Source organism: Actinosynnema sp. NPDC053489 (assembly GCF_044544865.1).
Lineage (GTDB): Bacteria > Actinomycetota > Actinomycetes > Mycobacteriales > Pseudonocardiaceae > Actinosynnema.
This window is the reverse complement of the sequence record NZ_JBITXT010000006.1, coordinates 227,214-284,433: the sequence shown is the minus strand read 5'-3', so window position 1 is coordinate 284,433 and position 57,220 is coordinate 227,214. Positions and strand designations below refer to the sequence as shown.

General features: G+C 74.0%; 54 protein-coding genes and 1 tRNA gene (2 of these 55 only partly in view). 24 read left to right on the top strand and 31 right to left on the bottom strand.

What is annotated here, in order from left to right:
* The 4 genes in view from ACIGNX_RS16175 to ACIGNX_RS16160 are tightly spaced (at most 11 nt apart) and all read right to left on the bottom strand, a layout consistent with a single transcriptional unit that may run on beyond the window.
* Positions 1-735, bottom strand: partial view of a GAF domain-containing sensor histidine kinase gene (locus tag ACIGNX_RS16175; RefSeq protein WP_396540620.1) — the 5' portion only. Its footprint begins 387 nt before the window's first position; only the first 735 of its 1,122 coding nucleotides appear in the window; its start codon is at positions 733-735; the stop codon falls past the left edge of the window.
* Positions 732-3,824 (bottom strand): thiol reductant ABC exporter subunit CydD, encoded by a 3,093-nt coding sequence (cydD, locus tag ACIGNX_RS16170; protein ID WP_396540618.1) that lies wholly within the window; start codon positions 3,822-3,824, stop codon positions 732-734. Before cydD ends, ACIGNX_RS16175 begins: the two co-directional genes overlap by 4 nt.
* On the bottom strand, positions 3,821-4,822 hold the full coding sequence (cydB, locus tag ACIGNX_RS16165; RefSeq protein WP_396540616.1) for a cytochrome d ubiquinol oxidase subunit II: 1,002 nt from the start codon (positions 4,820-4,822) through the stop codon (positions 3,821-3,823). The genes cydD and cydB overlap by 4 nt, the downstream gene beginning before the upstream one ends.
* Positions 4,823-4,833: 11 nt before the next feature.
* Positions 4,834-6,309, bottom strand: a complete 1,476-nt coding sequence (locus ACIGNX_RS16160) for a cytochrome ubiquinol oxidase subunit I (RefSeq protein ID WP_396540614.1) — start codon at positions 6,307-6,309, stop codon at positions 4,834-4,836.
* A gap of 329 nt (positions 6,310-6,638) precedes the next feature.
* Here ACIGNX_RS16160 and ACIGNX_RS16155 point away from each other — a divergent pair, with 329 nt between their 5' ends.
* Positions 6,639-7,226, top strand: a complete 588-nt coding sequence (locus tag ACIGNX_RS16155) for a TMEM165/GDT1 family protein (protein WP_396541063.1) — start codon at positions 6,639-6,641, stop codon at positions 7,224-7,226.
* A 318-nt stretch (positions 7,227-7,544) separates the two neighbouring features.
* Here ACIGNX_RS16155 and ACIGNX_RS16150 read toward each other — a convergent pair whose 3' ends face one another.
* Genes ACIGNX_RS16150 through ACIGNX_RS16135 form a run of 4 tightly spaced genes read right to left on the bottom strand, consistent with a single transcriptional unit; the run spans position 7,545 to position 10,905 of the window.
* Positions 7,545-8,150: a Uma2 family endonuclease gene (locus ACIGNX_RS16150; protein WP_396540612.1), complete on the bottom strand. Its 606-nt coding sequence runs from the start codon at positions 8,148-8,150 to the stop codon at positions 7,545-7,547.
* A gap of 47 nt (positions 8,151-8,197) precedes the next feature.
* A complete protein-coding gene (locus ACIGNX_RS16145) occupies positions 8,198-8,866 on the bottom strand; it encodes an IclR family transcriptional regulator (RefSeq protein ID WP_396540610.1) in 669 nt (222 codons plus the stop codon).
* 3 nt (positions 8,867-8,869) lie between these two features.
* On the bottom strand, positions 8,870-10,042 hold the full coding sequence (locus tag ACIGNX_RS16140; protein WP_396540608.1) for a fumarylacetoacetate hydrolase family protein: 1,173 nt from the start codon (positions 10,040-10,042) through the stop codon (positions 8,870-8,872).
* Positions 10,039-10,905 (bottom strand): hypothetical protein, encoded by an 867-nt coding sequence (locus tag ACIGNX_RS16135; RefSeq protein ID WP_396540606.1) that lies wholly within the window; start codon positions 10,903-10,905, stop codon positions 10,039-10,041. Before ACIGNX_RS16135 ends, ACIGNX_RS16140 begins: the two co-directional genes overlap by 4 nt.
* Before the next feature lie 69 nt (positions 10,906-10,974).
* Between ACIGNX_RS16135 and ACIGNX_RS16130 the strand changes: the two genes are divergently transcribed.
* From ACIGNX_RS16130 to ACIGNX_RS16105, 6 genes are all read left to right on the top strand, one after another.
* Positions 10,975-12,153, top strand: a complete 1,179-nt coding sequence (locus ACIGNX_RS16130) for a homogentisate 1,2-dioxygenase (protein WP_396540605.1) — start codon at positions 10,975-10,977, stop codon at positions 12,151-12,153.
* 39 nt (positions 12,154-12,192) lie between these two features.
* The gene (locus ACIGNX_RS16125) at positions 12,193-13,470 is read left to right on the top strand and encodes an SWIM zinc finger family protein (protein WP_396540603.1); all 1,278 of its coding nucleotides are present in this window, start codon (positions 12,193-12,195) and stop codon (positions 13,468-13,470) included.
* Between the two features lie 145 nt (positions 13,471-13,615).
* The gene (locus tag ACIGNX_RS16120) at positions 13,616-15,079 is read left to right on the top strand and encodes a DUF5691 domain-containing protein (protein WP_396540601.1); all 1,464 of its coding nucleotides are present in this window, start codon (positions 13,616-13,618) and stop codon (positions 15,077-15,079) included.
* Complete coding sequence (locus tag ACIGNX_RS16115) at positions 15,076-16,164, top strand: AAA family ATPase (protein ID WP_396540599.1); 1,089 nt, start codon at positions 15,076-15,078, stop codon at positions 16,162-16,164. The genes ACIGNX_RS16120 and ACIGNX_RS16115 overlap by 4 nt, the downstream gene beginning before the upstream one ends.
* Positions 16,164-18,368, top strand: coding sequence for a DUF5682 family protein (locus ACIGNX_RS16110; RefSeq protein ID WP_396540597.1), 2,205 nt, complete (start codon positions 16,164-16,166; stop codon positions 18,366-18,368). Before ACIGNX_RS16115 ends, ACIGNX_RS16110 begins: the two co-directional genes overlap by 1 nt.
* A gap of 449 nt (positions 18,369-18,817) precedes the next feature.
* Positions 18,818-19,978: a VWA domain-containing protein gene (locus tag ACIGNX_RS16105; RefSeq protein ID WP_396541061.1), complete on the top strand. Its 1,161-nt coding sequence runs from the start codon at positions 18,818-18,820 to the stop codon at positions 19,976-19,978.
* Positions 19,979-19,981: 3 nt separating this feature from the next.
* Here ACIGNX_RS16105 and ACIGNX_RS16100 read toward each other — a convergent pair whose 3' ends face one another.
* Positions 19,982-20,446 (bottom strand): hypothetical protein, encoded by a 465-nt coding sequence (locus ACIGNX_RS16100; protein WP_396540595.1) that lies wholly within the window; start codon positions 20,444-20,446, stop codon positions 19,982-19,984.
* A 60-nt stretch (positions 20,447-20,506) separates the two neighbouring features.
* Positions 20,507-20,980, bottom strand: coding sequence for a hypothetical protein (locus ACIGNX_RS16095; RefSeq protein WP_396540593.1), 474 nt, complete (start codon positions 20,978-20,980; stop codon positions 20,507-20,509).
* 150 nt (positions 20,981-21,130) lie between these two features.
* Between ACIGNX_RS16095 and ACIGNX_RS16090 the strand changes: the two genes are divergently transcribed.
* The 4 genes from ACIGNX_RS16090 (at position 21,131) to ACIGNX_RS16075 (ending at position 24,704) form a co-directional block, all read left to right on the top strand.
* Positions 21,131-21,889 carry a DUF2470 domain-containing protein gene (locus ACIGNX_RS16090; protein ID WP_396540591.1) on the top strand — a complete coding sequence of 253 codons (759 nt, stop codon included), beginning with the start codon at positions 21,131-21,133 and terminating at the stop codon, positions 21,887-21,889.
* A gap of 9 nt (positions 21,890-21,898) precedes the next feature.
* Positions 21,899-22,660 carry a CPBP family intramembrane glutamic endopeptidase gene (locus ACIGNX_RS16085; RefSeq protein WP_396540589.1) on the top strand — a complete coding sequence of 254 codons (762 nt, stop codon included), beginning with the start codon at positions 21,899-21,901 and terminating at the stop codon, positions 22,658-22,660.
* A gap of 133 nt (positions 22,661-22,793) precedes the next feature.
* Positions 22,794-24,041 (top strand): arginine deiminase, encoded by a 1,248-nt coding sequence (locus ACIGNX_RS16080; RefSeq protein ID WP_396540587.1) that lies wholly within the window; start codon positions 22,794-22,796, stop codon positions 24,039-24,041.
* 102 nt (positions 24,042-24,143) lie between these two features.
* Entirely contained in the window at positions 24,144-24,704 is a 561-nt protein-coding gene (locus ACIGNX_RS16075; protein ID WP_396540585.1) for a ferritin, read from the top strand.
* 114 nt (positions 24,705-24,818) lie between these two features.
* Here the strand turns inward: ACIGNX_RS16075 and ACIGNX_RS16070 are convergent, their stop codons facing one another.
* The 4 genes from ACIGNX_RS16070 to ACIGNX_RS16055 all read right to left on the bottom strand — a co-directional run bounded on the left by ACIGNX_RS16070 (position 24,819) and on the right by ACIGNX_RS16055 (position 27,521).
* A complete protein-coding gene (locus ACIGNX_RS16070) occupies positions 24,819-25,352 on the bottom strand; it encodes a hypothetical protein (protein ID WP_396540583.1) in 534 nt (177 codons plus the stop codon).
* A 103-nt stretch (positions 25,353-25,455) separates the two neighbouring features.
* On the bottom strand, positions 25,456-25,779 hold the full coding sequence (locus tag ACIGNX_RS16065) for a DUF952 domain-containing protein (RefSeq protein ID WP_396540581.1): 324 nt from the start codon (positions 25,777-25,779) through the stop codon (positions 25,456-25,458).
* Positions 25,780-25,839: 60 nt separating this feature from the next.
* On the bottom strand, positions 25,840-26,787 hold the full coding sequence (locus tag ACIGNX_RS16060; RefSeq protein ID WP_396540579.1) for a DUF5926 family protein: 948 nt from the start codon (positions 26,785-26,787) through the stop codon (positions 25,840-25,842).
* 17 nt (positions 26,788-26,804) lie between these two features.
* The gene (locus ACIGNX_RS16055) at positions 26,805-27,521 is read right to left on the bottom strand and encodes a glycerophosphodiester phosphodiesterase family protein (protein WP_396540577.1); all 717 of its coding nucleotides are present in this window, start codon (positions 27,519-27,521) and stop codon (positions 26,805-26,807) included.
* An 83-nt stretch (positions 27,522-27,604) separates the two neighbouring features.
* Here ACIGNX_RS16055 and ACIGNX_RS16050 point away from each other — a divergent pair, with 83 nt between their 5' ends.
* Complete coding sequence (locus ACIGNX_RS16050; RefSeq protein WP_396540575.1) at positions 27,605-28,837, top strand: cytochrome P450; 1,233 nt, start codon at positions 27,605-27,607, stop codon at positions 28,835-28,837.
* Here the strand turns inward: ACIGNX_RS16050 and ACIGNX_RS16045 are convergent.
* Together ACIGNX_RS16045 and ACIGNX_RS16040 are read right to left on the bottom strand one after the other, a co-directional pair.
* Positions 28,797-29,864, bottom strand: a complete 1,068-nt coding sequence (locus tag ACIGNX_RS16045; RefSeq protein ID WP_396540573.1) for a glycerophosphodiester phosphodiesterase family protein — start codon at positions 29,862-29,864, stop codon at positions 28,797-28,799. The two genes, ACIGNX_RS16050 and ACIGNX_RS16045, sit on opposite strands and share 41 nt — an antisense overlap.
* A gap of 76 nt (positions 29,865-29,940) precedes the next feature.
* Positions 29,941-30,798: a sigma-70 family RNA polymerase sigma factor gene (locus ACIGNX_RS16040; protein WP_396540571.1), complete on the bottom strand. Its 858-nt coding sequence runs from the start codon at positions 30,796-30,798 to the stop codon at positions 29,941-29,943.
* 65 nt (positions 30,799-30,863) lie between these two features.
* Between ACIGNX_RS16040 and ACIGNX_RS16035 the strand changes: the two genes are divergently transcribed.
* Positions 30,864-31,634, top strand: a complete 771-nt coding sequence (locus tag ACIGNX_RS16035; protein ID WP_396540569.1) for an SDR family oxidoreductase — start codon at positions 30,864-30,866, stop codon at positions 31,632-31,634.
* Between the two features lie 9 nt (positions 31,635-31,643).
* Here ACIGNX_RS16035 and ACIGNX_RS16030 read toward each other — a convergent pair whose 3' ends face one another.
* From ACIGNX_RS16030 to ACIGNX_RS15995, 8 genes are all read right to left on the bottom strand, one after another.
* Positions 31,644-32,549, bottom strand: a complete 906-nt coding sequence (locus ACIGNX_RS16030; RefSeq protein WP_396540567.1) for a DUF4328 domain-containing protein — start codon at positions 32,547-32,549, stop codon at positions 31,644-31,646.
* Position 32,550: 1 nt separating this feature from the next.
* Positions 32,551-32,889 (bottom strand): rhodanese-like domain-containing protein, encoded by a 339-nt coding sequence (locus ACIGNX_RS16025; RefSeq protein WP_396540565.1) that lies wholly within the window; start codon positions 32,887-32,889, stop codon positions 32,551-32,553.
* Between the two features lie 98 nt (positions 32,890-32,987).
* The gene (locus tag ACIGNX_RS16020) at positions 32,988-34,577 is read right to left on the bottom strand and encodes a cation acetate symporter (protein ID WP_396540563.1); all 1,590 of its coding nucleotides are present in this window, start codon (positions 34,575-34,577) and stop codon (positions 32,988-32,990) included.
* Positions 34,574-34,921: a DUF485 domain-containing protein gene (locus ACIGNX_RS16015; RefSeq protein ID WP_396540561.1), complete on the bottom strand. Its 348-nt coding sequence runs from the start codon at positions 34,919-34,921 to the stop codon at positions 34,574-34,576. Before ACIGNX_RS16015 ends, ACIGNX_RS16020 begins: the two co-directional genes overlap by 4 nt.
* A 356-nt stretch (positions 34,922-35,277) precedes the next feature.
* A complete protein-coding gene (locus ACIGNX_RS16010) occupies positions 35,278-37,017 on the bottom strand; it encodes a cation acetate symporter (protein WP_396541059.1) in 1,740 nt (579 codons plus the stop codon).
* Positions 37,018-37,052: 35 nt separating this feature from the next.
* The gene (locus tag ACIGNX_RS16005; RefSeq protein WP_396540560.1) at positions 37,053-37,493 is read right to left on the bottom strand and encodes a hypothetical protein; all 441 of its coding nucleotides are present in this window, start codon (positions 37,491-37,493) and stop codon (positions 37,053-37,055) included.
* Complete coding sequence (locus tag ACIGNX_RS16000) at positions 37,490-38,350, bottom strand: LytR/AlgR family response regulator transcription factor (RefSeq protein ID WP_396540558.1); 861 nt, start codon at positions 38,348-38,350, stop codon at positions 37,490-37,492. The genes ACIGNX_RS16005 and ACIGNX_RS16000 overlap by 4 nt, the downstream gene beginning before the upstream one ends.
* Before the next feature lie 61 nt (positions 38,351-38,411).
* Positions 38,412-39,278, bottom strand: coding sequence for a S49 family peptidase (locus tag ACIGNX_RS15995; protein WP_396540556.1), 867 nt, complete (start codon positions 39,276-39,278; stop codon positions 38,412-38,414).
* 55 nt (positions 39,279-39,333) lie between these two features.
* On the opposite strand from ACIGNX_RS15995, the gene ACIGNX_RS15990 reads away from it, so the two are divergent.
* Positions 39,334-39,498, top strand: coding sequence for a hypothetical protein (locus ACIGNX_RS15990; protein ID WP_396540554.1), 165 nt, complete (start codon positions 39,334-39,336; stop codon positions 39,496-39,498).
* Between the two features lie 28 nt (positions 39,499-39,526).
* Here ACIGNX_RS15990 and ACIGNX_RS15985 read toward each other — a convergent pair whose 3' ends face one another.
* The 5 genes from ACIGNX_RS15985 to ACIGNX_RS15965 form a co-directional block, all read right to left on the bottom strand.
* Complete coding sequence (locus tag ACIGNX_RS15985) at positions 39,527-40,783, bottom strand: sensor histidine kinase (protein ID WP_396540552.1); 1,257 nt, start codon at positions 40,781-40,783, stop codon at positions 39,527-39,529.
* Between the two features lie 181 nt (positions 40,784-40,964).
* Positions 40,965-41,252, bottom strand: a complete 288-nt coding sequence (locus tag ACIGNX_RS15980) for a hypothetical protein (RefSeq protein ID WP_396540550.1) — start codon at positions 41,250-41,252, stop codon at positions 40,965-40,967.
* A gap of 92 nt (positions 41,253-41,344) precedes the next feature.
* Complete coding sequence (locus ACIGNX_RS15975; RefSeq protein WP_396540548.1) at positions 41,345-42,208, bottom strand: DNA-formamidopyrimidine glycosylase family protein; 864 nt, start codon at positions 42,206-42,208, stop codon at positions 41,345-41,347.
* 27 nt (positions 42,209-42,235) lie between these two features.
* Entirely contained in the window at positions 42,236-42,670 is a 435-nt protein-coding gene (locus ACIGNX_RS15970; RefSeq protein ID WP_396540546.1) for a DUF983 domain-containing protein, read from the bottom strand.
* An 85-nt stretch (positions 42,671-42,755) separates the two neighbouring features.
* Positions 42,756-44,267, bottom strand: a complete 1,512-nt coding sequence (locus tag ACIGNX_RS15965) for a sigma-70 family RNA polymerase sigma factor (RefSeq protein WP_396540544.1) — start codon at positions 44,265-44,267, stop codon at positions 42,756-42,758.
* A gap of 247 nt (positions 44,268-44,514) precedes the next feature.
* Between ACIGNX_RS15965 and ACIGNX_RS15960 the strand changes: the two genes are divergently transcribed.
* The 3 genes from ACIGNX_RS15960 (at position 44,515) to ACIGNX_RS15950 (ending at position 45,567) form a co-directional block, all read left to right on the top strand.
* Entirely contained in the window at positions 44,515-44,925 is a 411-nt protein-coding gene (locus tag ACIGNX_RS15960) for a hypothetical protein (RefSeq protein WP_396540542.1), read from the top strand.
* A 13-nt stretch (positions 44,926-44,938) separates the two neighbouring features.
* Positions 44,939-45,011, top strand: a tRNA-Gly gene (locus ACIGNX_RS15955).
* A gap of 127 nt (positions 45,012-45,138) precedes the next feature.
* On the top strand, positions 45,139-45,567 hold the full coding sequence (locus tag ACIGNX_RS15950; protein WP_396540540.1) for an OsmC family protein: 429 nt from the start codon (positions 45,139-45,141) through the stop codon (positions 45,565-45,567).
* Between the two features lie 46 nt (positions 45,568-45,613).
* Here the strand turns inward: ACIGNX_RS15950 and ACIGNX_RS15945 are convergent, their stop codons facing one another.
* The gene (locus ACIGNX_RS15945; protein WP_396540538.1) at positions 45,614-46,120 is read right to left on the bottom strand and encodes a hypothetical protein; all 507 of its coding nucleotides are present in this window, start codon (positions 46,118-46,120) and stop codon (positions 45,614-45,616) included.
* Positions 46,121-46,155: 35 nt separating this feature from the next.
* Between ACIGNX_RS15945 and ACIGNX_RS15940 the strand changes: the two genes are divergently transcribed.
* Complete coding sequence (locus ACIGNX_RS15940) at positions 46,156-47,130, top strand: hypothetical protein (RefSeq protein ID WP_396540536.1); 975 nt, start codon at positions 46,156-46,158, stop codon at positions 47,128-47,130.
* 8 nt (positions 47,131-47,138) lie between these two features.
* Here ACIGNX_RS15940 and ACIGNX_RS15935 read toward each other — a convergent pair whose 3' ends face one another.
* Positions 47,139-48,890 carry an ABC transporter ATP-binding protein gene (locus tag ACIGNX_RS15935; RefSeq protein ID WP_396540534.1) on the bottom strand — a complete coding sequence of 584 codons (1,752 nt, stop codon included), beginning with the start codon at positions 48,888-48,890 and terminating at the stop codon, positions 47,139-47,141.
* Between the two features lie 215 nt (positions 48,891-49,105).
* On the opposite strand from ACIGNX_RS15935, the gene ACIGNX_RS15930 reads away from it, so the two are divergent.
* The 6 genes from ACIGNX_RS15930 to ACIGNX_RS15905 all read left to right on the top strand — a co-directional run.
* Entirely contained in the window at positions 49,106-49,693 is a 588-nt protein-coding gene (locus ACIGNX_RS15930) for a hypothetical protein (protein ID WP_396540532.1), read from the top strand.
* Positions 49,690-50,652 (top strand): hypothetical protein, encoded by a 963-nt coding sequence (locus tag ACIGNX_RS15925; RefSeq protein WP_396540530.1) that lies wholly within the window; start codon positions 49,690-49,692, stop codon positions 50,650-50,652. The genes ACIGNX_RS15930 and ACIGNX_RS15925 overlap by 4 nt, the downstream gene beginning before the upstream one ends.
* A complete protein-coding gene (locus tag ACIGNX_RS15920; protein WP_396540528.1) occupies positions 50,646-51,737 on the top strand; it encodes an acyltransferase family protein in 1,092 nt (363 codons plus the stop codon). Before ACIGNX_RS15925 ends, ACIGNX_RS15920 begins: the two co-directional genes overlap by 7 nt.
* On the top strand, positions 51,734-54,112 hold the full coding sequence (locus tag ACIGNX_RS15915; protein WP_396540526.1) for a glycosyltransferase family 4 protein: 2,379 nt from the start codon (positions 51,734-51,736) through the stop codon (positions 54,110-54,112). Before ACIGNX_RS15920 ends, ACIGNX_RS15915 begins: the two co-directional genes overlap by 4 nt.
* A gap of 124 nt (positions 54,113-54,236) precedes the next feature.
* Positions 54,237-55,370 carry a hypothetical protein gene (locus ACIGNX_RS15910; RefSeq protein WP_396540524.1) on the top strand — a complete coding sequence of 378 codons (1,134 nt, stop codon included), beginning with the start codon at positions 54,237-54,239 and terminating at the stop codon, positions 55,368-55,370.
* On the top strand, positions 55,370-57,220 hold the 5' portion of the coding sequence (locus tag ACIGNX_RS15905; protein WP_396540522.1) for a glycosyltransferase. The gene runs 1,599 nt beyond the window's last position; the window shows 1,851 of its 3,450 coding nt (coding positions 1-1,851); its start codon is at positions 55,370-55,372; its stop codon lies off the right edge, out of view. The genes ACIGNX_RS15910 and ACIGNX_RS15905 overlap by 1 nt, the downstream gene beginning before the upstream one ends.

Below are 57,220 nucleotides of genomic sequence, written 5' to 3'. Positions count from 1 at the left end.
GGGCTTGCCGGGGTCGGCGCTGCGCAGCGCCCGGACGGTCGCGCGGACCTCCGCCATGGTCTGGTCGAGCTGGTCGACGCACTCGGCCAGGCGGCGCGCCTCCCGGCCCTCCAGCCTGAGCCGCCGGTCCAGCAGCTCCAGCTGCACGCCCGTCGCGTACAGCCGCTGGATGATCACGTCGTGCAGGTCGCGGGCGATGCGCTCGCGCTCCTGGTAGACCGCCACCCGCTGGCGCGCGGTCGAGCCCTCGGCCAGGACGACGGCCAGGCCCGCCTGCGCGGCGAACGCGGCCAGCACCTCGACGGTGTCCGGGCTGAACGGCCGCGCGCCCTTGCGCCGGTACACCGCCAGCGCGCCGATCCTGCGCTCGTTCGTGCCGAACGGCGCGACGGCGAACGGCCCGTAGCCGCGCAGCGCCTTCGGCACGAACGGCGCGGTGCGCGGGTCGGTGGTGAAGTCGTCGGCGACCACGGGCACGCCCGTCCGCGCCGCCCGCGCGGCCGACGAACGGCTCGACAGCACCACGCCCACCGGGTCGTCGTCGCCCGAGGACGCCTCCACGGTCAGCGTGCCGTCCTCGGCGGTGACCATGGCCAGCCCGAGGTCCGCGCCCGCGAGCTCGACGGCGCTGCGCACCACCAGGGGCAGCACGGCGTCGGGGTCGTCGCCCGCCAGGGCGGCCGAGGTGATCTCGGTCGACGCGGCGAGCACGCGGGCGGGGTCCACGGTCGTCAACGGTAGGCCCTGGTCCGCAGCCTGCCGCCGGTGACGTCCAGCACCAGGTCGGCGCGCTCCGCCTCGGCGGGCCGGTGGGTGATGTGGACCACCGTGCGGTCCCGCAGCACGTCGTCCAGCCGGTCCAGCAGCGCGGCGGCGGTCGGCTCGTCCAGGTGGGCGGTCGGCTCGTCCAGCAGCACGAGGTCGGCGTCGTGGAGCAGGGCGCGGGCCAGCGCAACGCGTTGCGCCTCGCCGCCGGACAGCAGCGTCGGGCCGATCGCGGTGTCGAGGTCGAGCCGGACACCGGCGACGTCGAGCGCCCAGCGCAACCGGTCGTCATCCGCCCGAGGGTCGCCCAGCCGGAGGTTCTCGCGGACCGTGGTGGTGACCAGCATCGGCTCCTGGGGGCACCAGGCGATGCGGTCGGGCCGCCACACGATCCCCCGCTCGGGTTCGAGGAAGCCCAGCAGCAGCGCGAACAGGCTCGACTTGCCCGAGCCCGACGGGCCGACCACGGCGACCTTCGCGCCGGCGGGCAGGTCGACCGTCACCCCCTCCAGCACGGGCTCCGCGCTGCCGGGCCACCGCGCCGTCACCCCTTCGAGCCCGACCGCGCCACCGACCGCGCCGCCCTCGACCCTTCCCGCCGACGCCGAGCCCGCCGCTTCCCGCGCGATCCGGCCGTACGACTCGCGCAGCGCCGCCCGGTGCTGCGCCGCCGCCGGCAGCGTGCCCAACACCTCGGCCAGCGCCAGCGGCACCAGGCCGAGCACCGGCACCAGCAGCGGGTCCACCCCGCCGGCCAGGCCGATGCACACCGCCGACGCCAGCCCGACCGTCAGGTGCACGACGCCGGTCGCCGCGCCCGCGCCCAGCGCCTGGCGGCGCGCCTGCCGGGCCAGCTCGGCGTCCCGGCGGGCCAGCTCGGCGCGCACCCCCCGGTCCGCGCCGAACGCGATCAGGTCCGGCGCGGCCGTCAGCAGGGTCAGCACCCGCTCCGACACCTCGCGCCGCCCCTCGGTCAGCACCGCCGTGGCCCGCCGTTCGACGAGCACCGCGACGACCGGGGCGAGCGTGCCGCCGACGACCAGCGCCGCAGCCAGGGCGAGCCCGGCCACCGGCTCGACGAACGCGAACAGCGCCACCGCCGCGGCCGACACCCCCGCCGCGACGAACGGCGGCTGGAGCACGCGCGGCACCAGGTCGCGGACCGTGTCCACGTCGTCCACCAGGCGGGTGAGCTCCGCCCGACCGGGTCGCAGGCCGCGCCACAGCCGGACCCGCAGCGACTCGGCGAACCGGAACGCGGCGTCGTGCGTCACCAACCGCTCCAGGTACCGCAGCACGCCCTTGGCCAGCGCGAACGTCCGCACGCCCACGACCAGCACGGACAGCGTGAGGATCGGCGGCTGGGTCGCCGCCCTGGCGATCAGGTGCGCCGCGACCGCCGTCAACGCCACCCCGCTCGCCGACGCCGCCACGCCCAGCAGCGCCCCGGCCAGCAGCCGCCGGGTGGGGCGCGGGGTGCGCGGGACGGCCGGCCGGTCGTCCACCACGCCCACCGCCCGCGTCGCCGCGGGTTCCCCCACCTGCTCCCCCACCACCCGGTGGGTCGCCAGCACGACCGCCGCACCGCCCTCGGCGGCCCGCCGCACGGCCGCCATCACCTTCGCCGCCGTCGCCGGGTCCAGGTGCGCGGTCGGCTCGTCCAGCAGCAGCACCGTCGCGCCGTCCCGCACCCGGGTCAACGCGCGGGCCAGCGCCACCCGCTGCCGCTCCCCCGTCGACAGCTCCGTGATCGGCCGCGCCACCAGGTGCTCCGCCGCCACCGAGGCGAGCACCTCGCGGTCCACCCGCCCGACGGTCAGCTCCAGCTCGTCGGCCACCGTCCGCCCGGCGAACGCGGGTCGCTGGGGCACCCAGGCGATGGCCGACCGGTCCACCGACACCGACCCGCCGTCCGGGGTGACGAACCCCAGCAGCACGCCGAACACCGTCGACTTGCCGGCGCCGCTGGGCGCGTCGAGCCGGTGCACCTCGCCGGGCCGCACCCGGAAGCCGACGCCGTCGGGCGCGAACCGCCCCCGCCGCCGCACCCGCAGGTCGCGCACCTCGACCCCCTCGACCGGCTCGCCGCGGTCCGCGCCGGGTCCGGGTTCGGGCACCTCGGCGACCCGCCGCACGGCCTCCACCCCGTCCTCCGAGGCGTGGTGGGCCGCGCCCGCCGCCCGCAGCGGCAGGTAGCACTCGGGCGCGAGGATCAGCACGACCAGGCCCGTGAACAGCGTCATCTCCCCCGACACGAGCCGCAGCCCGATGCCGACCGCGATCAGCGCCACCGACAGCGACGCGACGACCTCCAGCACCAGCGCCGACAGGAACGCCACCCGCAGCGTGCCCATCGTCGCCCGCCGGTACCGCTCGCCGACCTCCCGCACGGCCGACGCCTGCGCCGCCGCGCGCCCGAACGCGGTCAGCACCGGCAGCGCCCGCACCAGCTCGGCCAGCCGCCCCGACAGCCGCTCCAGCGCCGACGCCGCCGCCTCGACCCGCGCCGACGTGAACCGGCCGATCAGGATCGCGAACACCGGGATCAGCGGCAGCGTCACGGCGATCAGCACCGCCGACGTCGGGTCCGCCCACAGGACCCACGCGCCCACCGCCACCGGCACGACGGCCGTCGTCACCAGCGCCGGCAGGTACTTGGTGAAGTAGGCGTCCAGCGCGTCCAGGCCCTTGGTCGCGACGACCGCCAGCGACGCGGGCCCCCGGGCCACGATCCACGACGGCCCGAGGCCGAGCGCCCGGTCCAGCACGGCGGCCCGCAGCTCCTCCTTCGCGCCGGCCGCGGCCCGCGCGGCCACCGACTCGGTCGCCCACGCCAACCCGGCCCGCACCACGACCGCCGCCGCCAACCACGCCGGCGACCCGCCGCCCACCAGCGCCGACGCCAGCGCCACGGCCTGCCACACCACCGCGCCCGCGGTCAGCCCGGCCAGCAGCGCGCACCAGGCCAACGCCCGGCGCGCCGAGCGCGAGAGCGCCGGCAGCGCGCCGAGCGGGCCTCTCCCCGGCTTCGTGGCGGAAGGGGCTCCGGGGAAGTTCACGGGACGTGCACCTCGGGGATGTGCCGGGTGCCGATCCGCCTGCGGAACACCCAGTACGTCCAGCCCTGGTAGACGAGCACGGCGGGCGTGCCGAACGCGGCCACCCACGTCATCACGGTCAGCGTGTACGGGCTCGACGCGGCGCCCTCGACCGTCAGCGACCACGCCGGGTCCACGGTCGACGGCAGCACGTTCGGGTACAGCGCGCCGAACAGCGCCGCCACCGACGCCGCCACCGCGACGCCCATCAGCGCGAACGCCTGCCCCTCGCGCCGCAGGGCCAGCCGCGCGTACGCACCGAACGCGGCCAGCGCCACCACGACCGACGCGGCCCACGTCCACACCGACCCGAACCGCAGCTGCACGGTCAGCAGCAGCACCAGCAGCGGCAGCAGCGCGACCGGCGCGACCCGCAGCGCCAGGGCCCGCGCCCGTTCCCGCACCTCGCCCTCGGTCTTCAGCGACAGGAACACCGCGCCGTGCACCAGCGCGTACCCGGCGACCGCCGCCGCGCCGAGCAGCGTCTCCGGCCGGATGGCCGCGAACGGCGAGCCGACGCGGTCGCCGGCGGCGTCCAGCGGCATCCCGAACACGTTCGCCGACAGCACCAGGCCCACCCCGAGGGTCGCGACCCACGACCCGGTGACGATCACCGCGTCCCAGGTGCGCCGCCACCGCGCCGAGTCGACCTTGCCGCGGTACTCGAACGCCACCCCGCGGCCGATCAGCGCCAGCAGGAACAGCACCAGCGGCAGGTAGGCCGAGCTGAACAGCGAGGCGTACCAGTCGGGGAACGCGGCGAACGTCGCGCCGCCCGCGACCAGCAGCCACACCTCGTTGCCGTCCCACACGGGCCCGATCGTGTTGATCAGCACCCGCCGCTCGCGCTCCGACCGGCCCAGCACGGGCAGCAGCATCCCGACGCCGAAGTCGAACCCCTCCAGGAACAGGTAGCCCAGCCACAGCAGGGCGATCACGCAGAACCAGAGCGTCTCCACGGCTCCCCCTCTCAGTAGGCGAACGACAGGACGTCGTCGTCGCGCTCGGCCGGGCGGTCCGGTCCCCGAGCCGGCAGCACGCCCGCCACTCCAGCGCGGACGTACCGCCGGATCAGGAACACCTCGACGCACGCCAGCACCCCGTAGACGAGCGTCAAGGCGATCAGCGACGTCAACACCTCCCCCGGTGTCGACGACGACACGGCACGCGCGGTGAACATCCACACCCCGTCCACCCCGCTCGGGTTGGGCACCACCACGAACGGCTGCCGGCCCATCTCGGTGAAGATCCAGCCGAAGCTGTTGGCCAGGAACGGCGTCGCGATGCTCCCGAGGGCGAGCCACGCGAACCACCGGCCGCGCGGCACCCGGCCGGCGCGCGTCAGCCAGAGGACCAGCACGCCGGCGCCCGCCGCCAGCGCGCCGAACCCGATCATGAGCCGGAAGCCCCAGTAGGTGACGGGCAGGTTGGGCACGTAGTCGATCGGTCGACCCGACAGCTCGCCCAGCTTCGGGTCGACGGGGTAGTTCGCGCCGTACTTCTCCTGGTAGAGCGGCACGAGGTCCTCGATGCCCATGACCTCGGTGTCGAAGTCGTTGTGCGCCAGGAACGACAGCAGCGCCGGCACCGTGATGCTCTTGACGTTCTCGCAGTCGGGCCGCGACACGTCGCCGATCGCGAACACCGAGAACGCCGCGGGCGACTCCGTGTGGCACAGCGCCTCGGCCGCCGCCATCTTCATCGGCTGCTGCTCGAACATCAGCTTGCCCTGCACGTCGCCGCTGACGGCGAGCCCGGCGAACGCCACGACGCCCACCCAGGTCCCGAACTTGACCGACGCGCGCCACACCGGCCCGTCGTCGCTGCGCCGCCACAGGTGCCACGCCGCGACGCCCACCAGGAACGCGCCGGCGACGGCGAACGCGCCGAAGACCGTGTGCGGGAACGCGGCCAGCACGGTGTTGTTGCCCAGCACCGCCCAGATCGAGGTGAGCCGCGGCCGGCCGTCGACCAGCTCCACGCCCACCGGGTGCTGCATCCACGAGTTCGCGGCCAGGATGAAGTACGCCGACGCGATCGTGGCCAGCGAGAACGCCCACACGCAGGCCAGGTGGACCTTCTTCGGCAGCCGGTCCCAGCCGAAGATCCACAGGCCCAGGAAGGTCGACTCGACGAAGAACGCGACCAGGCCCTCCATGGCCAGCGGCGCGCCGAACACGTCGCCGACGAAGCGCGAGTAGGCGCTCCACGTCATGCCGAACTGGAACTCCTGCACGATGCCGGTCACCACGCCCATGGCGAAGTTGATCAGCAGCAGCTTGCCCCAGAACTTCGTCATGGCCAGGTACTTGCGGTGACCCGTGCGCACCCACGCGGTCTGCATCCCCGCGACCAGCAGGGAGAGCCCGATGGTCAGCGGCACCATCAGGAAGTGGTAGACGGTGGTGATGCCGAACTGCCACCGTGCCAGGTCGAGGACGTCCACGGGACGACCGTAGGTGGGGTGGGTGCCCGTTCCCCAGGTACGACGGTCCCGTGCGGATCGGGACCAAGGTCCCGGTAAGCACCGTCACAGCGGGTGCGCCTCCCCCGGCGGGGTAGTCTGGTCGTGCCAGAGGGGAGTAGTTCCCCCGGGTCACCACGACCGGGGCGAGAGGATCGACACACTGGTCCGCCGCGTGCGGATCCGGTCCCTCACCCGCCGCACCGCGGGCGAACGAGACCTCCGGCCGGGCAGCGCACCACGCCCGGTCGGGGTCGTGCTGCCTCCGTCCGGGTTCTCATCGGACGTCGGAGGTACCCGTGGCACCCGAACTGATCGCCCTGGCGACTGCTTTCGCGATCGTCTTCCTGGCCGAGCTGCCGGACAAGACCATGATCGCGACGCTGGTGCTGACCACGAGGTACCGCGCCTGGCCGGTGTTCGCCGGGGTGACGGCGGCGTTCGCGATCCAGTGCGTGGTGGCGGCGACGTTCGGCGGCGTGCTGACCCTGCTGCCCGACCGGGTGGTGGCGGCGGTGGTCGCGGTGCTGTTCGGCGTGGGCTCGTTCCTGCTGCTCAAAGAGGGTTTCTCGAAGGACGCGGACGAGACCGACGCGTCCTCCTCGGGCCCCGGTCAGGTGACGTTCTGGCGGGCGGCGCTGACGTCGTTCGGCGTGCTGTTCGCGGCCGAGTGGGGCGACGCCTCGCAGCTCGCGACGGCCGCCCTGTCGGCGCGCTACGCCAGCCCGGTGTTCGTGGGCCTGGGCGCGTTCCTGGCGCTGACCCTGGTGGCCGGCATCGCGGTCGTGGTGGGCCGCAAGATCGCCTCGCGCATCCCGACGCACCTCATCCAGCGGGTGAGCGGCTTCGTGTTCGCCGCGTTCGCCCTGTTCGCCGCGTGGCAGGCCGTCACGGGCTGACGCGACCGCGACCCCGACCGCGCCCGTTCCCGCTCGATCGGGGACTGGTAGACGGGCCGGTCGATCGGCCGGGGTCTTTCGCACGCGGGATCTGGAGGGCCCCGACCTGCCGCCACCGCACGAGCTGTTCACCCCGGACGCCCGGGCCTGGCGCCGGCCGACGGAGAAGTGCGAGCCGGTCGACGGCGTCCCGGTGCTCCACGGCGACTTCGACGAGCGCGACGCGGCCACCGCGCGCCGCGCCTTCCCGGGCCGCCGGGTCGTGCTGCACGAATCCGGGGTGCCGGAGATCCACCCGGGCGGAGGGCCCGGGGAAGTTCAGACGAGCGCGTCCAGCGCGAGCGTCACCGGGAACGGCACGGAGGTGGTGAACCCACCGACGACGTCACCGGCGTCCTGATACCCGAACTCCCCGGCGAGGTGACAGGCGACCAGCGAGATCGGGTGGTCCAGATCCACGATCCAGTAGTGCGGGATGCCGGCGTCCGCGTACTCGCCGCGCTTGATCACCCGATCGAGCCGCTTCGAACCGGGCGACACGATCTCGACCACCACCACGACCTCGGACGCCCGCAGCAAGCCGCCTTCCTCGGAGACCCGGTCCCGCGCACCGCGCGGGATCACCACCAGGTCAGGCCGTCGTGAGAAGCCCGGTTCGCCCGGGGGGACCAGTTCGAGGTCGAGATCGACGTCCTGGATGACTTCCAGGTCCGGGGGCAGTTGCTCCAAGAACTGCATCGCGAGCCGCAGCGACGCGTGGTTGTGGTCGGGTGACGGGCTCGGTGACAACAGGACGCGACCCTCTTGCAGCTCGGTGTACCCGGACTCGGGTTCTCCGAGCGCGGCGTAGTCGGCGACCGTGAACAAGTGCGGCTCGGCGGCCGGGTTCCGCGATTTCCGGGAATTCCGGGGAAGAGCGGTCACGTCGTTCTCCTTGGTCCGCGGTGAGTGCCGCACGGTGGGGGTGCGCGTCAGCGCAACGCGTCGGCGACCTCCTGCGCCGCCCGCACCACCTGCGGCCCCACCACCTCGCCGTCCAGCTTCTCCAGGGCCACCACGCCCACGCTGGCCCGCAGCCCGGGCACGCCCCGCACCGGCGCCGCCACGCCGAACGCCCCCGGCTGCAGCTCACCCGTCGACGGCACCCACTGCCGCCCCTCCGGCGACAGCCCGATCGCCTTGCCCGCCGCACCCCGGTGCACGGGGTGGCGCGACCCGACCCGGTACGCCACGTGGTACGCCGTCCACGAGGGCTCGACCACGGCCACCGCCTGCGCCTCGCTGCCGTCGGCCACGGTCAGGTGCGCGGTCGCGCCCACGGCCTCGGCCAGCGTCCGCAGCGCGGGCTGCGCGGCCAGCCGGAGCTGCGGCAGCACGTTGGACGCCAGCCGCAGCACGCCCAGCCCGAGCCGCACCTTCGACCCCTCGCGGCGCACCAGCCCTCGCGACTGCAACGGCACCAGCAGCCGGTACACCGCCGCCCGGGACGCGCCGATCGCCGACGCCAGCTCGCTGATCGACGGCGCCTCCGACTCCGCGTCGGCCACCGCCTGGAGCAGGGCCAGGCCCCGCTCCAGGGTCAGCGAGCTCTCCTTGGACGCGGGCGCCGGCAGCCGGCCGCGCGGATCGGGTCTGACCACGGTCTACCTCTCGTCGGCGGGAGCGACCGTGCCGACCACCTCGGCCAGCCCGACGACCGAACCGCCCTCACCCGGAGCCGTCGCGGTGATCCGCACCGTGTCGCCGTCCTCCAGGAACGTCCGCTCGCCGTCGTCGAGCACCACCGGCTCCTTCCCGCCCCAGCTCAGCTCCAGGAAGGAGCCGCGCTCGTCGCGGGTCGGGCCGGACACGGTGCCCGACGCGATCAGGTCGCCCGGCCGAACGGTAGCGCCGTTCGACGACAGGTGCGCGAGTTGCTGCGCGAACGTCCACGACATCTCGCGGAACGGCGGCCGGGACACGACGGTGCCGTTCCACTCGACCTCCAGGTCGATGTCCAGGCCCCACGCCCGTTCCTCGACCAGGTACGGCAGCACGTCGTTGCCCAGCGGCGGCGGCGAGACGCGGGCGACCGCGAACGCCTCCAGCGGCGTGATCCACGCCGAGACCGACGTGGCGAACGACTTGCCGAGGAACGGCCCGAGCGGCTGGTACTCCCACGCCTGGATGTCGCGCGCCGACCAGTCGTTGACCAGCGCCACCCCGAACACGTGGTCGACGGCCTGGTCGGGCGTCAGCCGCGACGCGACGGGCCCGCCGCACACGAACCCGACCTCGGCCTCGATGTCCAGCCTCGCCGACGGCCCGAACACCGGACCGGGCTTCGACCGGCGCTGCCCGTGCGGGCGCACGACCGGCGTGCCGGAGACGACCACCGTCCCGGCCCGGCCGTGGTAGCCGATGGGCAGGTGCGTCCAGTTCGGCAGCAGCGCGTCGCCGTCGGGGCGGAAGATCCGGCCGACGTTCTCCGCGTGGTGGCGCGACGAGTAGAAGTCCACGTAGTCGGCCACGGCGAACGGCAGCACCGCGCCCTCCAGGCCGACCAGCTCCGCGCCGCGGGGCGCGGACGCGGCCGAGACGATCTCGACCAGCCGGGCCCTCAGCTCGCTCCACGCGGGCCGCCCGGCCGCCAGCAGGGCGTCCAGCGTGCCCGTGGCCACCAGGGGCTCCAGCCGCTCGCCCAGGGCCAGCCCGCGCAGCGGCAGCGCCCGGTCGCCCACCCGCACGGCCACCCCCTCGGGCACGACGCCGTAGGGCAGCGTCTGCGGCCCGAACGGCGCGTCGGCGGTGAACGCGGGGTCCTCGATCCAGCTCACAGCAGCCCCAGCTCCTCGAGGTCGGCGATCGGCTCGTCCAGCGAGCATGACCCGTACGAGGCGAACACGCCGCGGACCGCGTGCGCGGCCTGGTCGGACAGGCCGCTCGCCTCCTCGCCGAGCGCGACGGCGTCCGTGCTGGACAGCGCGCCCCGCACGTCACCGCCGGACAGCGAGCGGGCGGTGGCCACGAGCAGGTTGAGGAACCCGTGGTGGGTGAACCCGGTCTCGCTGTCGGTGTGCCGCACGGCGTGGTGCAGGCCCGCGGTCGCCTTGAAGGCCACCCCGCCGCCGCTGACCACGGACAGGAAGTCGGCGACCTCGTCCACGCTGGGGAAGTTCTCCCTGCTGACCCCGCCGCAGCGCAGCTTGGGCCAGCTGCCGTGCTCGATGACGCGGCGCACGCCGTCCAGCCACTCGGCCCCGCCGCGCCGCGGCTCGACCACCCGGATGACGTCCTCGGGCACGAACTCGGAGACGCGTTCGAGCCACACCTCGTCCACGTCGGACGGGGCGGGCATCTCCACCATCCGCAGCGCCAGCAGCTCGCTGCGGGACTCGACGATCGACACGGCCTTCGGGACACCTCCCAGGCCCGTGTCGATGACCAGCGACAGGGCGACCGGCTTCACCGGCTTGACCTTGATCAGCTCGGTGATCAGCTCGGCCAGTCGCGACGCGGGGCACAGGAACAGGCCGACCGCACCGGCCCACTCCCCGGACCGCGCGTCGAGGTGGCCGCGCACCGCGTCGGGCATGGACGCGTTGCCCGGCGGGAACAGTGCGGCGTCGTCGACAAGCCTCGCGAGCAGGGGCGGAGTGCCGCGTGGACCGGGCGCACGGAGTTCGAAGGCGCTTGACACGGCTGACACGCTAGTGGCGTACCGGTCAATGAACAAAGATGTCCGACTATCGAACGCCCGGAGTGAACCATGGCGTACTACCGCCAGGTGGGTGAGATCCCCCGAAAGCGCCACACGCAGTTCCGCACCCCGGAGGGCGGGCTGTACGCGGAAGAGCTCATGGGGGTCGAGGGCTTCTCGGCCGACTCGGCGCTGCTCTACCACCGCCACCTGCCGACCGCGATCGTCGACGCGGTCACCGTCGAGGACGACCGCGGCACGCTGGCGCCGAACCTCCCGCTCAAGCCCCGCCACTTCAAGACACCGGCGCTGAGCTGGGACTCCACCGAGGTCGACGCGGTCACCGGCCGCCGCACGCTGTTCGGCAACGCCGACGTGGTGATCGCGTTCGTGACCGCCACCGCGCCCAGCCCGCTGTACCGCAACGCGGCCGGCGACGAGCTGCTCTACGTGCGCTCCGGCGAGGGCGTCGTGGAGACGGTGTACGGCGCGCTGCCCGTCGGCGAGGGCGACTACGTCGTGCTGCCGACGTCGTGCACGTACCGCGTGGTGCCTTCCCAACCCATGGACATCCTCGTGCTGGAGGCCACCGGGCACATCGGACCGCCGAAGCGGTACCTGTCGGCCAAGGGCCAGTTCCTGGAGCACTCGCCGTACTGCGAGCGGGACGTCCGCGGCCCGGTGGAGCCGCTGCTGGTCGACGGCGAGGACGTGGACGTGCTCGTGCGGCACCGCGCCGGCCTCACCCGGTTCACCTACGCGAACCACCCGTTCGACGTCGTCGGCTGGGACGGCTGCCTGTACCCGTGGGCGTTCAACATCCGCGACTTCGAACCCATCACGGGCCGCGTGCACCAGCCGCCGCCGGTGCACCAGACGTTCGAGGGCCCGAACTTCGTGGTGTGCTCGTTCGTGCCGCGCAAGGTCGACTACCACCCGCTGGCGATCCCCGTGCCCTACAACCACGCGAACGTGGACTCCGACGAGCTGATGTTCTACGTCGGCGGCAACTACGAGGCGCGCAAGGGCTCGGGCATCGGCATCGGCTCGCTGTCGCTGCACCCGTCGGGCTGCACGCACGGGCCGCAGCCGGGCGCGGTCGAGGCGGCGCTGGGCGTTGATCACTTCGACGAGACCGCGGTCATGGTGGACACCTTCCGGCCGTTGGAGCTGGGCGAGGCCGCGCTGGCGTCCGAGGACCCCGCGTACGCCTGGTCCTGGGCACGTCGGGGTCCCGACCGGGACTGATCGGCTTTTTGTCGGTGCGCCCCTCTAACGTCTGCCGGCATGGACGCACGAGCGCTTCTGGAGCAGGCCCCGGACGGCCGGGTGGCGACCAGCGCCACCCGGCTGGCGGGGTCCTCCGGCTGGCAGGGGACGGGTCGTGACGGCACCGCCCTGTGGGGCCTGTGCGCCGGCAGCGGCAAGAGCCCGTACCAGGTGTGCGTCGACCTGACCGACCGCGCGACGAAGTGCTCGTGCCCGTCGCGGAAGTTCCCGTGCAAGCACGCGCTGGCGCTGCAGCTGCGCGACGCGCGGGAGCCGCTGCCCGAAGGCGAGCCGCCCGACTGGGTGGCGGAGTGGCTGGCCCGGCGCACGCGGGCCGCGCCGGTCGTGGCGGACGAGTCGCCGGAGGCCGTGCTGCGGCGGGCCAGGGCCAAGGAGAAGACGGCCCTGGCCAGGCAGGGGGCGGTGCGCGCCGGGGTCGCCGGGTTGACCGACTGGCTGGGTGACGTGGCCGGCGCCGGGCTGGCCGGGTTGCCGGCGCGGGACGCGGCGTGGTGGCACTCGGTCCAGGCCCGGATGGTCGACGCGCAGGCCAAGGGGCTGGCGTCGGCGGTGGACGAGGTGCGGGGGATCGTCGCGGCGGGCGGGCCGCGCTGGGCGCACGACGCGGCGGACCGGTTGGGCGGGCTGCACCTGCTGGCGCGGCTGGCCGAGTCGTCCGACCCGGTGGTGCGCCGCCGGCTGGGGTTCTCGGTGGCCGAGGAGGAGGTGCGCGCCGGTCCCGGGTGGTCGGACCAGTGGGTGCCGCTGCTGAAGCTGGAGTCCGACGACGGCCTGGTGCGGACCGTGCGGCAGTGGGTGTGGGGGCGTGCGCACGGGTGGGTGGTGGCGGTGCGGCACGCCGGTGGGGGTGCCCGCCCCGTGCCGCCGTTGGCGCACGGCGTGCCGGTGCGAGGGGTGCTGCACCCGTACCCCGGCGTGCCGCCGCACCGGGTGGCGGTGGGTGAGCTGCTGACGGAGGCCCGGCCGGAGTCGGTTCCGGTTCCGGTTCCGGGGACGTGGCGGGAGGCCCTGGCGGAGGTCGCCGAGCACCTGGTGGGCGATCCGTGGCAACGCCTGCACCCGGTGGGCTGCGGGCCGGTCCGGGTCACCGAGGACACGCGCTACCTGGTGGACCCGACGAGCCGGGGGCTGCCCGTGCGCGGCGACCTGGCGCTGGACCAGGCGTTGGCCCTGACGGGCGGCGGGGCGTTCGACGCGTGGGGGTTGTGGAACGGCCGCGACCTGCGCCTGGGAGCGGTGGCCGAGCCGGGCGGGACGCCGGAGGTCGTGGGATGATCAAGGAGCACGGAGCCTCGTCGCACGATCGGGTGATCATCGCCCGGAAATGTACGGAAACACCGTTCCCGTACCTCGGTTGCACACGAGGAACCGCGACCGGCCAACCACCCCACCCGGCCCGGATCGCCGAGGGCGGCCACCGATGACCCTCCAAGCCGAATGGGACGAGGCCGTCCAAGCGGCCCTGGTCGGCGCTCACCGCGCGGACACCACCCCGAGCGCCCTGCTGGACCGCCTCGCCGCCCTGGGCGTGGCCGCGCACGGCGCCGAACTCCCCCCACCGATCGACACCCCACTACTCCCCCCGGCCCCTGCCGCCTCCAGCCCCGCCGCCTCCAGCCCCGCCACCGCTGCCGCCGACGTGCGCGCACACCCCGCCGCCGGCTCCGTGCTGGTCCAGATCCTGGCCCTGGACGACCAGGTCCTGCTGACGGAGTGGTGCGGCATGGCGAAGGCCGCCCGCGTCGTCGCCGACCACCGCGAACTCCCCGCGCTGCTGGGCCTGGGCACCGCCCACCCCGGCCTCCGCCCGGCCGTGTCCGCCGTCCTCGGCACCCGCGGCCGGTGGCTGGCGGGCATCCGGCCGGCCTGGGCGTGGGCCGCCGCCGGCGTGGTCGCGGAGGAGGTCGACCTCGACGAGGCCCTCGACCTGCCCGGCACGTCCCGCCTCGCCGCCCTGCGCCGCGCGCGCAACCAGGACCCGGCGAAGGTCCGCGCGTTCGTGGCCGAGCGGTTCGACCTCCAGCGCCGCGCCACCGACCGCCAGGTGCTGATCAGCGCCCTGGAGGTGAACCTGGGCCCCGACGACGAACCGCTGCTCGAACGGGCGCTGGACGACCGCGCGATCGGCGTGCACGACGAGGCGCTGCGGCTGCTGCGCACCCTGCCCGCGTCCGCCCTCGCCGAACGCGCCGCCGAACGCCTCCACCGCGGCCTGTGGCGCACCGCGGACGGCTTCGACGTGCAGTCCGAGGAGTTGTGGGCCGAGACCACGCCCGACCCCGAAGAGGCCCGTGACCTGATGAGGGACGGTTCCGAGGCGGGGGTCGCGGGTCGGTTGCGCGGTGCGGCGGCCAGCGTGCCGCCGCAGCACTGGACCGCCCGCCTGCAGACCGACGACGCCGGTGCCGCCGCCGAACTGGCCCGCGGGCCGTGGGCGAGCGCGTTGCTGCGCGGCGTGGCGCAGAACCTGCGGCTGGCCGACGACGCCCGGCCGTGGGCGGTGGCGGCGACGCGGGCGCTGACCGGCATGGAGCAGTTGGAGATGCTCGGCGGGTTGCCCGCCGACCTGGCCGCGCGGACCGTCGTCGAGGTGTCGCGGCAGTGGAACTACGACCTGCTCGACCACGCCTGCTCGCAGTTGCCGGGGCCGTGGAGCCCGCGGGCGACCGAGGACCTGCTCGACCGCTACACCGGGATGCGCGACCCGAGGTGGCGCGCCGGCCGCCCGCCCGCGGTGCTGCTGGCCAGGGGTGACGCCGAGGTGCTCGGCGCGAACTGGGACCGCATCACCGAGCGCTGGCCCGAGCACACCGTCGAACTCGACGTGCTGCGCCTGCGGATGCAGTTGCGCGAGGCGTTCAACCACCGGGAGGAAAGCCAGTGACCACCGAACCCGTGCTGCGGCCCGCCGCGGAACAGCAGTACGCCGCCGAGCTGGCGGCCCTGGCGGCGGCGGACGACCGGCCGCGCCCGCCGCGGTGGCGGTTGTCGCCGCGGGCGGTGGTCACCTACGTGCTCGGCGGGACGCTGCCCGACGGCACGGTGATCACGCCGAAGTACGTCGGCGACCGGCGGCTGGTGGAGGTGGCGGTCGGCACGTTGGTCACCGATCGGGCGTTGTTGCTGGTCGGCGTGCCGGGGACGGCGAAGTCGTGGCTGTCGGAGCACCTGGCGGCGGCGGTGAGCGGCAACTCGACGCTGGTCGTGCAGGGCACGGCGGGCACGGGTGAGGACCAGGTCCGGTACGGCTGGAACTACGCGCGGTTGATCGCCGAGGGGCCGTCGGAGGCGGCGGTCGTGCCGAGCCCGGTGATGAAGGGGATGCGGGAGGGCGCGGTGGTGCGCGTCGAGGAGCTGACGCGGATGCCGGCGGAGGTGCAGGACTCGTTCATCACGGTGCTGTCGGAGAAGACGCTGCCGGTGCCGGAGCTGGGGATCCAGGTGCAGGCGGTGCCCGGGTTCACGGTGATCGCCACGGCGAACGACCGCGACCGGGGCGTGAACCAGATGTCGTCGGCGCTCGCCCGGCGCTTCAACACCGTGGTGCTGCCGCCGCCCGCGACGGAGGACGACGAGGTGGAGATCGTGTCGACCCGTGCCGCACAGCTGGGTCGGGCGTTGCAGCTGCCCGCGGAGCCGCCGGCGCTGGAGGAGGTGCGGCGGGTGGTGCGGATCTTCCGGGAGCTGCGCAACGGGTCCACTGTGGACGGGCGCACGCAGTTGAAGAAGCCGAGCGGCAGCCTGTCGACGGCCGAGGCGATCTCGGTGGTGACGAGCGGCATGGCGTTGGCCGGGCACTTCGGCAGCGGTGCGATCACGGCCGACGAGGTGGCGTCCGGGCTGCTCGGGGCGGTGGTGAAGGACCGGGTGTCGGACGCGGCGGCGTGGCAGGAGTACCTGGAAGCGGTGGTGAAGGAGCGGGCCGAGTGGCGTGACCTGTACCGGGCGTGCCAGGACCTGGTGGGCTGATGGCGCGGGAACAGCCGTTGCCCGGGCGGGTGACGCTGCTCGGCATCCGGCACCACGGCCCGGGTTCGGCGCGGATGGTCGCGGCGGCGTTGGCGGCGGTGCGGCCGGAGGTGGTGCTGATCGAGGGGCCGCCGGAGGGTGACGTGCTGCTGCGGCACGTGCCGGACCTGACGCCTCCGGTGGCGTTGCTGCTGCACGACGAGGCGGAGCCGGGGCGGGCCGCGTTCTGGCCGTTCGCGGAGTTCTCGCCGGAGTGGCGGGCGTTGACGTGGGCGCACGCGAACGGTGTGCCGGTGCGGTTCTTCGACCTGCCGGCCGCCGCGTCCCTGGCGGACGAGGGCGACGCCGCCGGCGAGGAGGGGCCGCGGGCGGCGGTCGACCCGTTGGGCACGTTGGCCGAGGCGGCGGGGTTCGACGACCCGGAGCGCTGGTGGGAGGACGTGGTCGAGCACCACACCGACCCCCGTGACCTGGCGGAGGCGGTCGCGGAGGCGATGGGCGCGTTGCGGGAGGAGTTCGCCGATCAGGTGGACGCGCGCACGTTGCGCCGGGAGGCCGCGATGCGGCAGAACGTGCGGCAGGCGTTGAAGGACGTCGCCGGGCCGATCGCGGTGGTGGCGGGCGCGTGGCACGTGCCCGCGCTGCGTTCGCTGCCGGCCGCGTCGGTGGACGCCGCGGCGTTGAAGGGGTTGCCGCGCAGGAAGGTGTCGGGCACCTGGGTGCCGTGGAGTCACGGTCGGTTGGCGGTGTCGTCGGGTTACGGCGCGGGGGTGGCGTCGCCGGGCTGGTACGCGCACCTGTGGGAGTGCGCGGAGCGGGGTGACGCCGTGCCGCGGTGGTTCGCGAAGGCGTGCGCGGTGTTGCGGGCGGAGGACCTGCCGGCGTCGACGGCGAGCGCGGTGGAGGCCGTGCGGCTGGCGGACGCGCTGGCGGCGATGCGGGGGCGGCCGTCGCCGGGGTTGTCGGAGGTGATGGAGGCGTCGCTGGCGGTGTTGTGCGGGGGTGACGCGACGCCGCTGCGGTTGGTGCACGAGCGGTTGGTGGTGGGTGAGCGGTTGGGTGAGGTCGGTGGGGACGTGCCGACCTCGCCGTTGGCGGCGGACCTCGCGCGGTTGCAGCGCCGGTTGCGCATGCCCACCGCCGCGGAGGTCAAGCCGGTGCGGTTCGACCTGCGCAAGGACACCGATCGGGAGCGGTCGAAGTTGTTGCGGCGGTTGGCGGTGCTGGACGTGCCGTGGGGCAGGCCGGACACGACGCGGACGCTGGGGACGTTCGCGGAGGCGTGGCAGTTGCACTGGCGGCCGGAGTTCGCGGTGGCGTTGGCCGTCGCGGCCCGGCACGGCACGACGGTCGAGGGGGCCTCGCGGACGGTGCTGGTCAACCGGGCCGCGGCGGCCACGCGGGTGGTCGATGCCGCGGAGGTGCTGAGCGAGGCCGTGGGGTGCGAGATCCCGGAGGCCGTCGCCGCGTCGCGCCGAGCCCTGGACCGCTGCGCCGCCGCCGCGACCGACGCCCTGGAGCTGCTGGCCGCCCTGCCGGACCTCGCCACGACGGTGCGCTACGGGTCGGTGCGCGGCACGGACCCGGAGCTGTTGCGCGTCGCGTTGCACGGGTTGCTGGCGCGGGGCGCGGTCGGCCTGCCGCTGGCGTGCCGCGGGGTGGACGAGGAGACGGCGGAACGCGCGGTCCGGGCGGTCGACGGCGCGGACGACGCGGTTCGCCTGGCCGCCGACGACGAGCACCGCGACACGTGGCAGCGCGCGCTGGAGTCGCTGGTCGCGATGCCGGACGCGCACGGCCTGCCGACCGGCCGCGCCACCCGCCTGCTGTGGGAGACGGGTGTCCTGGACTCCGACCAGGTCGCCACCCGCCTGCACCGGGCGGTCTCGCTGACCGCCGGCGCGACCGCGTTCGTGGCGGGCTTCCTGCGCGGGTCGGCAGCGCTGCTGACCGCCGACCCGCGGCTGTTCGGCGTCGTGGACGAGTGGCTGACTGGCCTGTCGGGTGCCGACTTCGCCGCCGCGCTGCCGCTCCTGCGCCGGGCGGTGGGTGACTTCAGCCCGGCCGAGCGGCGGATGCTCGGCGACCGGGTTCGGGGCACGGCGGCCGGTGGTGGGGCGGCGGCGGGCGCGGGTGGCTGGGACGAGGAGATCGCGGCGCGGCTCGTCGGGCACGTGCGCGGGCTGCTGGGGGCGGGCGCGTGACGCGCGACCCCGCTCGGCCGCGCGAGGCTCTCGGCCGCGAGGCCCTCAGCGCGCGGGTCCGAGTCACGCGGTCCAGGGCACGCGGTCCGGGTCACATGGGGGTCAGCGGTGCGGCGGCATGGCGGTGGTGCGGCGGCGGGCGGTCCGGAAGCCGGGGCGGCTTGGAAGCCGGGGCGGGGCGGCAGGACCCGGGGTACGGCGGTGGGGGGCGGGTTGTCGGGTGGGGTTTGTCGGCCGATCGGCGGTGGGCTGGGGGACGGCCGGTGGGGTGGTTGGCGAGGTCGGGGCCAGGGTCGGGGGTTGGCGTTGGTGGTGGTTGGGAGGGGCTCCTCATGGTTTTAACCGAGGGGCGGTAACAGTGTTTCCGTACATTTTCAGGCGATGATCACCCGATTGTGTGACCGAGGGCCTCGGTGGCCGGAGGAGCAGTGGTTCTTGTGACGCAGGACATCGCGGCTGAGAGGCACCGGCGGTGGCGGTTGTTGTTGGGTGCGTCCGCCGGGGATCTCGGGGCCTTGGGTGAGGACGACCAGCGGCGCGATTCGGCGTTGTCCGGGTTGTACGGCGGTGGGGAGCCGGTGGAGGCCGGTGGTCGGCGGGGTGCGGGGTTGGGTGGGTCGTCGCCGGTGTTGCACCGGTGGTTGGGGGATGTCCGCACGTACTTCCCGAGTTCCGTCGTGCAGGTGATGCAGCGGGACGCGGTGGAGCGGTTGGGGTTGCGGCAGTTGTTGTTGGAGCCCGAGTTGTTGGCCGCCGTCGAGCCGGACGTCGGCCTCGTCGGCACGTTGGTCTCGCTGTCCGGCGCCATCCCCGAGCGCACGCGGGAGACGGCGCGGGTGGTGGTGCGCAAGGTCGTGGAGGACATCGAGCGCCGGCTCGCCGACCGCCTGCTGGCCGCGGTGCACGGGGCGGTGGACCGGTCGCGCCGCACGAGCAGGCCGCGGTTGTCCGATGTGGACTGGGGGCGCACGATCCGGCGCAACCTGCGGCACTACCAGCCGGAGCAGGGGACGGTGGTGGTGCAGGACCTGGTCGGCAACAGCCGGCGCAGCCGGCAGGCGTCGTTGCGGGACGTGGTGCTGCTGGTGGACCAGTCCGGTTCGATGGCGGAGTCGGTCGTCTACTCCGCCGTGCTCGGGGCGTCGCTGGCGTCGTTGAAGGCGGTGGACACGAAGCTGGTCGTGTTCGACACCGAGGTGGTCGACCTGACCGAGCGACTGAGCGACCCGGTGGACCTGCTGTTCTCCACCCAGTTGGGCGGTGGCACGGACATCAACCGGGCCGTGGCGTACGGCCAGTCGCTCGTCCGCCGCCCGACGGACACGGTGATGGTGCTGATCAGCGACCTGTACGAGGGCGGTGTGGCGCAGGAGTTGCGGCGTCGGGTGCGGGAGTTGGTGCGAAGCGGGGTGACGGTGGTGGTGCTGTTGGCGTTGTCGGACAGCGGCACGCCGGCGTACGACCACGAGTTGGCGGCGCGGTTGTCGGAGTTGGGGGCGCCCGCGTTCGCCTGCACGCCGGACCTGTTCCCGGACCTGCTGGCGACCGCGTTGCGCCGGGAGGACGTCGGCGCGTGGGCCGAGCGGAGCGGCATCCCGGTGGGCCGGTGACGGTTACCGGATGACGACGCGGCCGAGGGTCATGAACGGGGCGCCGCGGGTGAGGACGACGGTCCGGCCGCGCGGGTCAGGTCCGGCGAGCCAGACGCGGCCGCCGCGGCGGATGTTCTCGCGGGCGCGTTCGGGGATCTCGGCCAGCCGCAGGAAGGTGCGGTCGGAGCCGGCGGTCTCGAGGTAGGCCTGGCGCCCGACGCGGGTGCGGCCGGGCACGAAGTGCACCGAGACGGGGTGCCGGGGGTAGGTGTCGAGCAGTCGTCGCAGCGCGCGGCGGGAGAAGAAGTGCCGCAGGCCGGGGACGGCGAACTCGACGCACAGGGGCGTCAGCAGGAACACCCACGGCGAGCCGATCCACTCCGACACCACCCACAGCGTCAGGAACGCGAACACGGCCAGCCCGATGAACCCGACGGCGCGGCGGTCCGCGCTGGTCAGGCACTTGTCGATCCAAGCCTCGCTCACCACTGCTCCCAGGAAACCAGAGTTCTGCCCCGTGGGTATCCGATCCGCCGATCAGCAAACTCAGCGGCGCACGACCTTGGCGGGGAACAGCTTGGGCACGCCGCGGAACGTGACGACGGTGTTGCCGGCGCGGTCGGGTGCGACGACCCAGGCGCGGCGGTGGCGGGTGATGCGGCCGCGGGTGAGGGGTCCGGCGGTGACGTCGAGGACGAGCGGGCGGGGTCCGTGGACGACGAGGAGGCCGCCGCGCCAGTGGACGCGGACGTGGACCCAGGCCTGGTCGGCGAGGAGCCCGGTGGCGGGTTGGCGGCGGGTGAGGCCGTGGCCGAGGACGAGGACGGAGAACAGGAGCAGCACGAGCGGCAGCGGCGGGTCGGTGGGGAGGACGAAGAGCAGGGTGAGTTGGAGCACGAACGCGAGCGCGCCGACGAGGACCCAGCCGAACGCGCGGCGGCCGGCGATCTCGACGCAGTAGCGGGTCCACCGGTCGTCGGCGGCGGGGCCGAGGGTGGACGGCTTGCCGGGCACGACCACGAGCGACCACCTCCGCGGTGTGGGCCGGAGATCGTGCCAAGGTTACGGCGGTCGCGGGTTCGGCGAATCGGCCGTCGGCGATAAGCCGGTTGTGGGACTTCCGCCGGGCGCCCCGTTCAAGTTAGGCTCCCCTAAGTTGGGAGGTGGCGGGTGACCGGGACACGTCGACCGCCGGCGCCGCATCCGGCGGAGCGGGCTCGCACGATCGCGGCGCGGGGTGGGCGCGCGGCGCTGTTGCCGTCCGACGGCGCGGAGGACCGGGTGACGCCGGTGCTGCACCACGTGCACCCGGACGGCGCGGCGACGGTCGTGCTGCCGGACGGGCACGCGCTGGTCGAGGCGGCGCGCCGGGCGGAGCTGACGGCGATGCTGGAGCTGGCCGACCAGGCGCCGGTGCCGTTGCGGGAGCCGGTGCGCGGCCTGCTGTGGATCACGGGTTGGCTGCGGCTGCTCGGTCCCGAGGAGGCGCGCGAGGCGTGCGTCGCGGTGGCCGAGGCGCGGCCGGACCCGAGGTTGCTCGACGTGGGGCACGGCGCGTCGGCGCTGCGGTTGTCGCCGGCGTCGTTGGTGGTGGCGGACGCCGAGGCCACGACGTCGTTGCGGCCGGAGCTGTTCGCGCAGGCGCGGCCGGACCCGTTCGCGGAGCACGAGGACCACTGGTTGCGGCACCTGGAGCTGTCGCACCGGGACGTGGTGGGGCTGTTGGCGCAGCACCTGCCGGACGACCTGAGGGGTGGTCACGTGCGGCCGCTGGGGTTGGACCGGTTCGGGTTGCGGTTGCGGGTGGAGATGTCGGCGGAGGACCACGACGTGCGGATCGCGTTCTCGCGGCCGGTCGGCACGGCGCAGGAGCTGGCCGGGGAGCTGCGGCGGCTGATGGGGTGCCCGTTCCTGGCGCAGCGCCGTTAACGTACGCGGGTGATCGGAGACCTCGACGCCCGGCGGCGCGGCTACCGGGTGGAACTGCTGCTGGTGTTCGCGGTGACGCTCGGGCTGTCCGGGGCGCGGAGCCTGGTGCGGCTGCTGGACAGCCTGCTCAACCCGGTGCCACTCAACGAGCAGAAGGTGGCGATCAACGTCCCGCAGGCGCGGTTCGACCTGCTGGACCTGGTCGCGCAGCTGTTGGGCGTCGTGCAGTTGGCGGCGTGGGGCGGGTTGGGCCTGTACCTGCTGTGGCAGGGCGGGATCCGGTTGCGGGCGCTGGGGCTGGACCGGTCGCGGGTGGGGCCGGACGCGCTGGGCAGCCTGGGGCTGGCGGCGGTGATCGGCATCCCGGGGCTGGTGTTCTACCTGGTGGCGTGGAACCTGGGGTGGAACCTGGCGGTGCAGCCGTCGACGTTGGACCAGTCGTGGTGGCGGTCGGTGGTGCTGGTGCTGTCGGCGGCGGGCAACGCGTGGGCGGAGGAGGTGCTCGTCGTCGGGTACTTCATCACCCGGTTGCGGCAGCTGGGGTGGCGGGAGAACACGGCGTTGCTGGCCAGCGCGGTGCTGCGCGGGTCCTACCACCTGTACCAGGGGTTCGGCGGGTTCGTCGGCAACGTGGTGATGGGCCTGGTGTTCGGGAAGGTGTGGCAGCGGACGAACCGGTTGTGGGTGCTGGTGGCGGCGCACGCGCTGCTGGACGTGGTGGCGTTCGTCGGCTACTCACTGCTGCGCGGCCACGTCACCTGGCTGCCCTGAAGCAACGTTCGTTAAGTCACATCCTCCGAACGCGCAACGAATCGCCGTTCTGAGGCGGTCATACGATCGAGTTTCGCCGATGTGGGCCACTTCGAGCTGCTGATCCGACCGCTCACGGGTTACCCTCGACGGCGTGACTGCGCACATCGCCCAGACCGCGTCCACCGACGGCGAGCCGGCAGCGGCGCCCCGCGTCGACAGCGAAGTCGGCCCGCTGCGCACGGTGCTGCTGCACCGGCCCGGTGCCGAGCTCAAGCGGCTCACCCCGCGCAACAACGACCAGCTGCTGTTCGACGGCGTGCCGTGGGTCGACCGGGCGCAGGAGGAGCACGACGCGTTCGCCGAGCTGCTGCGCGGGCGCGGGGTCGAGGTGCTGCTGCTGGCGGACCTGCTGGTCGACGCGCTGCACGACGACCGGGCGCGGATCGCGGGCATCCACAGCGCGGTCAACGAGCGGCGGCTGGGCATCGACCTGGCCGACGCGCTGCGGTCGCACCTGGCGTCGATCGGCCCGGACCAGCTGGCCGGCGCGCTGATGACCGGCATGACGTTCGAGGAGCTGCCGGCCGCCGAGGGCGCGTCGCTGGTGCGCAAGATGCACCACCCGATCGACTTCGCCGTCGCCCCGCTGCCGAACCTGCTGTTCACGCGCGACTCGTCGGTGTGGGTAGGCGACCGGGTGGCGATCACGTCGCTGGCGCTGCCCGCGCGTGACCGGGAGACCGCGCTGACCGACCTGATCTACGCCTACCACCCGCGGTTCCGCCGGACGGGTCGCGCGTACGGCGCGCACTCCGCGCCGGTCGAGGGCGGCGACGTGCTGCTGCTCGCGCCGGGGGTGCTGGCGATCGGCGTCGGCGAGCGGACCACGCCGGCGGGCGCGGAGTCGTTCGCCCGGTCCGCGCTGGCCGACGGCCTGGCGCACACGGTGCTGGCGGTGCCGATCACGCAGGAGCGGGCCACCATGCACCTGGACACGGTGTGCACGATGGTCGACCGGGACGCCGTGGTGATGTACCCGGCGGTGCGGGACAACCTGTTCGCGTTCCCGGTGCGGTCCGACGGGTCGGGCGGGGTCGTGGTGGAGGACCGGCGGCCGTTCCTGGAGGCGGCGGCCGAGGCGATGGGCATCGAGCGGCTGCGGGTCATCGACACCGGGCTCGACCCGGTCACCGCCGAGCGGGAGCAGTGGGACGACGGGAACAACACGCTGGCCGTCGGGCCCGGTCTGGTGGTGGCCTACGAGCGGAACGTGGAGACGAACGCGCGGCTGGAGGACGCGGGCGTCGAGGTTATCCGGATCAGCGGGTCGGAGCTGGGCTCGGGCCGGGGCGGGCCGCGCTGCATGTCGTGCCCGATCGACCGGGCACCCCTGGTCTGATCGGCGGAAAGGATTGCCTAAGCTTTCTTCGGCAACCCTTTCCTCACTGCGACAAGGCTTGCCTTCAATGCATTTAATCGCACTTCCCGCTATTCTGCGGGCATGGCTGTCAACTTGAAGAAGATTACCGCCGCGCGTTCCTCGAAGTTCCACGACCTGCTTCAGGAGCAGGTGCGCAACGAGTTCACGGCCTCGCAGCAGTACGTGGCCATCGCGGTCTGGTTCGACGCCAACGACCTGCCGCGCCTCGCGTCGCACTTCTACAGGCAGTCGCTGGAAGAGCGCAACCACGCGATGATGATCGTGCAGTACCTGATGGACAACGGGCTGCCGGTGTCCATTCCCGGCGTGGACGACGTGCGCAACGACTTCGCCGCGCCGCGGGAGCCGGTGGCGCTCGCGCTGGAGCAGGAGAAGACGGTCACCGAGCAGATCGTGGCGCTGGCCAAGACGGCCCGCGACGAGGGCGACTACATCGGCGAGCAGTTCCTCCAGTGGTTCCTCAAGGAGCAGGTCGAGGAGGTCGCGTCGATGAGCACGCTGCTCACCGTGATCGACCGGGCCGACGGCAACCTGTTCCACGTGGAGAACTTCCTGACCCGCGAGTCCGTGGGCGAGGAGGCCGACAGCGGCGCGCCCCGGGCCGCGGGCGGCGCGCTCTGACCACGGCGCCGCAACCGCGACGCGCCGACCACAGCGCACCGACAGCGCACCGACCGCAGCGCACCGACCGCAGCGCGCACCGCGCCCGTCACCGCACGCCGGTGGCGGGCGCGGTCACGTCAGGCAGCCCCGGTCGGCCTGGACCAGGCCGATGGAGGTGAGCGTGTCGCCGGCGTTCTCGAAGAAGAACTTCAGCACGGTGCCGGCGGGCAGCTCGCGGACGAACCCGTGCGGGTACTGCCGCACGTCGGGGTAGACCTCGCGCATGCGGTCCCGCGAGTCGCCGACGCGCAGGCCCTCCGGGGTGCGGGCGCCGCCCTCGACGCGGATCTCCACCGCGACGCCGTCCTGCACGCCGACCCAGCCCTTCGCGGTCGTCAGCTCGCGGACGGAGCAGGAGAACTCGGCGGTGGTGACGTCGGCACCGACCTCGCCCGTGAGCTCCAGCTCCGCCCGCGTCAGGCCCAGCCGCACCCGGCCGATGCCGTGCTCGTCGAGCACCGGCGCGCCGTCCGCCTCGGCGGTGCGGGCCGTGGTCGTGGCACCCGGTGGCGGCGCGGGATCGCACGCGGTCAGCAGCAGCGCGGCGACGGCGGTCGCCGCCGCGCCGGCGAGGCGGCCCGGCGTACCGCCCAGCTGCACCGTCACCCCTCCTCCGGCCTGTCGCGGGACGTGCCCCGTCGAGCCCGCCGGTGACCAGTCTCCCCCGACCGCGCCGCCGCCACCGGTCGGTGGGCGCGCGGGCGGGCGGTCACAGGACGGGCGGCGGGCGGAACGTGCCGTCGGCGTCCGGGGCGAACTCGTGCACGGCCACCACGGCGTCGGCCGGCACCGGGCCGTAGACGTGCGGGAACCACGGCCCGTCCTCGGTCTCCCCCGGCTCCCACAGCACGGGCAGCCCCTCGGGGTCCACGACCAGCAGCACGAGGTCGTGCCGGCCGGGGTACAGGCGGTTGGCGGGCAGGTGCACCGTGCCCGGGTCCGAGCAGTGCACGAACCCGTCCGGGTCGAGCGGGATCGCGCCGTCCTCCCGGGCCCGCCGCCAGTCCGCCTTCGAGCTGATCCGCAGGATCACTCCGCCTCCTCGTTGTCCACAGGGACCTGTGGACAGGGCTGGGGACACCTGTGGACAGGTTCAGCGCAGGGTGATCTGCCGCCCGCGCAGCCCGTCGCGCGAACGCCGTTCCGCCTCGGTCAGCGGTTCGGCGTCGAGGCTGGTCAGGGCCTCCCGCAGCCGCTTGCCCAACGCCTCGGCGCCCGGCGCCCACTCGCTGGAGTGCAGCTCCCGGTCGAGGTCCCACACGGGGACGAGCAGGCCGTGCGCGCGGAACGACCCGGCGTACCGAGAGCCCTCGCCGAGGTCCAGCTCGCCGCGCACGGACAGCCGCGCCAGCGCCGCCAGCAGCGCCTCCTCCGGCTCCGGGCGCACCCAGCGCAGGTGGGCCTTGTCACCCGCGTCGACCCAGTAGGCGGCCGTCACGCCCGGCGCGTCGAGGCGCTCGGTGGGCAGGATCGCCGCGTTGGCGCGCTCCAGGGACAGGGCGACCTCGCCGGCGGGCTCGTTGTCCGGCGGCAGCCACCACGCGAAGTCGGCGTGCAGCTCGGGGCTCAGCGTGGCCTCCGGGTCGAGCAGGTCCTGCAACCGGCCCGGGTGGGAGCCGTCGTCCGGGCCGACGACCGCCAGCGCGTCACCGGTCTTCGCCTCCGACGCCCACCGCACGGCGCGGGCCAGGTCGCGGCTCAGGTCGCCGGACCGCGTCTGCACCTGCAGGCCGACGAACGCCGTGCCGTCGGCGCGGACCAGGCCCGCCGCGGCCATCGGCAGCACGGTGGCGAGCACGACCTCGCGACCGGAGGTGTCCTTGAGCGGCAGCTTCACCGTCGCCGAGGGCACGAACTCGCGCAGCGCGATCAGCTCCGCCTCGGCGGCCAGGCCCTCGAAGGGGCGGGACACGATCACGTCCGCCGCGCCGCCGGCCGAGCCGTGGCACGCCTTGTAGCGCTTGCCGGAGCCGCACGGGCACGGCTGCCGCGGGTTGACGCCGTCCGCCGGCTTGGTCTTCACGGCCGTCCGCTTCGCCACCGCGCGCCTCCTCGCTGTCAGGGCTGGTCGGGCGTCAAGTTATCCGCAAGGCGGCGGCGCGTCTCCTCCGGGTTGTTGGTCGCGAGGAAGCGCACGCCCCGCTCCCGGCACAGCGCGACGTCGGCCGGGTCGTCCACGGTCCACACGTAGGCGCCCGCGCCGAGCCCCGGGTGCCGCCTGAGCAGGTGGACGCCCGGTCCGGCGTAGTCGGCGAAGCGCGGCTTGGTCCGCGGCCACAGCCGGTCGTAGAGCAGCACCGTGGGCACGTCCGGCCGCAGCCGCTTGAACCGGTGCACGGCCAGCACCGAGAACGACATCATCACCGCGTCGACCCGGTGCCCGGCCAGGGCCTCGGCGAGCCTGCGCTCCACCCGGCCGCCGCCGCGCACGGGGTGCTTGGTCTCCACGAACAGCCGCTTGCCGTGGTCGGCGGCGAGCCCGAGCAGCACGTCCAGCGTCAGCACCTCGGCGGGCTCGCCGCCGTGCCACGCGCCGAAGTCGTGCCGGCGCAGCTGCTCCAGGGTCATCGCGCCGACCGCGCCCGTGCCGCCGCTGGTGCGGTCGATCGTGCGGTCGTGCACGCAGACGAGGTGGTCGTCCCTGGTGAGCCGCACGTCGCACTCCAGCCCGTCGGCGCCCTGCCGCAGGGCCAGCTCGTAGGCGGCGAGGGTGTGCTCGGGGCGCAGGGCGGACGCGCCCCGGTGGGCGACGACTTCGGGTGACACGTCAGGCATGCTGCTGGCGGGTGCGCGGCGCGTCAACTTCGACTACCCCATGTCACAGGTGGCTGAATGTTCGCCGGAACAACCACGCACGGATGGACGCGAGCCCGGCTCAAGACCTACGGTCCGTCACCGTGGCGTCCTTCGACCAGCACGATCCGGCCTTCATCGCCGATCCGTACCCCGCCTTCGCCGCGATGCGCGCGGAAGCAGGGGTGCACTGGCACGAGGAGCTGGGCGTCGCCGTGGCGGTCTCGCACGCGGCGGCGTCGGCGGTGCTCCGGCACCGCTCGCTGGGCCGGATCTGGACCGACGCCACGCCGCTCGACCGGTTCGCCTCGTTCAACCTGCTGCACCGCAACTCGCTGCTGGAGAACGAGCCGCCCACGCACAGCAGGCTGCGCCGGCTCGTGGCCGCCGCGTTCGGCCGAGGCCACGTGGAGCGGCTGCGGCCGTGGATCGCCGACCTGGCCGACCGGCTGGTGGACGGGCTGGTCGACGGGATCGCCGCCGAGGGGCGGGCCGACCTGCTGGCCCACGTCGCCGCGCCGCTGCCGGTCGAGGTGATCGCCGAGCTGCTCGGCGTGCCCGCGGTCGACCGGCCGCTGCTGCAACCGTGGTCGAACGCCATCGTGAAGATGTACGAGTACGGCCTGCCCGCGGACAAGCAGGCGGCGGCCGAGCGCGCGGCCGGCGAGTTCGTCTCCTACCTGCGGGAGCTGGTCGCGCTGCGGCGCGGCGCGCCCGGCGACGACCTGGTGTCGGACCTGGTCGCGGTCACCGACGCCGACGGCGCGAAGCTCACCGAGGACGAGCTGGTCGCGACCGCCGTGCTGCTGCTCATGGCGGGCCACGAGGCCACCGTCAACGTCATCGGCAACGGCGTCCAGGCGCTGATGAACCACCCGGGCGAGTGGCGTCGCCTGGTGGCCGACCGCTCCCTGCTGCCGACGGCGGTGGAGGAGCTGATCCGCTACGACTCGCCGCTGCAGCTGTTCGAGCGCACCGCCACCGAGCCCGTCACCATCGCCGGGCACGTGGTCGAGCCGGGCCGGAAGATCGCCGCGCTGCTCGGCGCGGCGGCCCGCGACCCGGAGGTCTTCGCCGACCCGGACACGTTCGACATCACCCGCAACCCCAACCCGCACCTGGGCTTCGGCATGGGCATCCACTACTGCCTGGGCGCGCCGCTGGCCCGCATCGAGGTGCAGGCCGCGCTGTCGTCCCTGGCCCGGAAGCTGCCGACCGCGACCCTGGCCGCCACGCCGCGCCGCCGGGAGGAGTTCGTCATCCGGGGCCTGCACGACCTGCCGCTGACGGCCGGGTGAGCACCGGTCGGCGCTTCTTCGCGGGGTACGCCTCCGGCAGCTCCAGGCCGCGTTCGGCCATCAGGGCGCGCAGGCGGTCGGGGTAGTCGGTGATGATGCCGTCCACGCCGTCGTCCATCAGCCCGCGCATGGTGGCCGGGTCGTCGACCGTCCACGGGATGACCTTCAGCCCGTTCTCGTGCGCCTCGTCGACCAGCGCCCTGGTCGTGAACGGCACGTAGTCGGGGTCGCCGACCGCGCCGTCCTGCGGGCTGCCGTGCACCGGGGACAGCGCGGACGCGCCGAAGCTCCGCACCGCCCGGACCACGCTGCCGCCGAAGTCGGCCAGGTCCAGGCCACCGGTCCACGGCGAGCCGGGGCGCAGGAACTCCGGCTGGGTCAGCGCGACCAGCGGCAGGCGCGGCTCGACCCGGCGCCACAGCATCAGCGTGCCCCAGTCGAACGACTGGATCGTGACGTTGCGGTGGAAGCCGGACCGGCGGATCTCCCGGGCCGTGACCTCCACGAACTGCTCGCGGGGCGCAGTCTCCTGCGGGGCGGCGGCCTCGACCTTCGTCTCGATGTTGAACTTCACGCCGAACGCGCGGTGGCGGCGGGCCAGGTCGAACACCTCGGCCAGCGTCGGCATCCGCGCGCCGGGCGACAGCTCCTGCTCCGGGTACCGCGCCCACCGCAGCGAACCGCAGTCCAACGTGCGGACCTGCGCGAACGTCAGGTCCTTGACGTACTTGCCCAGGTAGGGGAACGCCGGGTCGCCGGGGAACGCGGGCGCGGTGTCGAGGCACTTCGCGGGGTTGGTCCGGCGGTCGTGCGTGACGACCTCGCGGCCGTCCCGGGTGATCTGCACGTCCAGCTCCAGCGTGGTGACGCCCAGTTCCAGCGCCTTGCCGAACGCCGCCAGGGTGCTCTCCACCGTCAGCCCGATGCCGCCCCGGTGGGCCTGCAGGTCGAACTCCCGGCGGTGGTCGGCGCCCGCCGCGCCGGGTGCCAGGAGGGACAGGACGAGTGCCGCCACGAGTGCCCGCATGACCCCACCGTGGCACGCCCCGGCACGCGGCTTGACCGCCCGGGCGTGAACGGGCGTTGAACAGCCGGTGACACCGCTACACGCCGAGCGCCCGGAGCCGCGCGGGGTCGGACAGCACGTCGATGGCGACGATCCGGCCGCCCACCACGGTGAACCCCATGACCGACAACGGCCGGCCGTCGGCGGCCACGACGACCCCCGCCGCGCCGTTGACCAGCGCCGGGCGGGCGAGCGGGAACAACCGGCCGAACGTGACCGCCCGGCCTGCCACGGTCCGCGCACCGGACAGCACGACGCTGAAGCGGGAACCCGCGCCGCCGTCGGACCGCAGCACGACGTCCGGGTCGAGCACGCGGACCAGGGCGTCGAGGTCGCCGTCGCGGGCGGCGGCGAAGAAGGCGTCCACCACCTGCCGCTGCCGGGCCCGGTCGGCGTCCGGGGTCGGCGCGCCCTCCCGCACCCGGCGGCGCGCGCGGCTCGCGAGCTGCCTCGTCGCGGCCGGCGACTTCCCGACCAGCGCCGCGATGTCCTCGAACGGCACGGCGAACAGGTCGTGCAGCACGAACGCGAGGCGCTCGGCGGGCGCGAGGGCGTCCAGCACGACCATCAGCGCCAGGCCGACGGAATCGGCGAGCACCACCTCGTGCTCGGGGTGCGCGCCGTCGTCAGGGCCGACGACCGGGTCGGGCACGCGCACGTCGAACGGGTCCTCCCGCCGCTGCTCCCGCGACCGCAGCACGTTCAGGCACACGCGGGCGACGACGGTGGTCAGCCACGCGCCGAGGTTCGCCACCTCGGCGGTGTCGGCCCGGTGGAACCGCAGCCAGGCCTCCTGCACCGCGTCGTCGGCCTCCGCCGGCGACCCGAGCACCCGGTACGCCACCGCGCGCAGCCTCGGCCGGTGCTCCTCGAACCGCGCGGTCGGGTCGTCCACCGTGTCACATCCCCTCCGCGCCGCGGGTCATGGCGGTGAACCCACTCGACATGCGCGGAGGAACGATGACACCCATCCTGGTCACGGGCGGTACCGGCACCCTCGGACGGCTCGTCGTGCCGCGGTTGGCGCGGGCCGGCCACCGCGTGCGGGTGCTCAGCAGGCGCGACGGGGAACCGGCGGACGGCGTCGAGCACGTGACGGGCGACCTGGTCACCGGCGACGGCGTCGAGGCCGCGGTGGCGGGCGCGGAGGTCGTGGTGCACCTGGCGGGCGGCCCGAAGGGCGACGCCGAGGCGGCCGAACGGCTGGTGCGGGCGGTGCGGCGGGCCGGCGACGCCCGGCACCTCGTGCAGGTCTCGGTGATCGGCGCGGACCGCGTGCCGCTCGCGTGGTTCCGGGGCAAGCTCGACGCGGAACGCGCGGTCGCCAGGTCGGGGGCGCCGTGGACAACCCTGCGCGCCGCCCAGTTCCACGACCTGGTGCTCGCGGTGGCGGCGAAGGTGGCGAAGCCGCCGGTCGTGCCCGTGCCCGGCGGGCTGCGGTTCGAGCCGGTCGACGCCCGGGACGTGGCCGAACACCTGGTGGACCTGGTGCTCGGCGCGCCCGCCGGCCTGGTGCCCGACCTGGCCGGCCCGGCCGTGCACGGGATGGGCGACCTGGTCCGCGGCTACCTGGCGGCGCACGGGCGGCGCCGGCCGCTGCTGCCCGTCCGGGTGCCCGGGAAGGCCGGCCGCGCCTACCGGGCCGGTGAGAACCTGGCGGGCCCGGGCGCCACCCGGGGCACGCGGACGTGGGAGGGCTTCCTGGCCGAACGGGTGCCCGCCACCCGGTGACGGGCCCGGCTAGCGGGGCGAGCCCGACGGGCGGACCGCCCGCAGGACGGGGGTGGGGGCGTCCTTCACGTCCACCACCCTCATCCGGCGGATCGCGCCGGCGTCCACCGGCAGCAGGAGGGTGGTCACGTGCCGGACCACCACGGCGGTCAGCACGGCCAAGGCCGCGGCCAGCAGGTCGGCCACCGCGTGCAGCAGCACGCCGTCGGCCAGGGCCTGCACGCTCGACCGGAACCCCCACGCCACCGTGAAGGCCGTGAACAGGCCCGTGCCCGCCCACAGGCCCCACCACCAGCGGATCAGGCGGGACGGCGACGGGCGGGCGGTGGCGGGACCGCGCAGCGCCGCGTGCTCCAGCTCGGCCAGCACCGAGCCCGGCACCACCAGGTTCACGCCCGGGACCACGAGGCCGACCAGCACCTCGCGGTCCGACCGGGACGGGCCGTAGCCCGCCTCCGCCGCGGCGGCGTCACGGGCGCGGCGCAGCCACAGCAGGGTGAGGACCAAGGCGGCCGCGGCGGCCACGACCGTCACCACCGACGACGCCACGACCATGGCGTCCGACACGCCGACCGTGGTCGCCGACAGCGCCCCGTAGCGGCTGAGCAGCAGCAGCACGTAGCGCCACACCTCGCTGCCCGCCGCCCACACCGCGGTCAGCGCGGCCAGCCCCAGCGCGTGCGCCGCCGTGCGCGCCGCCCGCTGGGCCTGGTCGACGGTGCCGGCGGGCCGGTCGTCGTCGGTGGCCACCGAGGTGGGCCAGCGCCACGCCAGCAGCGGGAAGCCCCAGCGCGGCGGCACCGGGTACGACGGCGGTCCGGTGTAGGCGCGGCGGGGCGCGTCCCCGCGACGGTGCGGGTAGGCGCCGGGTGGCGGGCTCGCCACCCAGTCCACGCGCAGCGGTCGCAGGGCCACGTCAGATGACCTCGGGCTCCGCGCCGTCGACCTCGCCGACCAGCGGGCGGCCGGTCGCGGCCCACACCTGCATGCCGCCGTCGACGTTCGTCGCGTCCCAGCCGTTGGCGTTGAGGTACTGGGTCACCCGGGCGGAACGGCCGCCGGCGCGGCACACGACGTAGAACTCGGCGTCGGCGGGCAGCTCGCCCAACCGCTGCGCCAGTTCGCTCATGGGGATGTGCAGGGCGCCCGGGGCGTGGCCCGCGACCCACTCGTCCGCCTCGCGGACGTCGAGCAGCACCTTGCCCTCCGGCAGCTCGGCCGGCACCTCGGACACTTCAACGCTGGGAACGGTCACGCCACCATGCTGCCACGGGGGTCATGAGCCGCGTATGAGGAACGCCGGCCGCCACCTCCGGAGAGGTGGCGGCCGGCGTGGTGACCCGGGGGTGGCGGCTAGTGCGCGACCGCCTTCTCGGCGCCGACGCCGGTGAGGGCGCGCACCTCCATCTCCGCGTACTTGTCCTTGTCCCGCTCCTTCGACAGCACCGTGCCGAGGTAGCCGAGCAGGAACGACAGCGGGATGGACACGATGCCGGGGTTGTCGAGCGGGAACCAGTGGAAGTCCACGCCCTGCAGCATCGAGGCGCTCTTGCCGGTCGCCGGGTTGACCGGCTTGCCGGACACGACGGGCGAGAACACGATCAGCACGACCGTGATGCCCAGGCCGCCGTAGATGCTCCACAGCGCGCCCGAGGTGTTGAAGCGCTTCCAGAACAGCGAGTACAGGATCGTCGGCAGGTTCGCCGACGCCGCCACCGCGAAGGCGAGCGCGACCAGGAAGGCGATGTTCTGGCCGTTGGCCAGGATGCCGCCGAGGATCGCCACGATGCCGATGACGACCGCGGTGCGCCGGGCGACCTTCACCTCGGCGTCCTTGTCCTCCACCGCGCCCTTCTTGATGATGTTGGCGTAGATGTCGTGCGCGAACGACGCCGACGCGGTGATCGTCAGGCCGGCCACCACGGCGAGGATCGTCGCGAACGCGACCGCGGCGATCAGGCCGAGCAGGATCGGGCCGCCGAGGGCCTCGGCGAGCAGCGGGGCCGCCGAGTTCACGCCACCGGGCGCCTTGTTGATCTTGTCGGAGCCGACCAGCGCCGCCGCGCCGTAGCCGAGCACCAGGGTCAGCAGGTAGAAGACGCCGATCAGCCAGATCGCCCACACCACGGAACGACGGGCTTCCTTCGCGGTCGGGACCGTGTAGAAGCGCATCAGGATGTGCGGCAGGCCGGCGGTGCCCAGCACCAGCGCGAGCGCCAGCGAGATGAAGTCGAGCTTGCTGGTCTCGGTCTTGCCGTACTGCAGGCCGGGGCCGAGCAGCTTGTCCGACACCGAGCCGAGCAGCGACGACAGGTTGAACCCGTACTTGGCGAGCACCCAGACCGTCATCAGGCCCGCGCCGGCGATCAGCAGCACGGCCTTGATGATCTGCACCCAGGTGGTGCCCTTCATGCCGCCGATGAGCACGTAGGCGATCATCAGCGCGCCGACCACCGCGATCACGACGGCCTGGCCGCCCTTGCCGGTGATGCCGAGCAGCAGCGCGACCAGGCCGCCGGCGCCCGCCATCTGCGCCAGCAGGTAGAAGAACGACACGGCCATCGTGGACGTGGCCGCCGCCGCGCGGACCGGGCGCTGCCGCATCCGGAACGCCAGCACGTCGCCCATCGTGTACTTGCCGGTGTTGCGCAGCAGCTCCGCGACCAGCAGCAGCGCGACGAGCCACGCGACCAGGAAGCCGATGGAGTACAGGAAGCCGTCGTAGCCGTTGACCGCGATGGCGCCCGCGATGCCGAGGAACGACGCGGCGGACAGGTAGTCGCCCGCGATCGCGATGCCGTTCTGGGGACCGGTGAACGCGCGGCCGGCGGCGAGGTAGTCGGCGGCCGTCTTCGTGTTGCGGCTCGCGCGGATGACGACGACCAGGGTCGCCGCGACGAAGAGGCCGAAGATGCCGATGTTGAGCAGGGCGTTGCCGTTCACGCGCGACCCCCTTCGAGTTCGTTGCGGAGCTTCTCCGCCATGGGGTCGAGCTTCTTGTTCGCGTGCCGCACGTACAGCGTCGTGATGACGAACGTGGACACGAACTGGAGCAGGCCGAGGATCAGGCCGACGTTGATGTTGCCGACGACCTTCGTCGACATGAAACCGTGGGCGTAGTCGGCGAGCAGGACGTACAGCAGGTACCAGGCCAGGAAGAGACCGGCCATGGGGAACACGAAGCTCCGCAGCCGCCGGCGCAGCTCGCGGAAGTCCGGGCTGTCCTGCACGTCCACCCAGTTGTGGTCCCGGGCTTCGGCTGGGGTGTGCTGCTCAGAGGTGCTCACGGTCCCCTCCTCGCGTACTTGACGACGGTGTGAACGGCACGTAAGTCCTCCTGGTGCGTTCCTGATACGCCGTGCACCGTAGGGAGACCCCGGTCACGCCTGAAAGACCTTTCGTGTGACCTTGCGCTCAACAGTCGAGTGATGCGATGAGCGGTAGTAATGCTGAGACGAACAACCACTCAGGTGATCGAGATCACCGGTAGCCGGATCGGTGTGCTTTTCTTCACCCGATCGAGACCTACCCATACTCTCGGCGACAGAGCGGGAAGCGGCCCAGGTCATCGCGGGTGGCAGGCTCCCGGGACGCCCGCCGACCAGGCCCGCCGCAGCGGCCCGGTGTGAGGCGGTTCACGGCCTCAGGACGACGCCCCACCGCGCTCGCGCGGCTGCTCCTCGGCCGCCCCGAACCGCTGCACGTCCCGGTCCCGCATGAACCCCAGCGGATCGGGCGCGTGCAGCCGCAGCAGGACCTGGTTCACGTCGTCGGGCCTGCGGCGCGCGGTCAGCCTGCTGATCATCACCATGGTCAGGAACGACACCGGCACGGTCACCAGCGCCGGCTGCGCGAACACCGACGGCGCCCAGTGCCCGGTGTAGGAGCTGACCACCGACACCACCTGCGAGCCGATCACCAGCCCGCCGCCGACGACCAGGCCCGCCATCGCGCCCACCCACGTCAGCCCGCGCCACCAGATGCCCAACAACAACAAGGGGCAGAACGTCGACGCGGCCAGCGCGAACGACATCGCCACCGTCAACGACGCGTCCGCCCGCGGCAGCACGAACGCCAACCCGATCGCCACCGCGCCGGTCAGCACCGTCGCCCACCGGAAGTCCCGCACCTTGCCCGGCAGGATGTCCGTCGACACCACCCCGGCCACCGACACCAGCAACCCCGACGACGTCGACAGGAACGCGGCGAACGCGCCCGCCGCCACCACCGCGCCCAGCACCTGCCCCAGCGGGTTCGGCGCCATCGTCGTCGGCAGCAGCAGCACCGCCGCGTCCGTCTTCCCCGTCACCAGCAGCTGCGGCAGGTACTGGCGGGAGATCACGCCCAGCACCGTCGGGAACAGGTAGAACAGGCCCAGCAGGTACAGCACGTGCAGCGCCGTGCGCCGCGCCGCCCGCCCGTCCGGGTTGGTGTAGAACCGCACCAGCACGTGCGGCAGCCCCATCGTGCCCAGGAACGTCGCGAAGATCAGCGAGTACGTCTCGAACAGCCCGGACAGGCCGTCGGTCTGGGGTCGCAGCCAGTCGTGGTTCGTCGTCGGGGAACCCTCGACCACCGGCACCGGCGACCCCGCCGCGAACCGCAGCTCGGTGTCCGCGCCCACCTCGTACCGGCCCGGCGTCCAGTACACCGGCCCGTCGGCGGGGTGGCCGTTCACCACGCCGGTCGCCGACAGCTCCACCGGCACGTCGACCCGCACCCGCACCGGGTCGGCGGTGGTGACCTCGACCCGCTCGGGGAACCGCAGCACGCCCGCGTCGTCCACCGGCTGCGCGCCGTTGCCCGGACCGGCCAGGAACAGCGTGAACAGCACGAAGGTCGGCGCGGCGATCGCGAACAGCTTGCCCCAGTACTGGAACGCCTGCACCAGCGTGATCGCGCGCATCCCGCCGCCGAGGACGTTCACCACGACGATCGCGGTCACCAGCGCACCGCCCAGCCACGCGGGCAGGCCGGTGATCGTGTTCAGCGTCAACCCGGCCGACTGCAGCTGCGGCACCAGGTACAGCACGCCGATGCAGATCACGAAGAACGTGCAGAACTTGCGCAGGTTCGACGGGCCCAGCCGCGCCTCGGCGAAGTCCGGCAGCGTGTACGCGCCCGACCGCCGCAGCGGCGCGGCCACGAACAGCATCATCGCCAGGTACCCCGCGGTGAAGCCGATCGGGTACCACAGCGCGTCGATGCCGTCCTTGAGCACCAGCCCCGCCACGCCCAGGAACGACGCCGCCGACAGGTACTCGCCGGAGATCGCGGCGGCGTTGCGGGTCGCCGGCACGGCGCGGCGGGCCACCAGGAAGTCCGGCGTCGTGTTGGCGCGCCGGGAACCCACGTAGCCCAAGGAGAACGTCAGCACCGCCATGACGCCGACGAGCACCAGGCTCCACGGGTTGTCGATCACCGGTCCACCGAACTCACGAAGTCCTGCTCGTGCCGCTCGGCGAGTCTTCGGTACGCGTAGCCCACGCCGTAGCACAGCGGGAACGGCAGCAGGCCCAGCAGCAGCCACGGCAGCCGCACCCCGCCGAACTGCACCTCCGACAGCCACGGCAGCAGGTAGAACGCCAGCGGCAGCAGCGCCAGCAGCAGCAGGGTGCCGCCGCCCAGCGCCAGCCCCGTGCGCAGCTGCGTCCGGATCAGGTCGCGGATCAGCTTCTCGCCGACGCTGGTCTGCTCCTCCAGCTCGATGATCGTGCGCAGCACCCGCCCGCGGCCGCGCGGGTCCGCCAGCACCACCCGCCGGCGGCGGTTCTTGCGCGCCGACACCGACAGCCAGGCGTCGCGCTCGGCCGGCTGCGGCTGGTCCGGTTGCCCGGGGGGGCCGGAGTGCTTGGTCATCCCCAACTGCTCTTGGGGGGCCGCACGATCCTCTCCTTCAGCTCACGCGTGTGCCGCCGGCTCACCGGCAGCTCCTTCGCGCCGTCACCCGAGCCGATCACCACGGCGTACCCGTTCGACGTCATCCGCAGCTCGGTCACCAGCGGCAGCGCCACCAGGTAGGACCGGTGGATGCGGACGAACCCGGCGTTCTCCCAGCGCTCCTCCAGCTGCGCCAGCGGGATGCGCACCAGGTGGCTCGCGCCGTCGCTGGTGTGCAGGCGGGCGTAGTCGCCCTGCGCCTCGACGTAGCGGACGGTCGCGCGCGGCACGAGCTTGATGGTGCCACCCAGCTCGACCGGGATCACCTCGTCGTCCTGCGGCTCGGCCGCGGCGGGCTCGGGGGTGGCCGCCGGCGTCGCGGCGACCCGGTCGACCACCCGCGAGATCGCCTTGTTGACCCGGTCGGAGTTGATCGGCTTGGTCACGAAGTCCAGCGCGCCCACCTCGAAGGCCACCACGGCCTCCGAGTGCTCGACGCCCGTCACGAACACCAGCGCCGGCGGCTGGCGGAACGCGCCCAGCACGCGCGCGAGGTCCGTGCCGCTCAGCCCCGGCATGTTGATGTCGGCGAACACGGCGTCGACCGGCGGCAGCCCCGCCCGGGTGCGGTCCATCACCTCGACGTCGTAGTCACCCCGCAGGATGCGCAGCGCCTCGGCCGCGTCGAAGGCCGTGAGCACGCGTCGGATGTGCGGGCTGCTCTCGAGCAGGTACTTGATCTCGCTCAGACCAGGCGCCTCGTCGTCCACCGCCAGAACGAGGAGGCCGGTGTTGTCCGTGCGGTTGTTCACTGGGGTACTCACTGTGCCGCGCATCTTGCCGACCCGGCGGGGTCGCTGTCTACGCCGGTCGCCGGACGGCCGCGAGGCCGTGACCTCACAAGCCGAATCGCGACCAGCGCGCCCGCTCCTCCAGCGCCGCCAACCCCTCCACCAGGAAGTCCCCCGATCGGGTGGTCGCGCCGGCGAGCCCGAGCCGGGCCAGGAACGGCCGGCGCGGCTCGGCGACGACGATCTCCGCGTCCGGGTAGCGCCGGGCGACGACACCGCGCAGGGTGCCCAGCCCGTCCACCAGGCCCAGCTCGACCGCCTTCGCGCCCGTCCACACCTCGCCGTTGAACAGCTCGTCGTCGGTCGCCCGCAGCTTCGCGCCCCGGCGCTCCTTGACCCAGGCGACGAACTGCTCGTGCAGCTGCGCCTGCAGGCCCTTGAGCCACTCGACGTCCTCGGGCTTCTCCGGGCTGAACGGGTCCAGCCGCACCTTGTTCTCACCCGCCGTGTGCACGCGCCGCTCGACGCCGTAGCGCTCGATCAGCCCGTTGAGGCCGAAGCCCGCGCTGACCACGCCGATCGAGCCGACCAGCGACGTGCCGTGCGCGTAGACCTCGTCGCCCGCGCAGGCCAGCCAGTAGCCGCCGGATGCCGCCAGGTCCTCGCAGAACGCCAGGACCGGCACCCGCTTCTTGGCGGCCAGCTCGCGGACGCGCTCGGCGACCAGCGCCGACTGGGTCGGCGCGCCGCCCGGCGAGTTGATCAGCAGGGCGACCGCGACCAGGCGGTCGTGCTCGAAGGCGCGGGTCAACGCGCTCTCGGTGGTCTGCATGCTGATGGTGTTGCGGGCCACCGGCGTCGGGGTGGGGGTGATCACGCCGTGCAGGCGGACGGCGGCCACCACCGGGCCGCGCTCGGTCCGCTCGGCGACGATCCTGGGGAGCCGGGCCGCGATCTTGTCCGTCACGCTCATGCCCCCGACCTTACGTGTGGCGCGGGCGGTGGAGTGGCACAGCTAACATCGACCGGTGACGTTCAACCCGTTCCGGTGGCTCGAACGGTACGTCGAGTGGTGGGACGACCGGGGCCGCAAGAACGCGGACGGCCCCACCGCGATGCACGTCTACTGGATGTGGATCGCCTGGAGCGCCTGCGCGGTCATGGTGGTGACGGTCCTGGCCGTCGCCGCGTGATCAGGCCCGCGTGATCAGGTCCGCGTGATCAGGCCCGCACGGCGGGCTGCTCGGTCGTGTCCTCCAGCCTCGGCGGCACCAGCGGCAGGTTCGTCTGCACGCCCGGCCGGTACTTCGGGATCTTCAGGATGATCTTCATGCCGGCGTCCGGCGCGGTCTCCACGACCAGCGCGTAGTCGTCGCCGAACACCGCCCGCATCCGGTGGTTGATGTTGCCCAGGCCGACGTGCGCGCCGGTCTGGTGGGCGTCCTTGAGGTCGTCGAACAGGCGGTCCGGGTCCATGCCCACGCCGTCGTCCTCGACCGAGATCAGCGCCTCCGCGCCGTTGTCCTCGGCGATGATCGTCAGCTCGCCGCCGGGCTTCTTCGCCAGGCCGTGCCGCACGGCGTTCTCCACCAGCGGTTGCAGCACCAGGAACGGCAGCACGACCTGGAGCACCTCGGGCGCGATCTTCAGCCGCACGTTGAGCCGCGAGCCGTACCGCGCCTGCTCGATGGTCAGGTAGCGGTGGATGTTGGTCAGCTCGTCGGCCAGCGTGGTGAAGAAGCCGTCGGTGCGGAAGGAGTACCGGGTGAACTCGGCGAACTCCTGCAGCAGCTCGCGCGCGTGCGCCGGGTCCGTGCGGATCAGCGACGAGATCGTGTTCAGCGCGTTGTAGACGAAGTGCGGGGAGATCTGCGCCCGCAGCGCCCGCACCTCGGCCTGCGCCAGCGCCTGCCGGGACTTCTGGAGCACCTCCAGCTCGAGCTGCGTGGAGACGAACCGCGCGGTCTCCTCCGCCATCCGGATCTGCCGCTTGTTCGCCACCCCGCTGACCACGATCAACGTGCCGGCGACGTCGTTCTCCACCACCAGCGGCACGATCACCGCGCTGTGCAGCGAGCACGGGCCGGGCAGCTCGCAGTCGAGCTTGCGGTGCTCGACGTGCTCCTTGTGGCCCTCGCCGATGGCGCGCTCGATGTAGCTGCGCAGGAACTCGTAGTGGTCGTTCGCGCCGCCGTCCCACGACAGCAGCGTCCCCTCGTGGTCGGTGATGCCGACCGCGACGCACCGCAGCATCTCCCGCAGGTGCGGCGTCGCCTTGTTCGCCGCGTCCTCGGTCAAGCCCTCGCGCAGGTCGGCCGACGCCTTCGACATGCGGTGCAGCATGTCCATCACGGCGTCCTCGACCGACGTGCTCACGCGGCGGGCGCGGCACAGCATCACGAAGAGACCGAGGACGGCCAAGGTCGCGATGAGTCCGAGCACCGCGCGCTCGGTCAGGAGGTCCCGCACGGCGTCCATGCTGTGCCGTGGGGGCGGTTCAGGCAAGGGGCTCGACCGCGCGAGGGGTGCACATCCGATGAATTGGGGGCGACCGTGGCCGAGTGCCTACCCAATCGGGTGATCAAGAACCTCCTTGATCACGGAGCGTGGGTGCGACCCGATCACTCGGGTCGCACCGCGGGCCACGGCCCTCACCGGATCAGCGGTCACCGGGCGGGTTCGTCGTGGTCTCCGCCGTGGTCGTCGTGGTCGTGGTGGTCGTGGTCCTCTGACAGCCGAGGTTGCGCACCAGGTCGGCCAGCTCCGGGCGGTCGATGAGGTTCAGCCGCTGCAGCACCTCGCAGATCACCTGCGAGACCTGGTCCTGGGACAGCTGCGGCGGCTGTTTCTCCTCCGGGGAGGCGGCCGAGACGGCGATGGTCGATCCGGCGAACGTGGCCAGTCCCATGGTGGCACCGATGAGCGCGGCGGCGAGGCGCTGGTCCATGACTCCTCCAGGTGGTCGATCCGACTCCTGGAGTAGTTCCCGACGAGAGGCCGATCAGCCGACGAACGGAGCAAGCCACTCGTCCGTGTGACCTACTTGAGCAACCGCGACATCCGCCGGTCCGCCAGCGGCCTCCCGCCCGTCTGGCACGTCGCGCAGTACTGGAAAGCCTTGTCCGCGAACGACACCTCGCGCACCGCGTCACCGCACACCGGGCACGGCAGGCCGGTCCGCGCGTGCACCCGCAGCCCCGACCGCTTCTCACCCTTCAGCGTCGCCGACCCCTGGCCGACGGACCGCGACACGGCGTCGGTCAGCACGCCGATCAACGCCTCGTGCAGCCGGTCCAGCGCCTCCGCCGGCAGCTTGCCCGCCGTCGCGTACGGCGACAGCCGGGCGGTGTGCATGATCTCGTCGGAGTAGGCGTTGCCGACGCCCGCGATCAACGCCTGGTCGGTCAACGCCGTCTTCAGCCGCTCGGTGCGGCCGGCGAACAGGTCCTCGAGCTGCGTGCGGGTGATCGACAGCGCGTCCGGGCCCAGCCGCGCGATGCCCGGCACCTCCGCCGGGTCGCGCACCACCCACGCCGCGAGGCCCTTCTTCGTGCCCGCCTCGGTCAGGTCGAACCCCGGCCCCTCCCCCGGCGGGCCCAGGTGCACGCGCAGCGCCAACGGGCCCCGGCCCGGTTTCGGCGGCGCCGCCGACAGGTGCTCCGACCAGCGCAGCCACCCGGCCCGCGCCAGGTGCACCACCAGGTGCAGGCCGTCGCAGTCCAGGTCCAGGTGCTTGCCGAACCGGCCCGCGCCGGTCACCTCGCGCCCCTGGAGGTCGGTCCACGGCGGCGTGAACGTCTTCAACACCTGCAACGACGCGACGTCCACCCGGTGCACGCGCCGTCCAACGGCGTGCTCGCGCAGGTGGTGGGCGAGCGCCTCGACCTCGGGCAGTTCCGGCACCCGACCAGTGTCACCCGCGAACGGCGATCAGTCGACCGGCTGCAGCGGGCCGTCGAGATCGGGCAGCGAGTACATCTCGATCTTGCGGGCCACGTTGGCGACCTCGTTGCGCACGGTCAGCACCCCGCGCACCGAGCCGACCCACCGCTCCGGCGGCAGCTCCTCGGTCTTCTTCGACTCGGCCACCACCAGCCACGGCCGCCGCACCGCCCAGCGCGCCGGGAAGAACAGGAACACCAGGACCAGCGCCACGATCAGCCACGACGGGACCACGACGTCCTCCGGCGTCCACAGCACGAGGATCACGCCCATGGCGATGACCAGCCCCAGCATGAGCACGCCCGGCCCCTGGCCGCCGCTCACGTCGTGCTCGAAGTCGGCGTCGGCCGACGGGTTGCGCCACTCGATCCGGCTGCGCACCGTCCACATCCGGCCGTCAGCCCCGCGCACCAGCCGCGTCATCACCGTCTCCTCAGACGTCGAGCGATCACTCAGCGTTCTCCACGCTACCGGCAAAGTCTTGCACCTCGCGGGTGAATACCCGTGGTCACGCGGGGACGAGCGGGGTCGGCGTCGGGCGCAGCGTCACGGTCGTCGGCGTGACCGGGGGTTTGGTCGTGGTCTCCGCGGACCCCGTCGGTCCGCCGCCGGCCGGCGTGGTCGGCGTGGTCGGGGCGGTGGTCGCCGTCGTCGTCGTGGTCTGGGCGGTGGTCGTCGTGACCAGGAGCACCGTGCCGGTGCCCGACGCGGACGTGGTCGGCGGCACGCCCAGGGAGCGGGCCTCGGCCGGCGGCGGGGTCGACCCGGTGGTCTCCACCGGCGGCGGGGAGGACACGGCCGCCGTCGTGGTGGGCGGTGGCACCGGTGGCACGCGCACCGCGTTCGTGCGCAGGACGTGCTGCGCCTCGGCCGGCGGCCGCGTCGGGGACGTCGCGCTGGTGGCCGTGCCGGTCGTGGTGGTGGTCGTGGTCGAGCACAGCGCCAGCACGTTCCCGTCGGGCGCGCCGTCGGGGCCCGCCTGCACCAGCGCCGGGCCGGGCGTGCCGGTGAACGTCCCGGCCACCACCCCGAACAGCCCCACGGCAGCGGCCGACGCGGCGGCCGCCAGCGCCAGCTTCACCCGCCCGGTGAGCCACGCGGCCTTGCCCAGCACGGCGGGGCCGAACGCCGTCGAACCCAGCGCCGTCGGGCCCAACGCCGTCGAACCCAGCGCCGTCGAACCCAGCGCCGCGGGGTCCAGCACCGTCGGGCCCAACGCCGCGGGGTCCAGCACCGTCGGGCCCAACGCCGTCGGGCCCAGCAGCGCGGTCGCCGCCACGGGCACGGCGGTGCTCGCCGCGTGCGCCCGCAGCGTGGAGCAGACCTCGACCAGCTCGGCGTGCAGCGCGTTGCACGAGGAGCAGGTCCGCAGGTGCTTGCGGATGCGCTTGCCCTCCGTGCCCTGGGCGCCGCCCGCCGTGTACGCGCCGAGCTTGGCGACCACCGGCCCGCACGCGCGCGGCCCGGCGTCCTCGGCGAGGTGCGCCTGCAGGTAGGCCGCCCGCAGCCCCTCCCGGGCGCGGCGGGCCAGCGCCGCCATCGCGTTCGGGCTCAGGCCGAAGCTCGGCGCGACCGCGGCCGGCCGCTCGCCCTCCACCTCGACCTGCCACAGCACCGTGCGCCACCGCTCGGGCAGGCTCGTGAACGCGCGCGAGATCAACGCCTGGTCGGGCCGGTTCGCGGTCACGTCCGGGAACGGCTCGACCCGCAGGCTCAGCTCCTCGTCCGCCACCGGCACGTCCCGCCGCCGCCCGCTCCACTCCCACGCGACCCGCCGCGCGACGGTCAGCAGGTAGGTGCGGACGTGGTCGGTCGGCCCGTTGCCCCGGCGGATCGCCTGGAGCACCCGGAAGAACGCCTCCGCGGTCAGGTCGTCGGCCTCGGCGTGCTCGCGCACGTGCCGCAGGGCGAACCGGCGGACGGCGTCGACGTGGCGGGTGAACAGCTCGCCGAACGCGCCGTCGTCCCCCGCCCTGACCCTGGCGAGCAGTTCCCGGTCGAAATCGGCATCTCCGGCCATCCCGCCCCGGCACCTCCCGCCCCGCTGTGGTCCACCGGCCAAGATGCCACAGCCGCGCGGTCCCGGTCCGAAGCGATAGCGACCCGATACCGAACACCGACGGACGGCGTCGACCGTTCGGCCCAGTCCGGGCACCCGACCACCCCCGTCGAGGCGCTCGCGCTGGGTGACGGACCGATCACGGGTCGGCGTCGGGTGGTGGCCGATCGCGCTGCGGCCGCGCGGGCGACGAGTACGCTCCTGCCGCGTGGTCGACTGGCGCGCGAGGGCTTCCACCCTCCTCCCCGAGCTGAGCGCCCTCGTGGAGCGCGAGTCCTGGTCCTGCCACGTCTTCCTGTCCGAGCTGTGGCAGTTGGCGCTGGACGCGCACCGCGACGGCGACCACGAGGTGCTGCGCCGCGCGTACGGCTTCGCGCACTGGTGCTTCCGGCAGCCGGAGCGGTTCCTGTCCGACGCGTCCGTGGTCAGCTTCTACGAGCACGTGTTCGACGAGTGGGAGCTGCGCGACGAGGTCGCGCCGTGGCTGCCGGCCGAGGTCGTGGACCGGGTCAGGCCGCTGTGGGAGTGGCGGTGGCCGAAGGAGCGGTTGACCGAGGTGGACCGCCTGCTGACCCGACCGGGACCCCCGGTCGAAACGCGGTTTGACGGTGGTCTATAGTTGTCCCCAGCAGGCGGATGTAGCGCAGTTGGTAGCGCATCACCTTGCCAAGGTGAGGGTCGCGAGTTCGAGTCTCGTCATCCGCTCTCGAAACGGGGAGTGCTCTTTCTGAGCACTCCCCGTTTTCGTCTGCGCGGGCGGTTCCGGCGCACCCGGTCGATCACCACTAGGTTGGCGTCGAAGGTTCCTCGTCACGAAGACGGAGTTGCAGACATGGCCACCACCCGCAAGGCGACCACGCACTGGGAAGGCAACCTGCTGGAGGGCAGCGGCAACGTCGCCCTGGAGACCTCGGGCGTCGGCACGTTCGAGGTGAGCTGGCCCTCCCGCGCCGAGGCGGCCAACGGCAAGACGAGCCCCGAGGAGCTGATCGCGGCGGCCCACTCGTCGTGCTACTCGATGGCGCTGTCGCACGGCCTGGCGCAGGCGGGCACCCCGCCGGAGCAGGTCGACACCTCGGCCGAGGTGACGTTCCAGCCGGGCACCGGCATCACCGGCATCCACCTGACCGTCACCGCGGTCGTGCCCGGGCTCGACGCCGAGGGCTTCGCCGCGGCGGCCGAGAACGCCAAGCAGAACTGCCCGGTCAGCAAGGCGCTGGCGGGCACCGAGATCACCCTGACCGCGAACCTGAAGGGGTGACGCTCCCCCTCCGGTGACCGCTGGTACCGGTCCGATACCCGAAGTGTCAGGCCGGTACCAGTTGTCCGGAATGATTTGACCCGACCGAGTGAGGCCGGTAGTCGTTGTGGATGCTCACGGCGTTAGGTGGTTCCGGCCGGCTCGCCTTCGGGGCCCTGGTCGGCGCGGCGGTGGCGGCCCTCCTCGCGGCGCACGGGAGCACCACCAGAGAACCCCGCGGGCTGGAGCCGACGCAGAGCGGCGGGATCGTCGTCGTCAAGGGCAGCGAGCAGCCCGGCCGCACGGTCGCCGCGACCGGTGCCACGTCGTCGTCCCGTTCCGGGTCGTCCGGCGCGACGACGACCACCACGACGGCCTCCTCGTCGGCCGGCGGCAGCAGCGCCCCGAGCACGACCACCACCGCCACCACCACCACGACGACGGCGACCGTGACGTCCACCACCACCGCGCGGCCGACCACGACCACCACGCGACGGCCCACGACCACGCCTACCAGGACCACCACCACGACCCGCAGGCCGTGCGGGATCATCTTCTGCTGATCGCCCGGCACCGGGTGACGGTGCGTGTTTTGGCAAGATCGGTGGGGTGACGTCCAGCCAGGTGCCCACCCAGCCCCAGCGAACCAACGACACGCCCACCCTCCGCATGCAGCCCGTCGCGGCGGCCCCGGAACCGCTCTGGCCGACCAGCGAACCCCTGACCGCGACGAACCTGCCCCCGGTGACCGCGGCCACCACGCGGTTCGAACCGGTGCCGGCGGCCCCCACCGACCCCGCCCCGGCCGCGTTCGACACGGCCGCGTTCGACACGACCTCGCTCGGCACGACCGGGTTCGACCCCTTCGCGCCCGCGCCGGTCAACGGTTCCCTCACCCCGCCGGCGGGCTTCACGCCGACGGCCGCACCCGCCGCGGGCACCGCGCCCGCCGCCACCCCGCTCACCTCGGCCACCTCCGCGCCGAACGGCTCGCCCTTCGGCGCCGCGGCCACCAACGGCACCTCCGCCGCCCTCTTCACGCCCGCCGCCGCGTTCACGCCCACCGCGTTCGCACCCACGCCCGCGACCAACGGTGTCCCCGCCACCTCCCCGGCCGCCTTCACTCCCGCGATCAACGGCGCCGCGCCCACCTCCGCACCCGGCGCGACCGTCCCCGCGGCCAGCACCTCCGCGGCAGGCACCTCCGCGGTAGACAGCGCCACCACCGCCGCCGCGTTCGCACCCACCGCACCCGCGCCGAACGGTGTCCCCGCCACCTCCCCGGCGGCCTTCGCACCCACCGCGCCCGCGACCAACGGCGCCGCCTTCGCTCCCGGCACGGCCACGCCGAACGGTGCACCGGCCACCTCCGCGGCCGACAGCGCCCTCGCGACCGCCCCCGCCGCGCACCCGGCCGCCCCCGAAGCCGCCGGAACCCCCGAAGCCGCCGCGACCCCCGCCGCCGGCGCGGAGACCGGCGAGGCGACCGCCGCCAAGCCCGCACCCCGTCCCGCGCAGCGCAGCCGGTTGCGCCGGATCGCCCGCCGCATCGTCGGCCCCACCCTCCTGACCAAGAAGGGCTGAACCCCCGGCTAAGCGCTCTGCGCCCGCGCGTACGGGCCGCCGGACCGCAGCAGGTCGTCGTGCGACCCCACCTCGGCGATCCGACCGTCCTCCAGCACCACGATGCGGTCGGCGTTGCGGATGGTGGACAGCCGGTGCGCCACCACGAACACGGTGCGGCCGTCCACCAGCCGGGCCAGCGCCTGCTGCACCAGCGCCTCCGACCTGGTGTCGAGCGCGGAGGTCGCCTCGTCCAGCACCAGCACGCGCGGGTCGCGGATGAGGGCCCGGGCGATCGCCAGGCGTTGCTTCTGGCCGCCCGACAGCCGCGCGCCGCGCTCGCCGACCACCGTGCCCAGGCCGGCCGGCAGCCGGTCGATGAACTCCAGCGCGTTGGCGTCGGCCAGCGCCCGCCGCACCACGTCCTCCGGCACGTCGTCCAGCCCGTAGGTGACGTTGTCCCGGATCGTGCCCTCGAAGAGGATCGACTCCTGCGGCACCACGGACACGAAGCGCCGGTAGCTGCGCAGGTCCAGGGACTCCATGTCGACGCCGTCCAGCAGGACGCGCCCCTCGGTCGGCCGCAGGAACCCGATGACCAGGTTCACCACCGTCGACTTGCCCGCGCCCGACGCCCCGACCAGCGCGACCGTCTCCCCCGGCCGCACGTCGAGGTTGAAGTCGACCACCGACTTCCGCTCCGAGCCCGGGTAGGCGAACCCCACCCCCTCGAACCGCACGCCGCCGCGCACGACGTCGACCCGCGCCTTGCCCGCGTTCTGCTCCAGGTCCGGTGCCTGCAGCACCTCGCCGAGCGAGCGCACCGACTCCAACCCCTTGCTGATCAACGGCGTGAGGCTCATCAACGTCGTCACCGCGCCGGTCAGCGAGGCGAAGTAGGCGCTGAGCATCACCACGTCACCGGGCGTGACGGAGAGCCAGCCGTGGTAGGCGGCCAGGGCCGAGCCCGCCAGGCAGCCGACCCCCAGGGCGTTGAGCAGGATCCACGCCAGCGCGCCGAAGCGGACGTTGAGGCCGTCCAACCTCATGCCGGCGGCGAAGACCTGGCGCAGCGTGCCGTCCATGCGGTCGAGGGCGGTGCGCTCCAGGCCGTGCGCGCGGGTGATCGGGATGAGCGTGGTCATCTCACCGACCCGCGACGACAGCTGCTCGACCTCCTGCCGGAACGACTCGTTGTACGCGCGCAGCCGCCCGCGCAGCCACATCACCAGCACCGCCGCGGCCGGCACGACCAGCAGGAACACCGGCAGGAACGCGGGCGCGGACAGCGCGATCACGACCAGCGCGCCGCTCAACGTGGCCAGCGCCGACAACCCCTGGTCGCCGACCTGCTGGGTGGACGTCTCGATGCTCTCGACGTCCCGGATCACCTTGGTCTGCAACACCCCCGCGCTGACCCGCGCGTGGTAGCCGATCGACAGCTCCTGCATGCGCCGGGTGAGCGCCGACCGCATCCGCATCCCCAGGCGGCGCGCGCTGCCGTACCACCAGCGCGTGTAGAGCACGGCGAACGGGTAGTTCAGCACCAGCGTGACCAGCAGCAGCCCCGCGCCGAGCCAGATGCCGGAGACCGGCTCGCGCGCCACCACGACGTCGATCACGTGGGCCGTGATCACGGGCGTCAACCAGGTCGGGCTGTGCTTGACGAAGAACGCGCCCGCGCCGAGCGCGAGCTTCCCGCGGTCGGCGCGGAAGAGGTAGAGGAGGGTTCGGACGGGGTGCTCGCCGCGGTAGCGGTGGTCGAGCGGACCGTGGGGCATGGTGCTCCTGCGGACGGCGGGGTCACGAGACGCCCACACCGCGCCGTGTGGGGAGCGCTCCCACATCGTAGGTGCCGGGTTTCGTCACGAGAACGCGTGAACGTGTGCGACGATCTGAGCGCTGCCAAGCCCGACCACGCCTTGACGTCCGCGCGCGATCCGCACCCGTGTTGATCAGCGGCGATGACCCGGCATCGGAACCTGGGGGAGTACGTGTGAAGCCGGCGTCCGTCATCGCTGTGCTCGTGCTGCTGGGCGCGGTCACGCTCGGCGCGTGGGTCGTGAGCCCCGACGGACCGCCGACCGCGGCGCCCGCGACCGAGACCCCGGGGGGCGACCCGACCCCGCGCCTGCCCTACGTCGAGCCGCCGCCGGACCCGCTGGTCGTGCCGCCGGACGCGCTCGTGTTCGAGCGCACGGGCGCGCCGGGGAAGTTCGCCGGCTCGGGCGTGCTGACCGACGAGGAGGTGGAGTTGGCCGAGGAGAACGGCGTCGTCCGGATCACCGGGCGGATCACCCGCGGCGACGCGGGCGTCACGCTGGGCGTGTGGCGGCTCGCCACCGACTCGGACCCGCGCCCGGCGCTGGCCGCGCTCGACGGGCTCTACGAGCGCGGCGGTCACGAGCTGGAGCCGACCGACCACCCGGGGCTCCTGCTGCGCCGCAGGGGCAACGCCTTCCACGGCCACTACGCGCACGGCACCGACGTGTTCCGCGTCGAGGCCTACGGGTCCGGCGCGGCCCCCGCGCTCGCCGAGCTGGTGGACCGGCAGTTGGCGCTGACACCGGCGGAGGGCTCGTGAACGCCCTCGTCACGACCGGGCCGGTCGCGGAGCCGTCCGGGACGACCACCCCGCCCGCCGCGGTCCTGGTGCGCGCGGCCGGCGCGGTGCTGGTGGTCTACGGCTACCTCGTCGGGCAGCACGTCGACCTCTCGGCCGTCCGCGCCCTGCTCAACCGGCCGCTCGGCATCGGCGAGGACTTCGGCGCGCTGGGCGTCATGCTGCTGCTGGCCGCGGCGGGCCACCTCGGTGTCGTGCGCCGCCCCTCGGTGAAGGCCGCGGCGCTGACCTACCTGCCGCTCGCGGTCACCGTGGTGATCGCGGCGGGCCTGGTCGCCGCGGGCGCGCCGATCTGGAGCGCCCCGACCGCCGACCACACCTCGGCGCTCGCGGTGGCGGGCAACCTCGGGCTGGTCAACCAGCTCGTCGCGGACGCGCCGCTGCTGGCACCGCTGGGCTGGGTGGTGCTGCTGGAGCTGCTCGCGTCGGCGACCGGCGCGCTGGCCCGCGCGATCCCGTGGCCGGTGCTGGTGCCCGCCGCGCACGTCGTGGTGGCCGCGCTCGTCATCGCCCTGGTGGACGACCCGCGGGTCGCCAACGCCGCCGCGTTCTCCGGGGTCGTGGTGATCGGCCAGGTGTCGGCGCTGCGCGGCCGGCTCCGGTTCGCCGTCGCGCCGGCCGCGTGGTCGCTGCTCGTGCTGGCCGAGCACCGGCAGCCGGGGTTGGCCAAGTGGTGGTACGCGCTGACCGCCGCGTACGCGTCCCTGCTCTTCACGACCGCGGTCGTGTTCGCCGGGGCGACGGCGGCCAGGGTCGCCGGCAACCGGGTCGTGGCCTGGCTCGCCGACCACGCCACGTGGTTGGCGCTGCTGCAGGGCGCGATCGGGTTCGCCGTGGCGTCCGCCGTGCACCCGGCCGCGGGTGTCGTCGCGACGGTCGCCGCGACGGCGGCCGCGGGCTGGGCGGTCCGGCGGTGGTGACCCTCGCGCCGGAGGTGCGGACCGCCAGGTCCAGGTACCTGCACGGGCTCGACGTGGCGCGCATCCTGGCTGCGCTCGCCGTCATCTACGCGCACTACTCGAACTGGCTGGACCTCAACGGCCACGACTTCCCGGTCGACGACGTCGTGAACGGGCTGGCGGCCCGGCCGCTGCACGTCCACGAGCGGCTGAGCCTGTTCGGCGTCTGCGTGTTCCTGCTGATCAGCGGCATGGTCGTGACGCACGTGGCGTTCAAGGAGACCAGCGGCCAGTTCCTCGCCCGCCGCGTGGTGCGGCTCGTGCCCGCCATGTGGGTCGCGGTGGCGCTGGGCTGGGTGCTGGTGTCCAACAAGGTGCTCACCGCCAACCGGCCGCCCGACCTCGGCGACCTGCCGCTGAACCTGGCGCTGCTGAACTCCTTCGTCCCCGGCGCGTCGTCGGTGCTGGCGATCACCTGGACGCTGGCCGTGCAGCTGGCCTTCTACCTGTACGTGGCGGCCACGATGCCGCTGCTGAAGCGGTGGCCGTGGCTGCCGCCGGCGCTGTCGGCGGCCCTGGTCTCGGTGCTGCTGGCGGTGGTGCCGGCCAACGACGGGCCGCCCGCGCAGGGGTTCCGGATGGTGGTCACGTTCCTGCCGGTGCTGTTCCTCGGCCAGCTGGTGACGCTGGTGCGGGCGGGCCGGCTGCCCGCCGCCGCCGGTGTCGCGCTCGGGGTCGTGCAGTACCTGCTCTTCCTGCGGGCGGACCTGGCGAGCGAGGTGTGGCCGCCCATCGCGGAGTTCCCCCGGCAACTGGTGATCCTGCTGCTCCTGGTGCTGCTGGCCACCCGCCTCGACAACGACTTCGTGCGCAGGCCGTGGGTGACCGCGGTGGCGAAGCGGACCTACGCGAGCTACCTGCTGCACATCCCGGTCGGGTTCCCGGTGCTGCGGTGGCTGACGCCGGTCACCGGCTACTGGGTGGCGATCGCGGTGGCGCTGGTCGCCGTCGCCGCCGCCTCCGAACTGCTGTACCGCTTCGTGGAGAATCCGATCGCCCGCTGGTTCCGCGCGCGTGAGCGACAGAAGGTGGCACCGAGCACATGAGCGTCCCGATCGCCTGCACCGTGACGGCCGAACGCGGGCTGGCCGCGGCGACCGTGCTGGCCCGCTCCTACCTGGAGCACCACCCGGGCCACCGGTTCGCGATCGCCGTGCTGGACGGCGCGGGGGGCGTCGCGCAGGAGGGCGGGATCGCGTTCCTCGGCCCGGACCGGTTCGGCCTGACCGAGGACGAGTACCTGGCGCTGGCGACCGCGCACCCGCTGCCGCAGCTCGCCGCCGCCGTGAAGCCGTGGCTGCTGCGCGCGCTGCTGGCCGACGCGCCGTCGGTGACGTACCTCAGCCCGACCAGCCTGGTCCTCGCACCGCTGCCCGCCGCGACCGGCCTCACCGTGGTCCCGCACTTCACGCGCCCGGTGACGGGCCGCGACGCGGAGTCGGACGAGGCGCGCCTGGTCGGCTCCGGCGTGCACAACCCCGGCTACCTCGTGGTCACCGAGCCGGACCTGCCGGAGCTGTGGATCGAGGCGGTCCTGGCTCACCGGGCCATCCGGTTCGACCGGGACGCGTTCTGCGACCAGGAGTGGTTCGACCAGGCGGTCAGCCACTTCCCGCGCACGACGCTGACCGACCCCGGCATCGGCCTCGGCACCTGGAACGCCTTCGAGCGGGCGGGCGCGGAGCCGAAGCTCGTGGACCTGCTCGGCTTCGACCCCGACCGGCCGTGGCTGCTCGGCACCGCGTTCGCGCACCGCCCGGCCGCGGTGCTGTCCGAACGGCCGGAGCTGCGGGCGCTCACCGCCGACTACGCCGCGCGGCTCGACCGGGCGGGCCGGATCGCCCCGGAGGACGTGCTGCCCTCCTGGCTGGAGGAGCTGCCCGACGGCACACCGCTCACCCCGCTGCTGCGCGAGGTGTACCGGGCGGGCGTCCAGCGGTCGCGGTCGCCGCTCAAGCCGCCGCCCCCGCCGCCGCACGCGTTCACCGGCGAGCCGTTCCGCGACTGGCTGACCGAGCGCACCGAGTTCGGGCTGGGCAGGCTCGCCGCCGCGATCTGGCACGGCAGGGCCGACCTGCGCGCGGTGTTCGGCCGACCGTGGTCGCCCGGCTTCGCCCAGTGGTGCCGCACCTCCGCGATCACCGAAGGGCTGCTGCCCGCCTGGGCCGCGCCGGGGGCGGACGCGCCGCCGAACCCGCCGCACGACCGGTTCGGGGTCAACCTCGTCGGCCACCTCACCGCCGTGCTCGGCGTCGGCGAGCTGGCCCGCGTGCTGCACGAGGCGCTGCGCCTGGCCGACGTGCCGGTGGCCTCGGTGGTCGAGGACGAGTTCGTGGTCAACCGCACCGACCTGGACCAGCCCGACGACGTGGGGCGCCCGGTGTTCCCGATCAGCCTGCTGTGCGTGAACGCCGACCTGGTCCGGCCCGTGGTCGAGCAGCACCCCGAGGTGGCCCACGATCGGTACCGGATCGGCGTGTGGTCCTGGGAGCTGGACGAGTTCCCGCCGGCGATGCACGAGTTCGACTGCGTGGACGAGGTCTGGACGATCAGCGAGTTCTGCCGGGCCGCGATCGCCGCGCACACCGACAAGCCGGTCCGGGTCGTCCCGCTGCCGGTGCGCCCCGCGCCCGCCGCGCCGGTGCGCCGCCCCACCGGTCCGATCCGCTTCCTGTTCGCCATGGACTTCAACAGCGTGGTGGCGCGGAAGAACCCGATGGGAGCGATCGAGGCGTTCCGGCGCGCGTTCCCGGACCGCCGCGACGTCGAGCTGGTGATCAAGGCCATCAACGGCGACCAGCACGTGGCGGGGCGGGAACGGCTGCGCGCCGCCGCGGCCGACGACGACCGGATCACGCTCCTCGAGCGGTACCTGACCGCGGAGCAGCTGCGCGACCTCTACGCCGGCAGCCACTGCTACGTGTCGCTGCACCGCTCCGAGGGCTTCGGCTTCACCGTGGCCGAGGCCATGGCGCTGGGCCTGCCCGTGATCACCACGGACTACTCCGGCACCGCGGAGTTCGTCGTCCGCGAGCACGCCTGGCCCGTGCCGTACCGGCTGACCGAGGTCGGGCCCGGCTCGCCGCCCTACCCGCCCGACGCCCGGTGGGCCGACCCGGACCTGGACGCGGCGGCGGCCGCGATGCGCGAGGTGGCCGAGGACCCGGAGCGCGCCGCGGCCCGCGGCCTGGCCGCCCGCGAACGCCTGCTCGCCGAACGCACGTTCGACACCACCGCGGCGTGGGTGCGCGAGCGGCTCGTGGAGGCGCACGCCACCTGGCGGGCCCGCCGGACCCCGCAACCGCCCGCCGCCGAGCCGCCCAAGGCCCAGCGCGTGGTCCCGTTGCTGCGCAAGGCCGCCGTGGTCGCGCTGGACAAGTACGACGGCGTGCGGCAGCGCGGAAGGCGCCCCCGGCGATAACGCCGGCACCGCCCGGCACGACAGAGGCGATGTCGGATCACGACTTGGGAGTGGCCAGTTCGACCGGCGCGACACCCGTGCACAATGGCCACGATCGCATGAACCGCAGAAAGGGGCTGCCGGCGTGAACTGGCAGGAGGAGCTGCGCAAGCTGGACGAGGAGCTTGCCGCGGGTCGGGTGTCCGCCGACGAGTACCGGACGCGTCGCGACCAGGTGCTGTCAGCGGCCCAGTCCGTCCCGCCCGTCCAGCAGTGGCAGTCCCACCCCCCGGCGGCGCAACAGCAGCCCGGCGCCGACCCGACGGGTGCGAGCGCGACGCAGTTCATCCGCCCGGTCGGCCAGGACGCCGCGCCGGACAACGTGGACAAGACCCAGGTCGTGCCCGGCGGCAGGCCCGCGCCCGGCAACCCGGACGCCGACCGCACCCAGTTCGTGCCCGGTGGTGCGATGCCGCCGCAGCAGCAGTACAACTCCCCGCCCGGCGGGTTCCCGCAGCAGCAGCCGCCGCAGGCCACCCCGTGGGGCGCCGCGGACACGTCGGCACCCTGGGCGTCGGCGTCCAGCGACAACTGGCTGCGGCAGGGCCCGGAGGTCTTCGACGACACCTCCTCCGGCGGCGGCAAGAAGGTCCTGGCGATCGTCGGCGTGATCGTCGTGGTCGCCCTGATCGGTGGCGCGGTGTGGTTCTTCGGCTTCCGCGACTCCTCGTCGAGCGCGGGCGACGGGACGACGACGTCGCAGACCTCCAGCGCCGCGCCGACCACCACCACGACCAAGCCGCCGATCGACCTGCTGCCCCCCGGCCCCGGCACGGCGAACCCGGCCAACGGCGTGGTGTCGCTGTCCGAGGCCGCCACCGCGAAGCTGCTCACCGCCGAGGAGGTCGCCGCGGCCGAGGCCGCCGACGTCGACAAGGTGAACTTCAAGGGCAGCACCAAGAACGCGTTCAGCTACGAGTCCATGGTGTTCGAGACCGGTGACGCGGCCAAGGCCGAGGAGCTGGCCAAGGCGCTCGCCGACCTCCAGCAGACCGCGGGCATGGTCGACGGCGCCAAGGGCAGGCTCCCCCAGAAGTCCTCGGTCCAGCAGATGATCCGCAAGGGCGAACCGGGCACCTACCGCTGCGTGTACGCGACCGGTTCGAAGGTCGTGCGGATCGGCACCACCCAGACGCCGATCGGCGTGGACGACAAGGAACTGATCAAGGAGTTCCAGGACTACGGCTTCGCGGTGGTCAAGCAGTTCCCGATCAGCTGATGGGCGGAGGGCACCCACGAGGAGGGCGTCCGGACGCCGTCCTCGACCGCCTGCGCGCGGCGCGTGACGTCGGGTCCGGCTCGGTGGAGCTGGCGGCCGACCTCTCGGACTGGGAGCTGACCCACCACTTCTCGCCGCAGCGGACCGCGCTGCTCGCGCCGCTGGACGTGCGCGACGGGCTGCGGGTGCTCGACGTGGGCTGCGGCAGCGGCGTGCTCACCCGCGCCCTGGGCGAGGCCGGCGCGCGGGTCGTCGGGGTGGAGGGCGAGCCGGGGTTGGCCGCCGCGGCGGCCGAGCGCTGCCGCGACCTGCCCGACGTGCGGATCGTCGCCGACGGGCCGGGCGGTCACGGCGAGTTCGACCTGGCGCTGCTGTGCGGGGTGCTCGACCGCGCCGACGACCCGGCCGCCGTGCTCGCCGACGTGGCGGGCGTGCTCGCCGACGACGGCGTCGTGGTGGTCGCGATCGACAACCGGCTCGGCCTGGGCCGCCTGCTCGGCCGGGCCGCGGACCACCGCGGCCGCCCCTGGGCCGACCTCGCCGGGTCGGCCGCGCCCGGCCGGGCCGAGCTGCGCGAGGCGCTGGAGCGGGCCGGGCTGACCGCGCAGCGCTGGCTGCTGCCCTACCCCGACCACAAGCTGCCGAGGGTGATCCTCGACGAACGCGTGCACGGGCTCCCCGACGCGCCGGACACCGTGGACAAGCTGGTGCGCGACCCGCTGCAGGGCGGGTTCGGCGGCTCGTCGGCGGTGGTCGCGGCCCGGTCGCCGCACCGGCACGCGGTCGCCGACGGCTTCGGGCCCGCGGTCGCGCCGTCGTTCCTCGTGGTCGCGGGCCGGACGCCGCGGGCCGTCGCCCGGGCGACCCGGCCCGGGCTGGGCTGGCTGGTCAACGCCGGGCGCCTGCCCCGGTGGCGACGGGCCCGCCGGCTGACCGAGGACCTGCGCCTGTCGGCCTACCACGGCGAGGGCGGCGCGGACGGCTGGCTGCGGCAGGCGCCCGCGGCGGACGAACCGCTGCTGCCCGGCGCGCCGCTGGACCGGCTGCTCCTCGACGCGCTGGCCCGACCCGACCTCGACGCCGTGCGCGACCTGCTCGGCCTGTGGCACTCCTGCTGCACGCACGACGCCCGGCCGTTCGCCGGCGACCCGACCCACCCGTTCCTGCCGGGTCGCGCGGACGTGCCGGTGCTGCCGCCCGACCACCTCGACGTGCACCCCGGCAACGTGATCGTGCTGCCGGACGGCACGCCCCGGCGCATCGACCTGGAGTGGCGGGCGGGCGACGGCGTGGACGCCGAGCTGGTGCTCGTGCGCGCGCTGGTGGAGTTCGCGCGGGAGGTCGTGCGCGGCGGGGCGGCGCACCCGTGGCCCGCCGAGACCTCCATCCGGCAGCTCGCGGCGCACCTGGCCGGGTTGGTCGGCCTGGCCGGGGCGGCCGACTCCCGCTGGGCGGAGCTGGTGGCCGCCGAGGCCGCGCTCCAGGAGGTGGTCACCGGTGCCCGCGCGGACGACGTCCGCGAGGTGCTCGCCGCCGAGCTGGACGCGCCGGGCCCGCCGCGGCTGTGGGAGCGCGGCGGCCTGGACGAGGTCCGCGCGACGCTCGCCGACCACGGGCGGCTCGCGGGGGAACTGGCCGAGGTGCGCGCCGAGCTGGGCGTGCCCACCGGGTCGGTGACCGCCGAGGTGCGTCGGCGCCGCGAGGACGCGGCCGGGCGCGAGGCGGGGTTGCGCGGCGAGCTGACCCGGTTGGACGGCGAGTTCGGCAAGGCGCTGGTGGAGCTGGCCGCCGCCGAGGCCGAGCGCGCCGAGGCCGTCCGGGAGCTGGACGACCGCCGCGCGGCCGACGGG

Coding starts and splice junctions, on each gene's coding strand:
- ACIGNX_RS16130 (WP_396540605.1), top strand. CDS start 10,975: ATGGCGTACTACCGCCAGGTGGGTGAGATCCCCCGAAAGCGCCACACG.
- ACIGNX_RS16125 (WP_396540603.1), top strand. CDS start 12,193: ATGGACGCACGAGCGCTTCTGGAGCAGGCCCCGGACGGCCGGGTGGCG.
- ACIGNX_RS16120 (WP_396540601.1), top strand. CDS start 13,616: ATGACCCTCCAAGCCGAATGGGACGAGGCCGTCCAAGCGGCCCTGGTC.
- ACIGNX_RS16110 (WP_396540597.1), top strand. CDS start 16,164: ATGGCGCGGGAACAGCCGTTGCCCGGGCGGGTGACGCTGCTCGGCATC.
- ACIGNX_RS16075 (WP_396540585.1), top strand. CDS start 24,144: ATGGCTGTCAACTTGAAGAAGATTACCGCCGCGCGTTCCTCGAAGTTC.
- ACIGNX_RS16055 (WP_396540577.1), bottom strand. CDS start 27,521: ATGCCTGACGTGTCACCCGAAGTCGTCGCCCACCGGGGCGCGTCCGCC.
- ACIGNX_RS16050 (WP_396540575.1), top strand. CDS start 27,605: ATGGACGCGAGCCCGGCTCAAGACCTACGGTCCGTCACCGTGGCGTCC.
- ACIGNX_RS16045 (WP_396540573.1), bottom strand. CDS start 29,864: ATGCGGGCACTCGTGGCGGCACTCGTCCTGTCCCTCCTGGCACCCGGC.
- ACIGNX_RS16035 (WP_396540569.1), top strand. CDS start 30,864: ATGACACCCATCCTGGTCACGGGCGGTACCGGCACCCTCGGACGGCTC.
- ACIGNX_RS16010 (WP_396541059.1), bottom strand. CDS start 37,017: ATGGCGGTGCTGACGTTCTCCTTGGGCTACGTGGGTTCCCGGCGCGCC.
- ACIGNX_RS16005 (WP_396540560.1), bottom strand. CDS start 37,493: ATGACCAAGCACTCCGGCCCCCCCGGGCAACCGGACCAGCCGCAGCCG.
- ACIGNX_RS16000 (WP_396540558.1), bottom strand. CDS start 38,350: ATGCGCGGCACAGTGAGTACCCCAGTGAACAACCGCACGGACAACACC.
- ACIGNX_RS15995 (WP_396540556.1), bottom strand. CDS start 39,278: ATGAGCGTGACGGACAAGATCGCGGCCCGGCTCCCCAGGATCGTCGCC.
- ACIGNX_RS15985 (WP_396540552.1), bottom strand. CDS start 40,783: ATGGACGCCGTGCGGGACCTCCTGACCGAGCGCGCGGTGCTCGGACTC.
- ACIGNX_RS15980 (WP_396540550.1), bottom strand. CDS start 41,252: ATGGACCAGCGCCTCGCCGCCGCGCTCATCGGTGCCACCATGGGACTG.
- ACIGNX_RS15970 (WP_396540546.1), bottom strand. CDS start 42,670: ATGACGCGGCTGGTGCGCGGGGCTGACGGCCGGATGTGGACGGTGCGC.
- ACIGNX_RS15965 (WP_396540544.1), bottom strand. CDS start 44,267: ATGGCCGGAGATGCCGATTTCGACCGGGAACTGCTCGCCAGGGTCAGG.
- ACIGNX_RS15950 (WP_396540540.1), top strand. CDS start 45,139: ATGGCCACCACCCGCAAGGCGACCACGCACTGGGAAGGCAACCTGCTG.
- ACIGNX_RS15935 (WP_396540534.1), bottom strand. CDS start 48,890: ATGCCCCACGGTCCGCTCGACCACCGCTACCGCGGCGAGCACCCCGTC.
- ACIGNX_RS15915 (WP_396540526.1), top strand. CDS start 51,734: ATGAGCGTCCCGATCGCCTGCACCGTGACGGCCGAACGCGGGCTGGCC.